The sequence below is a fragment of the Yoonia sp. 2307UL14-13 genome, from assembly GCF_037572755.1.
Lineage (GTDB): Bacteria > Pseudomonadota > Alphaproteobacteria > Rhodobacterales > Rhodobacteraceae > Yoonia.
Genome location: NZ_JBBIFZ010000004.1, coordinates 1 through 57467, shown reverse-complemented (window position 1 = coordinate 57467; position 57467 = coordinate 1). Strand labels below are relative to the sequence as shown.

The following is a 57467-nucleotide window of genomic DNA, read 5'->3' as shown; positions in this document are numbered from 1 at the left end:
GATTTTGATCGCCCCACCCGTGCGGCTGGCGATATCCATCACATCCTCTGCAGGCAATCGCCACGCATCCGCGAACCACGGTACGATCCCGAAGGGTGACCATCCCGTCCGCGCGGCGATGATATCCATACCGTCAGCAAACAGGGTAGGATCGCCGCGAAACTTGTTGATGACAAAGCCACGGATCAGCGCGCGATCCTCCTCCGACAAGACGGCATGCGTCCCCACCAACTGCGCAATCACGCCACCCCGGTCGATATCGCCCACCAGAACAACCGGCACATTCGTTGCCATCGCAAAGCCCATATTAGCGATATCGCCTGCGCGCAGGTTCACCTCTGCGGGACTGCCAGCGCCCTCGATGATGATCAGATCGCGACCGTTGGCCAGCCGATAGAAGCTCTCCAACACACGCGGCATCAACGCCGCTTTCTGTTTGCCGTAATCCCGCGCTTTCAACGTGGCAAAACGCTTGCCTTGGACAATGACTTGCGCACCGGTGTCGGTCTCGGGTTTCAGTAAAACGGGGTTCATGTCGATCAGCGGCTCAAGACCACAGGCCATCGCCTGCAAGGCCTGCGCCCGCCCGATCTCGCCCCCGTCGGATGTCACGGCGGCGTTATTCGACATATTCTGCGGCTTGAAGGGCGCCACCGACAAACCCCGGCGGGTCAGGGTCCGCGCCAGACCCGCGACCAGCATGGATTTTCCGACATTCGATCCGGCACCCTGGATCATGATTGCTCTGGTCATCGGGGCTCCTTTCCTTACGGTCATAAAAGGGCCCGCGATGAGGGGAAAGAGATGAACACACCGGCACATCTTATTTTCGGGATGACCGCCTTTGGCAGGTCGGGGCAGGTTAAGGTCACCGCAGCTGCCTTGTTCGGAGCGCTGTTGCCGGATCTGTCGCTTTACCTTCTTGCGGGCTGGCACCTCAACATCCTCGGGACATCGCCCTGATCGTCGGGCTGATGGCGCGATCACCCGTGATGATCGCACTTTGCGGTGCGGCGCTCCTGCATCTGTTTCTCGACTTCCCGCTCCACCATGACGACGGCAGGGCGCATTTCTGGCCGCTCACCAACTGGATATTTCAAAGCCCGGTCAGCTATTGGGACCGAAACCATTATGGCAATATCGCCGGCCCACTTGAAATAGTCCTGTCGTTGGGGTGTTGCGTGATCCTTTGGCGGCGGTTCCGGCATGTCGCCATGCGGGGGCTGATCGCCGTGCTGGGCGCGATGGAGTTCGCTCCGGTCATCTTGTGGACGCTTATGTTCGCAGGACCCTGAAACGAAAAATGCGGCCCCGCAGGACCGCATCTTCCAAACTATGAAACGTAAATCAGGCCGCTTGCGCCTCTTGCAATGCCGCATTGCGCCGTTCGCTTTCCTCGCGGGACAAAGCGACAGAGGTGCGCACACCCTTGCCGACGAATTCCATCAGGCCGGATACGACCCGTTCATTGGGATCGATCCCGGCGCAGGAAAGAACTTCGCGGCCATCACGAGAGCGCGCCCAGCGGGCAATCTGCTCGGGGCCGTTGCCATATTTCTTGTCATCTGCGATTGCGTCATCCAACGCAGCCAGGACAACAGCGGCGAACAGCTTCCGGGCACGGTTGCCTTGTTCGTTGTTGAACGCTGTACCGTCGACGAAGTCTTTCATCATGTTTCCCTATTTTTTGTTCTTGTCTTCCGCGTGACCGTCAATATGCCCTTTTGAGTCCGATTCGGGGGCTCAATTTTGGAATGGCAGCCATGCGTTTTTCGCATAGCTAACCAATGGTCTTTGGCATATTTCGTGATCTTGCAAGACACCCACCGGCTAGATATAGCGAGGCTCATGTATCAATCAACCTTTCGACACCATTCTGACACAAAGTGACGCATGCCCAAGATCAACGGTAATGAAATTCGCCCCGGCAACGTTCTCGAGCACGATAATGGCTTGTGGAGCGCCGTGAAGGTCGATCACGTAAAGCCTGGCAAAGGCGGTGCCTTTGCACAGGTCGAGCTGAAAAACCTGCGTGACGGGCGAAAACTGAATGAACGCTTCCGCTCTGCCGATAAAGTTGAACGGGTCAGGCTGGACCAGAAAGACCAGCAATTTCTGTTCGAGGCCGACGACATGCTGACATTTATGGACAGCGAAACCTACGATCAGATCGCTCTGCCTGCCGATATCCTCGGTGACCGGCGCCCGTTCCTGCAGGACGGGATGATCGTGCAAATCGAATATTATGGCGAAGAGGCGCTGAATGTGAGCCTGCCCCAGAAAGTGATCTGCAAAGTGGTCGAGACCGAGCCAGTGGTAAAAGGCCAGACGGCGGCGAACAGCTTCAAACCGGCAGTGTTGGATAACGGCGTGCGCGTAATGATCCCACCCTTTATCGGACCGGATGAGGATATCGTGGTGAATACTGAGGCGTTTGAGTATGTGGAGCGGGCGTAATTGCCGCGAATACCAGCTCAGAACAGTATATACCAAACAACCAGCGACGTACCGGCACGGAATTGGTTCCGGTAGAGTTGATGCAACGATAGGCAATGTTCAACTATGCCGACTGCATCGCCACGCGGGCGGTGCAGTCGGATCATGATATCAGGCCTTCTGCAGTTCGCTGGCAAGGCCGCGCCAAATGCACCAGCACATCAGCAGCAGGACAACGGTGAACAACAGCCCGGTCGAAATGACCATTGATTGCAATGCAGCCAAGCCGCCGCCGACCAAAAGCGCAATGGCGACTGCGCCTTCGAAGATGCACCAGAACACACGTTGGGGAATTGGTGCGTCAATCTTACCGCCAGCCGTGATCGTATCGATCACCAGCGAACCGGAATCCGATGACGTCACAAAAAAGACGATGACCAGCACGATCCCCACGAAAGAGGTGATCCCGGCCAATGGCATCGGTTCCAGCATCTTGAATAGCTGCAGCGGCAGGTCGGCATCCTGCGCAGCGGTGTAGCCGTCAGCCAGCACCTGATTGATCGCGGCGCCACCAAAGATCGCCATCCACGCGATACAAACGAATGATGGAATGATCAGTACACAGGTCACGAATTCGCGTACTGTGCGCCCGCGACTGACGCGCGCGATGAACATGCCGACGAAAGGCGACCAGCTGATCCACCAGGCCCAGTAGAAGGCCGTCCAGCCTTGGCTGAAGTTCACATCGGCCCGCCCGAACGGGTTCGACAAGGCGGGCAGGAAGGTGAAATAGGCTAGCAGGCTGTCCCAGAAGAAAGTCAGAAGGAACAAGGTCGGGCCGACAAGCAACACGAACACGGCCAGCAATGCGGCCAGCCCCATGTTGATCTCCGACAATATCTTGACACCACCATCAAGGCCGCGCATCACCGAAATCAGCGCGACTGCGGTGATCGCTGTGATCAAGACAACTTCCGACGTCGTGCCGATCGGCACACCGAACAGCGCATTCAGACCGGCATTCGCCTGTGTGGCCCCAAAACCCAGCGATGTGGCAAGGCCGAACAAGGTCGCGAAAACCGCGATGATGTCGATGATATGACCGGGCCAACCCCAGACACGCTCGCCCAAAATCGGATAAAAGGCCGAGCGGATCGTCAGTGGAAGGCCTTTGTTATATGTGAAAAGTGCCAGCGCCAGCGCAACTGTCGCGTAAATCGCCCACGGGTGCAGACCCCAGTGAAAGATGGTGGCGGCCATGCCCAGGCGAACCGAAGCCGCCTCGTCCCCGCTTGCCCCACCCAAAGGAGCCCAATCCGTGCGCAGATCGTTTTCGATCGCAGTTTCGCCGAATGCCGTCGAAAAATGAGTCAACGGCTCGGACACGCCGTAAAACATCAATCCAATCCCCATACCCGCTGCGAACAGCATCGCGAACCAGGCGGGATAACCGTAATCAGGTGTCGCATCCGTCCCGCCAAGGCGGACGGATCCGTATGGCGTGACAATCAGCAAAAGTGCAAAGATCACCACAAGGTTGGCCGATCCCAACAGGAACCAGTCAAAGTTCTTGGTCGTGAAATCGAACATGGCCGAGAAGATCGCAGCGGCCTGTTCGGGTAGCGCGAGGGTGAAGAACACAAAGGCCACAACGGCTAGCCCGGAAATCAGAAAGACAGGATTGTGAATATCCAGCCCAAATGGCCCTAAGCTGCCCTGAATATTGTCCTGACCGATTTCATAATCGGTTGTGATGACCTCGCTGTGACCTTCCGGTTCGGGAATGCCCGTATCAACGCTTGCATCTGTCATGAAGTGCTCCGCAAATATGCGACAAACAGCAAAATTGGGCAGACCTATGCCTGCTTAGGACGCTGTTCGCGACTGACGGCCACCCCAATCAGGGCCGCGCATCTGATTTAAGATTTGACCGGTTACTTAACAAAAATAACGATCGGACGCGACCCGGTTTTCCGATTTTCTTGCAAGTTATGGAACATTTTTGCGCATCGTAGGTTGAAACGTTACGCCCCAATGTTTTGTTTTAAAAGAATTATTCCGACTGCCTTTTCGGCAGAGATCTCAGATCACGAATCAGGGCGCGATCATTTTCAATGTCGCGTTTCCGGCTTGCATTTTTTTCTCCGCCCGATCGAACCGCAGATAGGCGATAGCTTTGTCGCCTGACATCGTGTGCAAAGTGCCCACGGATTTGTCGTTTGCGGTGATCGCGTCGCCCGACGTGGCAGATCCATCCACAGTGACCTGTGCCAGCCCTTTTTTCAGGATTGTCTTGTGCTTCATGCGGGCGACGATTTCCTGACCGACGAAACAGCCTTTCCTGAAATCGACGCCATTCAGGCGTTCAAACCCCGCCTCGAGAATGTAGGTCTCGGGTGTCAACTCAATACCCGTGGCGGGGATCACGTGCGCGACACGCAATGCATCCCAATCGATTTGCTGGCCGATATCGGTCGGACCATAGGCCCGCCATCCCATGGCAGTATGTCGCGGATCGGCCATTGCGCCCGCTGGTGCGTCACCGGTGCCGCGCGAGACGATCAAATCGGTTTCCGCCAGTGCCACATCGGCCCGCAGCTTGTACATCGACAGGCGTTGAAACAGCGTCTGCGCAGCGCTAGCCGACACATCGATCAGCAAACGGTCTTTTTCGACGACGACGAAAAAGTCGGCTATGAACTTGCCCTGCGGTGTCAGCAGGGCGGTATAGACGATCTCTCCAACCGGCTGGTCAACGTCGTTGGTCACCAGTCCCTGCAAGAATCCCACACGATCCGCGCCGCCAAGTGCAAGAACCGTCCTATCAGTCATTCGCGCCCTCATCCGATGTCTTGAATTGTATGTTATACAGATCGGCATAGATGCCGCCGCGATCAAGTAGCTCATCATGCGTCCCTTGATCGACGACACGGCCTTGATCCATCACCACGATGGAATGCGCGCTGCGGATGGTCGACAGGCGGTGCGCGATGACCAGCGTCGTGCGCCCGGTCGACAGCTTTTCCAGAGCTGCCTGCACGATCGCCTCGGATTTGGTATCGAGTGCGCTCGTAGCCTCGTCCAACAGCAGGATCGGTGTATCCCGCAACAACGCGCGCGCAATGGCGACCCGCTGCCGTTGACCGCCCGACAGGTTCGATCCGCGCGGTCCGGCGGGACTATCCAATCCATCTGGCAGTTGCGAAAGAAAATCACTGACATGGGCGGCATCGAGGACGTCGTTCAGCGTTGCCTCGTCCACATCGTCACGGCCCAGCAGGATATTGTCGCGCAAGGTTTCATCGAACAGCGTCGCATCTTGCGTGACGACCGAGAAAAGCCCGCGCAGTTCGTCCAACGCCATGGCATCGATCGGGGTCTCTGCGATACGAACGCTGCCGCTGGCCGGCTCTACAAGGCGGGTCAGCACGTTGAATACCGTGCTTTTTCCTGCGCCCGATGCCCCGACCAGCGCTGTCGTCTGGCCCGCCGCGGCCACAAAGCTCGCCCCACGCAGCACCGGCAGATCACCATAGTGCAGCGCGACATTCTTCAAAACGACCTCTGGCGCGCCCTCGGGTACGGCTGCGGGCGTCGGGGGGGATAGGATTGATGGCTTGATCTTCAGCACCGATTGAAGCCGCTCAGCGCTGGCTGCTGCCATCTGCCACTGCCCGCTGAGCGCACCAAGCCGTCGCAGCGGATCAAAGGCCAGACCGATCGCGGTGAAAAACCCCATGAATTGTTCGAGCGTTTTTTCGCCCGCGATGATTTCGGATCCGCCGTAAAGCAGGACGCCGAAAAATCCGATGCCCGTCATGACGTCGATCAGCGATGGCACCGCTGCGGTGCCTGCCGCGGCCTTGACGTTGACATCGATCGCCTGGCGCAGCAGCTCGTCGTAGCGCCGGGCCTGATATCGCTCGAGAGAATTCAGCTTGATCGGATTGATGCCGTGAAAAACTTCATCCAGCCGCGTCGATATCCGCCCTGCAATCACCCGCGCCTTGTGCGAGCGTCTGCGAATATATTGTTGCACCAAAAGCGACGGCAGCACGAGAAGGGGAATGCCGATGACCGCCATAAGCGTCCAGCGCCAGTCGATCCACAACGCCACGGCCATCAGGCTGACGAGCGCGATGAGATCGCGCCCGAACGCCGTCAGAATTTTCCCCCAGACCGAATTGATCGCATTCACATCGCCCTGCACCCGCTCGATCAACTGTCCCGGCGGGTTGGTTTGATAAAATGCGCTGTCCAGCGTCATCAGATGCCGCAACAGGTCCTTGCGCATGGCGGCAGAGGCAAGTTGACGTATGTAGGAAAGAAGGATTTTGTGGGCCGCCGAGGTGATTGCGCGCAGAATGAAAATTCCCATCACAATCAGGCCGACCAGATAAAGACCTTCCCAGTTCCCACCGGACGAAAACTCTTCGAACATCGGGACGACCATACGCGCCAGCAGACCAAGCGAGGCTCCTTCAAGGCTCATCAATATCAATGCGATGATCAGCTTGCCCTTGTGGAAGCGCAGATAGTCTTTCCACAGCCACCAGAACAGCTTGGTTGCCGATTGAGGGCGGGCGGATTTCTTTGATGTCTTGGCTTTTGCCATCCCGGGCCCTTTGCGGCATGAGGTCCGTTTCGTCTAATCGCAAATCGCGAGGCAGGGCAAGGTTGACGCGGGTCGGTGTGCCGATAGTGTCGGGCAGGCTGATCATTTGAAAGTCTTGCCCCATGTCCCTATCACAAGGTCGCGCCTACCTCGCCATTCCCGGTCCATCCGTCATTCCAGACGAGGTATTGCAGGCGATGCATCGCGCTTCGCCCAACATCTACGAGGGCGAGTTGCATGAGGTCACGCATAGTCTGATCCCCGATTTGAAGCGCGTGGCAATGACCGATGGTCAGGTTGCCATCTACATCGGTAATGGCCACGCCGCGTGGGAGGCGGCCTTGGCCAACGTGCTGAACCCCGGTGACACGGTGCTCGTCTTGGCGACAGGCCGCTTTTGCATCGGCTGGGGTGAGATGGCCGCTGATCTGGGGATGAAGGTCGAAACGCTGGATTTCGGGGCGCAGGCACCGATTGATCTGGCGCGGATCGAAGCGGCATTGGCCGCTGATACAGCCGGGCGGATCAAGGCTGTGCTGGCTGTCCACGTGGATACCTCGACCAGCGTCAAGAACGATATCCCGGGTCTGCGCGCGGTCATGGATGAGGTTGGTCATGATGCCTTGCTGATGGTGGATTGCATCGCCTCTCTGGGCTGCGACCGGTTCGAGATGGACGGTTGGGGCGTCGATGTGATGGTCGCCGCCTGTCAGAAAGGTTTGATGACGCCCGCCGGAATCGGTTTCGTCTGGTACAATGACGAAGCGGATGCGCGCCGCCCTGCGCTGGTCAGCCGCTACTGGGATTGGCGAACCCGGACAGAGCCCGAAGAGTACTATCGGTATTTCGACGGAACCGCGCCGACACATCATATTTATGGTTTGCGCAAAGCGCTGGACATGATTTTCGCCGAAGGGCTGGATCATGTTTTTAGTCGGCATGAGGTGTTGGCGCGCGCGATCTGGGCGGCCTTCGATCGCTGGGCGCATCCTGACGGGATGCGGTTGAATGTCGCTGACCCGGTCGCGCGATCGCACGCAGTGACATCCGTGGCCATGCGCTCACCCGATGGCGACCGGTTGCGTCGCTGGTGTGAAGCCGAATGCGGCCTGACCTTGGGGATCGGGCTTGGCCGTGATCCGGCGGATGCGTATTTTCGGATTGGCCATATGGGTCACGTGAACGGGCACATGATCATGGGTGTGCTTGGCACATTGCAGGCCGGGCTTGTTGCGCTGGATATTCCGCATGGGGTAGGGGCGCTGGATGCGGCTGCGGGGGTGATTGCGGGTGGGTTGTAACCCGCTCCGGCCTCCGTAGCCTTTCGCGACCGATCTATCGTTGCAATGCTCGCCCGACCCACCGAAACACGTGATCGAGGCCATAAGCCGTCAGCACCACCCAAGTATATCCCAAGGCCGCTGCGATCATCCAGAACACCATGAAGAGGAACACGCCAAGCGTGGCAAGAAACGCATCGGTGTAGTCTTCAACGCTTTGTCGCGGTTCATAGGCCATGGCGGTCAATTAACGTCGTGCGGCCAAAGTTCACCCCAATTCCGCGTGAGCATCGGCAAGCGCTTTGGGAAGCGCCGCGGCAAAGGCAGAAAGCTGCGCGTCGGTGCCACAACTGACCCGGATACAGCGATCCCCGGGCGCCACAAATGGCATCCGCACGAAAATGTGGCGGGCGATCAGACCTTGCAGCACGGCGCGGGCGAATGCGCCGTCCCGGCCACAATCCACGGTGACGAAGTTCGTGGCAGAGGGGAGGACGGTCAGGCCGTTCTCGGATGCAATAGCGGCGATCCTGTCGCGTGAATTCGCGACCTCTTGCCGGACATGGGTAAGCCAAGCCTGGTCCTGCAGTGCCACCAGCGCACCAGCCTGTCCAATCCGCGACATGCCGAAATGATTACGGACCTTGTTGAAGGCGTCGATGAGCACGGCATGGCCAATCGCATAGCCGACACGACAGCCTGCCAGCCCGTATGCCTTGGAAAAGGTACGCATGCGGACAAGGTTGGGCTGGTCGATATCAATCGCGGGCGCGGTGCCTTCGGGGGCAAGTTCGATATACGCCTCATCGAGGATCAGCAGGCAGTTTTCAGGCAGCGCGGCGATCATGGCATTGATTTTGGCCGCTGCATGCCAAGACCCCATGGGATTGTCAGGATTGGCGAGGTAGATGAGCTTGGCTTTGACCTCTTTCGCCGTTGCGATCAGCGCATGCAGGTCTTCATGGTCATCCTTGTAAGGGATCTTGTGCAAGTCGCCGCCGAACCCCGCCACGTGGTAATTGAAGGTCGGATAGGCACCGTCGGAGGTGACGACCGCGTCACCGGGGCTGATGAAAAGCCGAACCAGCAGGCCGAGTAAACTGTCGATCCCTTCGCCGATCATGATGTTTTCGGGCGGGATGCCGTGATGTGTAGCCACCGCGTGCCGCAGATCGTGGCTTTCGGGATCGGGGTACATCCAAGCCTCGGATGCTGCCTTTTGCATGGCTGCTATGGCTTTGGGGGACGGGCCGAACGTGGATTCGTTGGCGCCAAGCCGCGCGACAAAGGGTGCGCCCATGGTCCGTTCCTGCGCTTCGGGGCCGACGAAGGGGACGGAGGCAGGCAGGCTTTTGGCGAGCGGGGTCAATAAAGGTCTTTTCATGGCGTTACTATGCGGTCGGTTGAAAAAGGCGCAACCGTTCATATATGAGAATCGTTCGCAAACACGTGTTCCGTCCCCCCGGAACGCGAAATGGAGGCCCCATGAAGATCAGTCGACGCGGATTTTTAGTGAGTTCGGGCGCCGCCATGACCATCCGCTCCCTGCCCAAAGCGGGCGGGCGGCGGATATTGACGCTTGTGTATGATAAGGCGCTGGGCGGGTTGCGTGCTGTGGAGCGGGTTGTGTGGTGACCCCCCTACTCGCTTCTTTCCAAACGTAGATGAAAACACCGGAATTTTGCATCGGGAACTTTGTGGGCGAAATAGAAACGTGTTTCGCCGTTTCCACTATTGTCGAGCTGGCTCGAAAAAGTAGTAAGATTGCTGTTAGTCTTTGGGTCCATTCGCCAATGTGTCACATTCGGTAAGAGATCTCCCTCTCCGTCGTAGATATCGCAGCGGATCATGTGCCCGAAATCGGTGTTCGGGATGGTGATCTGATAAGGGTGGGCCATGACGAATGGGAAAGTTCTCACCTCAAAGTCATCAATCTCTTCGTAGATAACCTCGGTCAGGGCACTTGTCGTCCAGAGTGAACTCGCAGCAAGGGCAAGCACAAAAACTAGCGATGCGTTGCGTTTTCTGGTCATTGTGTTTCCGTTGAAACCCTTCGTAGCACAACTAATATATGTGAACTTCGTCAGCATTGAGGCCCCGGATTGAATCCGGGGCTGCGTTGGGCTTAGCCGATCTCTTGCAGCCGTGCGATGGCGGCTTTGATCTGGGTTTCCTCGTTTTCCCGCAGGCTCAGGTTTTCTCGGGCTTCGGCGACGACCTCATCCGGCGCGGACTCGACAAATTTGGGGTTGTTCAGACGCCCTCGCAATCCACCCAGTTCCTTGGCCAGCTTCTGCAGCGTTTTCTCCAACCGCGTGATTTCCTCGTCCACGTCAATCAGGTCGGCGAGGGGGATGCCGAAGGTGCCGCCTTCCATCGGGATCGTGACGCAGCCTTTGGGGAAGCTGTCCACATGGGTCAGGCTTTCGATCCGCGCAAGGCGCTGGATCAGCGTCTGGTTCTTGTCCCAGGCGGCCTGGCCCTTGGCGTCCAGCGCTGTGACCAGCAAGGGCACCTTGGCCCCGGCGGGCACGTGGCTTTGCGCGCGGGCAGAGCGGGTGTTTTCGATCAGGCCGATGACCCAGTTCATCTCCCGGTCGGCCTCGGCGTCCACCAGTTCGCTGCCATAGGTTGGCCAGTCGGCGTGGACGAGCATTTTGGACCGTGCCTCGGCCAGCCCCCACAGCTCTTCGGTGATGAAGGGCATGATCGGGTGCAAGAGGATCAGGCATTGGTCGAGGACCCAGCGCAGGGTCTGTTCCGTCTCGCTCTTGGCCGCCGCATCATCGCCCTGCAGGATGGGTTTGGAGAATTCCAGATACCAGTCGCAGACCTTGCCCCAGGTGAAGGCGTAAAGCGCGTCGGCGGCGTCGTTGAAGCGGTATGCCTCGAGCGCCGCATCGACCGTTTCGCGGACCTTGCCGGTCTCGCCGATGATCCATTTGTTCAGCGTTTGTGTGGCTTCAGGCCGGACGGTGTTGCCGGGATAGACGATCTCGTAATGCTCGGCGAAGCTGAAGGCGTTCCAGAGTTTTGTGCCGAAATTCCGGTAGCCTTTGATCCGGTCTTCGCTGATTTTCAGCACGCCCCCGATGGCTGCCATGGCCGCGTTGGACATGCGCAGCGCATCAGCGCCGTAGCTATCAATCATGTCGAGCGGGTCGATGACGTTGCCGCGGGTCTTGGACATTTTCTCGCCCTTGGCGTCGCGTAGGAGTTGGTGGAGGTAGACGGTATGGAACGGGTCATCCTTGAGAATGGCCCGCGACATCATCATCATGCGCGCGACCCAGAAGAACAGGATATCCTGCCCGGTGATCAAGACGTCACCGGGGAAGTATTTCATCGCCGGGTCGTCGTTTGGCCAGCCGAGGGTGCCGAAGGGCCAGAGGCCGGATGAGAACCAGGTGTCGAGAACGTCCGGGTCGCGGTAGATTGGTAAGACATACTCGTCATCTCCAATTCCATCGCGATACTGATCCATCGCTGTACGCTCGTCTTCTGTAACAACCACTCGGATCGGCGGCGATGACCTTTTTTGCGCTGCATCATTGTAAGCCTTTGTGGCCATCTCGGTTGCTAGTTCTTGGGTTGGCGCGCAAAAAGCCTGCCATGTGACGCCTCGGTCAGTATCTCCCGGGGAGTTGTCGGTCACAGAAAGGAAGTATTTTCCTTCAAGTATTTTAGGCCCATACCAAACCGGGATCTGGTGGCCCCACCAGAGTTGGCGCGAGATGCACCAGGGTTCGATGTTTTCCAGCCAGTGGTAGAAGACCTTTTCGCCGCTTTCGGGCATGATCTTGACCCGGCCTTCGCGGACGGCGTCGAGCGCGGGGCCAACGATTTTGGTGCTGTCGACGAACCATTGGTCGGTCAGCATCGGCTCGATCACGACCTTGGAGCGGTCGCCGAAAGGCTGCATGATTTTTTTGGCTTCGACGTAGGGGATGGTTTCCGGCACCTCCGTCTGGTCGCCGTCCCGATCAAACGCGGCATCGTAGGCTGGGTTCGCAATCATGACCGCGTTGCCCTCTGCCGTGATGTCGGCGACGACGCGTTTGCGGGCTTCGAACCGGTCGAGGCCGCGATATTCATCTGGGACCAGATTCATGGCGGCGATCATGTTTTCGTCGAAATCCTGTTCGCCGTTGGCGATGGCCAGCGCAGTGGCCGCCTCTTCCGCGTAAGGCTTCCCGTCCGCCCGCATGGCACCCTTCGTATCCATCAGGTTGTACATCGGGATGTTGCCGCGCTTGGCAACTTCATAGTCGTTGAAGTCATGCGCGCCGGTGATCTTGACGGCACCAGAGCCGAAATCGGGGTCTGGGTAAGGGTCAGTGATGATCGGGATCAGGCGGCGGTGTTCTTTTGGGCCAACCGGAATTTCGCAAAGCTTGCCGACGATAGGGGCGTAGCGGTCATCTTTTGGGTTCACCGCAACGGCACCGTCGCCCAGCATCGTCTCAGGCCGGGTCGTGGCGATGGAGATGTAATCGCGCGTTTCGCGCAGGGTGACGTTTCCGTCTTCGTCCTTCTCGACATATTCATAGGTCTCGCCACCGGCGAGCGGGTATTTGAAGTGCCACATGTGACCGTCAACCTCGATATTCTCGACTTCGAGGTCGGATATCGCGGTTTCAAAATGCGGGTCCCAGTTGACGAGGTATTTTCCACGATAGATCAGGCCCTTGTTATACATTTCGACAAAGACTTTGAGGACGGCGTCGTGGAAATTGCCGGGCTTTTCGGTCGCGGGGGCGCTTTCGGCGCCGGACATGGTGAAGGCGGAGCGTTCCCAATCCATCGAGTCGCCCAAACGCCGCGCCTGCTGTTCGATGACGCCGCCATTGTCGGCCTTCCAGTCCCAGACCTTGGCGAGGAATTCGTCGCGTGGCATTTCGGACCGTTTCCGGTTCTCGCCCTTTTCGGCCATGTCCTTTTCGACCATCAGCTGGGTCGCGATCCCCGCATGATCGAGCCCCGGCTGCCAGAGCGTGTCATAGCCCTGCATCCGCTTCCAACGGGTCAGGATATCCATCAGCGTGTGGTTGAAGGCGTGGCCGACATGGAGGTGGCCGGTGACGTTTGGGGGCGGGAGCTGGATGCAGAATGTCTCGTCCCGTGACGCATTGGCGCCGGCTTTGAAGGCACCGGACTCTTCCCACATCTTGTAGAGGCGCGGTTCGGCCTCGGCGGCGTTGAATGTCTTTTCCATCGGCATGATCGGATGTCCCGTTTCGGTTTCGGGTCAGATAGCCGAGGGGGCGGGGGAGGGAAAGGGTTTGTGGGTCCCGGATTATGTCCGGGCGTGCGTCGTAAGTGCTGAAGGAATGCTGGTGTCAAAAAAGCGACCTGCCGTTGGGACAAACGACAGGCCGCGCACTTGATAACAATTCACGTCTTGGAAATGCTTGTGAGGGAAAATTCGGTTTATGGCCGCGCGAGGTGCCAGTTGCCGCCAACACCGTCACCGGTGATATCGCCAGGGCGACGATCGTTCACCCACAGATACAGCGGCTGGCCTTTATAGGCCCATTGCTTGGTGCCGTCATCGCGGGTGATCGCCGTGAACCCATTGGCCTCGTCGGCATCTGCAGGGGCGGCGAGTGGTGGCCAGTTGACGGCGCAGCCGCCATTGCAGGCCGACGAGGTCGCTGTGTCGGGGTCGAATGTGTAAAGGCTCATGCCGCTTTCATCGACCAGCACGCCGTTGGCCTGGCCAACCGGTGCCGTGGCGTGGCCAGCGGCATAGGATTCACAAGCCGACAGGCCGACGACAAGGGATAGTGCAATCAGGGACATTTTCATGGTTTCTCTCCGTCTCTCTTTGGTTTTTCTGTACCGGCTCATCTGCCGGTCATGAGGGTTACGCGAGGACGCGGAGGTTTATTCTGAGATTATGCGATTTTTTTTGCAGTGGTCGTTTTGCGGCAATCGCTGGACAACGGATATAGGCGATCTAGGGTGGGCCGCATGCAAAGATTGAAAGGCCATTCCATGGAAAAGTTCGGCAAAAGCCAGTCGGTCAAGCGGGTAGAAGATGTGCGGCTTTTGACGGGCCACGGTCGCTATGTGGATGATATCGCCCCGACGGATGCGTTGGTGGCCTATTTCCTGCGTTCGTCCGTCGCACATGGTGAGATTGCCGCACTGGATATCGACGACGCGCGGCAAATGCCCGGGGTGCATCTGATATTGACGGTGGCCGACCTTGAGGAGGCCGGTGTCGACATCGCGTTGGCCGGAACGACGGTCAAAAACCGCGACGGATCGCGCGGTGCGGCGCCACTACGCCCGCTGCTGGCCAAGGATCGCGTGCGCCATGTGGGCGAGGCGGTCGCCATGATTGTCGCCGATGACATGGCCGCGGCAAAGGACGCTGCCGAGGCGATAGGTTTGGATATCGACGATCTGCCGGTTCATATGGATCTGGCCGTCGGCGGCAATGCGATTCACCCCGAAGCGCCCGAGAATCTGGCCTTTGACTGGGGCCTTGGCGATGAGCCAGCGACCAAGGCCGCGATCGCGGATGCAGCGCATGTGGTGACGGTCGATGTGTTCGATAACCGCGTGATCGTGAACGCGATGGAGGCACGCGGATGCTTTGCCGAGATCACTGATGGCCGCCTGCACTTTGCCTTCGGTGGCCAGGGTGTCTGGGGCATGAAGTCCGATCTGGCCAAGCATCTGGGGATGGAGGCCGAGGATATCCGCGTGACCAACCCCGATGTCGGTGGTGGCTTTGGCATGAAGGCGATGCGCTATCCCGAATATATCTGTGTCGCCCACGCAGCGCGGGCACTGGGCCGTCCAGTGCGCTGGTTCTCGGAGCGGACCGAGGCGATGCTGTCCGACAATGCAGGTCGTGATCTGACCAGCACGGCAACACTTTCCTTTGATGCTAACTATAAGATCACGGCCTATCACCTTGATACCATGGCGAATATGGGCGCTTATAATTCGCAATTCGCGCAGGCGATCCAGACCGATCTGTTCGCCAAGGTGTTGATGGGCACCTATGACGTGCAGACCGCCTACATGCGGACACGTGGCGTGTTTACCAATACAACACCAGTCGATGCCTATCGTGGGGCGGGACGGCCAGAGGCGATTTTTGTGTTGGAACGGGTGATGGACGAAGCGGCGCGTAAGCTGGGCGTAGACCCTTGGACGCTGCGCGAAAAGAACTTCATCCTGCCTGCGCAGTTTCCCTATACGACCGTATCAGGGGTTACCTACGATGTGGGTGATTTCATGCAGGTGCTGAATGCGGTTGCGCGTGACGCGGATCGTGACGGTTTGGCTGGACGCAAGGCTGCGTCTGCCGCTGCGGGCAAGCTGCGCGGGCAGGGGCTCTGCTACTACATCGAAAGCATTCTGGGTGATCCTGCCGAGACGACGACAGTGGAGTTTGTAGACAGCGGCGCCAAGATTTTCGTTGGCACCCAGTCGAACGGGCAGGGGCATGAGACGGTCTATGCGCAATTCCTGTCGGATCAGACCGGTATTCCCGCGGATCAGATTACCGTTGTACAAGGTGACAGCGATCAGATCGCCACAGGCGGTGGTACGGGTGGATCGCGGTCCGTTACAGTGCAGAATACGGCAACACTGGCGACGGTCGAGATCATTCTGGCCGAATTCAGCGCATTCTTGGCCGAACAGGAAGGCGTCGACGTCGGCAAGGTCAGCTTTGACGATGAACGCTTCCGCATCGCCGGGTCGAACCTGACGCCGACGATGCTGGAGGTCGCCGATATGGCGCGCGACGCCGGTCGTGATGACCTTCTGACCCAATCGGCGCGGATCAAACTGGATAACCGCAGCTTTCCCAATGGTGCCCATGTGGCCGAGGTCGAAATCGATCCCGAAACCGGTGTTGTCACCGTCGACCGCTATACGGTCGTCGATGATTTCGGTAACCTCATCAATCCGATGCTGGCCGAAGGACAGGTGCATGGCGGCGTGGCCCAAGGGATCGGGCAGGCCCTGACCGAAAGGGTGGTGTTCGATGAAGACGGCCAACTGCTCACCGCAAGTTTTATGGACTATGGGATGCCGCGGGCGGATGATATACCAGTGATCGGGTTTTCGACCGAATGTACGCCGTCGCTTTACAATCCGATGGGGATGAAAGGCTGCGGCGAAGCGGGGACCGTGGGGGCGTTGGCCGCTGTGAGTAATGCGGTGATTGACGCCCTGGAAGGAACGGGCGTGAAGCGGATTGACATGCCGTTCACCCCGCACCGAATTTGGGAAGCGTTACAAGAAGCGAAGGGTAACAGTGCCGCTGCGTGATTGGTTCTTTGGGTTATTCGGCCGCGAGGCGCGGACCGAAGAAAGCGGGGTCAGGCACCGCGGCAAGGCCACGCATGTTGTTATCCTCGACGGTACGATGTCGTCGCTTGAGACGGGGCTTGAAACAAATGCCGGGATCACTTTCAAGCTGTTGACCGAGGCGTCACGCACCGCCAACCTGACCGTCTATTACGAGGCGGGCATTCAATGGCGCGACTGGTCGGGCACGTGGAGCGTGATGACCGGGAAGGGCATCAACCGGCAGATCAAGCGGGCCTATGGCGTGCTGGCGTCACGCTATCGACCGGGGGATGAGATCATCCTGATCGGCTATTCGCGCGGCGCTTATGCGGTGCGTTCGCTGGCGGGGGTGATCGACATTATCGGGCTGGTGAAGGCTGATTGCGCAACGGTCCGCGCCGTGCGGCAGGCCTATCGGCATTACCGCACGGGCGCACGCAGCCCTGTCGCGCGGACGTTTCGGGAACTCTACTGTCACCCTGACGTCCAGATCGAGGCCGTCGCCATCTGGGACACGGTCAAGGCACTGGGCCTGCGCCTGCCGATTCTGTGGCGCTGGGCCGAGGCTGATCACCATTTTCACAACCATGCGCTGGGTGGCCATGTGCGCAACGGTTTTCACGCGCTCGCCATCGACGAACGGCGCGAGGCTTATGCACCCGTCCTCTGGACCTGCCCACCCGGGTGGAACGGCCACGTGGAACAAGTCTGGTTCAAGGGCAACCATGCCGATGTGGGCGGGCAGTTGAACAACCGGATACGCTGTCGACCGCTGTCGAACATCCCGCTTGTGTGGGTCCTCGAACGGCTTGAGATGTGCCAGCTGCCGCTGCCAGCGGACTGGCGCGCCCGGTTCCCGCAGGACGCTGCCGCGCCATCGGTCGGGAATTGGGCAGGTTGGTCAAAGATATTCCTGTCGCGCCGCAAACGGATCATCGGGCGCGACCGATCAGAAAGCGTGCATGAAAGTGTCCGCGGCGCACAGGCACCGCCCCAGGAAATATTGTTGGAAGCGGAGAAAACGTGAATGTTGCGCGTCCACTGTGCGATGTTCAGATCAGCGTCTTATTTATGGGTTAATTTCCAACAGCCATAATCAAACACGTCGTCGACCCCGTTGCGTAGACCTTTCCATCCTTAGCCCCCCGAATCTGTCCATGTGCCACGCCGGTTCGCCGGCCCGCGTGGTCGACTTCGCCCACGGCGATTATCTCGGTCCCCAAAGGAATCGCGCGGGTCAGGTTCACCTTGTATTCCAGCGTGGTGTAAATTGATCCTTTCGGCACCGTCGTCATTACGGCGCATGCCATGCAGCTGTCCAGCAACGTGCCATACCAGCCGCCATGCACCCCACCCATCGGGTTCGTGTGGTCGAATTCGGGGGTGCCGCGAAACGTGACGCGGCCGTCGGTGACCTCATCCAAAGAATAATTCAACAGGGCCGAAATAGGCGGGCGTGCAATCTCGCCCCGCAGGATCGCTTGCATGAATTCAAGGCCTGACAGTGACAGGATCGTCGCCTGATCAGGCAGGTCGTCGGGGATTTTGGCAGTGAACATGAAGCCTCTGACATTATTTGCAGCAGGCTTGCCGTTTATGCGACGTTTTGCAACCGCACTTTGGGTGTCATGCCAAGCGCGTGGCACACATCGCGGGTCAATTCCGGCCGGTTGAGCGTGTAGAAGTGCAGGTGCTCGACGCCACCCTGGATCAGATCATCGCAAAGCTCGGTCGCGATGGCGGTCGCCAGAAGGTCGGTGGTCCCATCCCGGGTCGCATGGGCAAAGCCATCAAGGATAACTTGTGGAATATGCGTTCCGCAACTCGCGGTGAATTTCTGGGTGCCGTTCCAGTTTTCGATCGGCAGGATGCCCGGAATGATCGGGGCGTCGATCCCCGCCTTTACACAGGCATCTCGGAAACGAAAGAATGTGTCAGCCTCAAAGAAAAACTGTGTGATCGCAGAGGCAGCACCTGCGTCAATCTTGCGCTTCAGAAACGCGATATCGGCGGCCTGATCAGCGGCCTCGGGGTGCTTTTCTGGATACGCGCCCACGCGGATCGTAAACTTGCCCGTTTCTGCCAACGCGGCGATCAGATCGACCGAATTCGCGAACCCATCGGGATGGGGCGTAAACGTTGCCTCACCTTTCGGCGCATCTCCGCGCAGGGCCACGATCTCGTGCACGCCTTCCTGAGCATAGCTTTCGGCGATCTCCAGCGTTTCCGCCTTCGTCGCGTTCACGCAGGTCAGATGCGCTGCGACGTTCAGACCGCTGGTGCGGTGGATAGTTCCGACGGCTTCGTGCGTCAGCTTCCGCGTGGTACCGCCCGCACCATAGGTGACGGACACGAATGTTGGGTCCAACGGCGCCAGCGTGTTCACACAATCCCAAAGCCGGAACGATCCTTCGAGCGATTTAGGGGGAAAAAATTCGAAAGACACGGATGGGGTGGACATGGGGCAACCTCTCTTGCTTTGCCCTTGTCCCATCTCTATTGCAATGAGACAAATTCATAAACTTCACCACGATCATGAAGGTGGCTCACATATGCATATCGAGTTCCGGCATCTGCGCACCATCAAGGCGATCCATGATACAGGCGGGTTGGCCCGGGCGGCGGATCAGCTGCATATCACGCAAAGCGCGCTCAGCCATCAGATCAAGGGGATCGAGGATCAGGCCGGGGTTGAATTGTTCGTGCGCCGGTCCAAGCCTTTGAAACTGTCGGCGGCTGGGATGAAGATGCTCGCGGCTGCTGAACAAATCCTGCCCCAGGTCGCCGCGCTTGAGGCTGAATTCAGCGGCCTGATCGCAGGAAGCGCGGGCCGCCTGCATATCGCCATTGAATGCCACGCCTGTTTCGAATGGCTGTTCCCGGTGCTGGAACAGTTCCGCAAGGCCTGGCCCGAGGTCGATGTCGATATACGCCCCGGTCTTGCCTTCGACGCCATGCCTGCCTTGCGCAAGGAAGAGGTCGATCTGGTCGTCTCGTCCGACCCAGAGGACCTGCCCGAAACCGACTTTACCCCGCTTTTCGACTATGAACCGGTCTTTGTTGCTTCTGCCAGCCATCCGCTGGCGCAGAAAGATGTGATCGAGGCCGCTGATTTTCGGGGCGAAACGTTGATCACCTACCCGGTGGATCGCGCGCGGCTGGACGTGTTTTCGCAGCTTCTGACCCCAGCCAAGGTCGAACCGGCAGAGGTGCGGCAGGTCGAATTGACTGCGGTGATCCTGCTTCTTGTCGCATCGAACCGAGGTGTCGCCGTGCTGCCCGATTGGGTCGTCCGGCAAGTACGCTATAACTCTGACTACGTCACCAGACCGCTGACCCAAGGGGGCATTACCCGCCGTCTTTATGCGGCAACCCGCAGTGACGATACGGCGCGCCCTTTCATGGCGCATCTGATCCGGCTCGCCCGGCAAGAGGCCGTCAAATTACAGCGCGCGTAGGAAGCTAAGCGAAAAACCCGCGTCATTTGACGCGAGCCAAAGCCAGCAGCACCACGCACTACAGGATTCGCGTCTTTTCACGCATTTGGTTCACCGCTTTGAGGTTGCTGCGCGCCGGTGGTAGCGACATCCTATAGCCCTCGGCCTCCAGCCGCAGTGCCGTTTCACCGAATGGTGCGGCTTTCCCATAGTAAAAGCCCTGCACGACCTCGCAGCCCATATCCACCAACATATCGCGCTGATGGGCGGTTTCGACACCTTCGGCGACGACCTGCACGCCCAGACCCCGGCCCATCGTCAACAGGCCAGCCACCAGAACATGCGTGGCCGGGTCGATGCCCAGATCGCGGACGAACCCGGTATCCAGCTTAAGCTCATCGAATTCCAGGTCCTTGAGGTGCTGGAACGATGCGAAACCGGTGCCGAAATCATCCAAGGAGATCCGTACACCCGCATCCCGAAAATTCGCAATCGACCGCTGGATCATATCGGCGGAGCGGGCGATGAAAATATCTTCGGTGATTTCGAAGGTCAGGTATTTGCGCAGATGCCGGTAGCGGTCGATCAGCGCCAACAGATCATCATGGCCCGACACGGTGGCCAGCGTCGTTTCGGCGATATTGATCGAGATTTGCCCGGGGTCGAGCCCCTCTGCCGCCCAATCCTGTATGTCGCGCAGCACATGTTCGGCGGTGTGAAGCGTGAATTCACCCTGCAAACCCAATTCGTTGATCATCGGCAGGAACGATGCGGGCGACAGCAATCCACGGGTCGGATGATGCCACCGCGACAGCGCCTCGAACCCGACGATGCGGTGGGTGCCGAGCGATACCTTGGGTTGATAGAACGGCACGATCTCACTGTTGCGTATCGCGGCGAGAAGGACATGTCGATCCTCGAGGCTCGCACGGACCGGAAATGCCGCCTTGTCGAAAATGAGCGGTACATTGTCGGGATCCTGCTTGGACAGGAACATCGCCTGATCCGCACCTGACATCAGCGCCGCCAGATCGGCTGTGTCGGGCCCCTGCCGCGCGATGCCGATACTGGCCCCGACCTGAAGTTTCTTTTGCTCGAAAGGGATCGGCGTGGCGATCGCCATCGCGATGTCCTGACCGAATTGGTATGCGGCGTCCGGCGAAACGATCATCGTTTTCGCGATCGCGAATTCATCACCACCCAACCGCGCGACGATCCCGCCTTTGCCCGCAAGCATGCGCAAACGTTGGGCCAACGCCAACAGAACGGCATCCCCGGCCTCATGGCTGTAGCTGTCATTGATCGGTTTGAAACCGTCAAGGTCGAGCACGAAGACCGTGACGCCCTGCTTGTTTGCGTGCTGACGCATCAGGCTTTGCACGGTCTCGTCAAAGGCGCGCCTGTTCATCAGGCCGGTCAGCGGATCGTGTCGGGACAGCCGTTCCAGCTCCATCAGCCGCGCATTCGCCTCTTCGCGCGCGCGGCGCAGGGCGCGGTGCGTGTCTTTTTGACGAGTCATCGTGTCGAACGTATTGACGATATAGACAATCATCATGGCCGCCGTGACGATCCAGCCTATCGGCGTCGCATCATGGGTCGGGTTTTGCGACAGGTTCCACAACATCCAAAAGATCGTCGCAAAGGCCGGTGTCATCTGTGACCAGTTGTAGAACGGCAGCAAACCGAACGTATTGGTCACATGCACGAAAATACCGAAAGCCCACAGATATCCGCCGATCACGAAAGGCAGTTCGTCGCTGTACGACAGGATCAGCGCGAACGACAGAAACGGCAGCATCGCGGCCCAATTCACGACAAAGACGGCGATCGCCGCAGGCACACCGAGCGGCGTTTCAAGCCTGCTGGCCCATTTGTTAAGTGGGTAGGCGATCGCCTCCAGGATCAGCACGCAAGCCCATGCGGTCAGCGCCGCCAACCAAAATCCCGCATATATGCAGGTGCATGTGATCATGCTGGCGGTCATGACACGCTTGGGCACATCCCGGCCCGAGATATGACCAGCGATCCGCGTTTGATGCACGAAATGATCCATCAGCTTCGCAAGTATGACACACCGAAACCTCCTGCATCATCTATGACCGCCCGCCGCAAAGAACCGGTTAAAATCCATCGAAAAGTGACATCGCGGTTAAGCGGGCGTTACCTCTTGTTCCGCCTTACGCTTCGGCCTATACGCCGCGCTTGATCCCAAGGACCCAAGGACGCCCTCATGGCCGGCAGCGCAAATCTGAACGTGATGATGAAAACCGCCCGCAAGGCCGGACGGATGCTGCTGAAAGACTTTGGTGAGGTCGAGAACCTGCAGGTCAGCGCCAAGGGTCCGGGCGATTTCGTCAGCCGTGCCGACAAAGCGGCAGAGGCTGCGATCCGCGAGGATCTGATGCATGCGCGTCCGTCCTATGGGTTCCTGGGGGAAGAGGGCGCCGAGATCGAAGGCGAAGATCCGACACGCCGCTGGATCGTCGATCCCTTGGATGGTACTACGAATTTCTTGCACGGCCTGCCGCATTGGGCCGTGTCCATCGCGCTCGAACATAAGGGGCAGATCGTCGCCGGTGTGATCTACGACCCCTCCAAGGACGAGACGTTCTATGCCGAAAAGGGCACGGGCGCCTGGATGAACGAAAGCCGACTGCGCGTGTCGGCCCGGCACCGGATGATCGAAGCGATCTTCGCCACAGGTTTGCCTTTTGCGGGGCGTCCCGATCTGCCCGAGACGATCCAGGATTTGGCACGCCTTTTGCCTGCGACCGCTGGGGTGCGTCGTTTCGGGGCGGCGGCACTGGACTTGGCTTATGTCGCCGCGGGTCGGTATGATGGGTTCTGGGAACGGAACCTGCATGCCTGGGATATCGCCGCCGGGATCGTGATCGTGCGCGAGGCTGGGGGGATCATCGAACCGCTCACAAAGGATACCGACCTGTTGGAAACCGGATCGCTGATCTGCGCTAATGAGCCGATCTTCAATGCATTCGCCAAAGTCATCCGGAACGGCTGAACTTCAGCGCTTGACCACCGGGACGCTACTCCGCCCATAGGTCGCTTCAGGATGATCCGGATGCCCATCCGTCCGATCCCAAAACCGGGTGCCACCCAGCCGCAGCCACAGAGGCACTGCTACGATAAAACCAATCACGAACCCACCCGCATGGGCCCAATAGGCGACGCCGCCGCCGATCATGCTGCTATTGACCCCGTTGAACAGCTGCAGTCCGAACCACAGCCCCAGCATGATCCAGGCCGGGATCGGGAAGATGCGAAAGAAGACGACGAAAAAGATGAAGATATCGACGCGGGCCTTGGGGAAAAGCAAAAGATACCCACCCATCACCCCCGCAATGGCCCCTGACGCGCCGACCATCGGGACGACCGACAAAGGTTCGGTCGCGAATTGCGCGAGGCTCGCGCCGATGCCGCAGAACAGATAGAAGGCAAGGAAGGGCAGGTGGCCCATCTTGTCCTCCAGATTATCCCCGAAAATCCACAGAAACAGCATGTTACCGGCCAGATGCATGAACCCGGCATGTAGAAAGATCGACGTGATCAGCGACGGGTAATTCTCGCCCGCGCTGACCCGTGCGGGGATCATGGCGTAGTCATAGTAAAACCGCGACAGCGCCTGTTCGGTTTGCAAAGCAACCATATCGAACCCGAAAACCAGCACATTCAGTGCGATCAGCGTCAGCGTGACATACGGCACCCGTTCAGAAGGGTTGTGGTCGCGGATGGGTAACATAGCGCGACCGTTCCCGATGTTCCGCCCGTGGTCAAGCCTTGGCCACCGCCGCCAACAGCGCCGCATTGCCGCCTGCCGCAGTAGTATCGATGCAGACATGGCGTTCCATCAGGGCGTACGCGGTATCCGGCTGACCGGTGATCAATGGGATGATCGGACCGTCGCGTTCGCTAAGCGCCTTTTCAAGGCTGCGTCCTGTAGTGGGATCGCCCCACCACAGGACGCCGGCGAGTGGCGTTAGTGTTCGCAGGATATCGGGGCGCAGTACGCCCCCGGCATCGATGCCGATCCCGCCCAGGGCCGTAACGGCGTCCGCTTGTCGCCGCGCCGCTTGCGGCCCGGGCCCAAGGCAAAGAATGGGTCCGCGCGGATGCAGGCTATGCCGGTTGGATTCACCGGTCGGGCCGGGCAGGTCGGTGATGCGGTCATCGGGTGCGACGGTCGCGTTTTCAAGGCGTTTTCGAAGTTCCTTCGGATTGGCGTCTTGGTCCCATGCGGCGTCGATCTGCGGGACCAGATGCGCGGTAAAGCGCGGCAGATAATGCGGCCCGCCCGCCTTTGGCCCGGTGCCCGACAGACCTTCGCCGCCGAATGGCTGGCTGCCCACAACGGCACCGATCTGGTCGCGATTGACGTATATGTTGCCCGCGTCGATCCGCTCGACAATCGTCTGCACCCGGTCGTCGATCCGTGTGTGAAGACCGAAGGTCAGGCCGTAGCCGGTGGCGTTGATCGCGTCGATCACCTTGTCCAGCTCATGCGCCTTGAATGTCGCGACGTGCAGGACCGGGCCAAAGATTTCGCGGGTCATGTCTGCGATCCCGCTCACGCGGATGGCCGTCGGCGGAATGAAATGGCCCTCGGGCGGCGCCGTGATCTGGTGGATGATCTGACTGTCGGACGCCGCTGCCGCGATGTGATCGGCAATGCCCTGATAGGCGGTTTGATCGATGACCGGGCCGATATCGGTCGACAGGTGCCACGGATCGCCCATGGTCAGCGCGTCCATCGCGCCTTTGAGCATCTTCAAAAGGTTGTCGGCGATGTCTTCCTGCACGTAAAGGCAGCGCAGGGCCGAACACCTCTGACCCGCAGACCGGAACGCGCCGTTGATGATATCGCGGACTGCGTGTTCAGGCAGGGCGGTGCTATCGACGATCATCGCGTTCAGCCCACCCGTTTCCGCAATCAACGGCGTGCCTGGGTTCGCATGCTGCGCCATTGCGGTGCGGATCCTCAAAGCGGTCGCAGTCGAGCCGGTGAACGCCACGCCATTCACGCGCGGATCGCTCGTCAGCGCCGCGCCGATATCGCCGCCGCCCGGAAGCAGTTGCAGCGCCGTCTTCGGCACCCCCGCCTCATGCAACAGCTGCACGGCACGGGTCGCGATCAGCGGCGTTTGCTCAGCGGGCTTCGCCAATACGGCATTCCCGGAAGCCAGCGCCGCCGCGATCTGACCGGTGAAAATGGCCAGCGGAAAGTTCCACGGACTGATGCAGGTCCAGATGCCGCGCGGCTTCATCTGGGCCGTCGCCTCGCCCGCATAATAGCGCAGGAAATCCACCGCCTCGCGCAGTTCGGCAACCACATCCGGCATGGCCTTGCCCGCCTCACGCGCGAGGATTGCGAAAAGCTCATCGGCATGCGCCTCATAAGCGTCCGCAGCGGCGTGCAAAGTCTCGGCGCGGGCGTGATAATCGGCGTCCCATGTCTGTGCCACCGCATAGGCCGTCGCTACGTCTTTCGCAGTGGCATTACGGACGTGCCCCACGATATCGGCGTGCCGCGCCGGGTTGATGACATCCTTTGCAGCGGCACCTTCAGGATCACCCGCAAGTAACGGCGCCCCCTGCCATTGCGCCTGGGCAAACGGGGCGCGGCCTTCGTCGATCGCGGCCAAGGTGGGCGCATGGGTCAAATCCCACCCGCGGGAATTGACCCGCGACGGCAAGAATATCGCGGGGCCTTTCGGCAGGTCAGGTGCGTCGCCCACCGCGTCGAACGGGCAGTCCGCGACGACCTCCGGCGGCACGTCCTCATCCACGATCTGGTTGACGAAACTGGAATTTGCCCCGTTTTCCAACAGTCTCCGCACGAGATAGGCCAGCAAATCCTCATGCGCACCGACGGGCGCATAGATGCGGCAATGGGTGCCCTCCGACTTCAACACCATCGTATGCAGCGTTTCACCCATGCCATGGAGGCGCTGGAATTCGTAATCCGCGGGCGTCTTGCCCATGTTACGGGCCATATCCAGCACCGCAGCGACCGTATGCGCGTTGTGTGTTGCGAATTGCGGATAGATACGGTCGGTCAGGTCCAGCAGCTTCCGGGCATTGGCGATATAGCTGATATCCGTGTGGTGCTTGGCGGTGAAAACCGGGAAGCCGTCGATGCCCTGCACCTGCGCGCGCTTGATCTCGGCATCCCAATAGGCGCCTTTGACCAGACGGACCATGATCTTGCGATCCAACCGGATGGCCAGGTCATGCAGATGGTCGATAACCAGCGGCGCGCGTTGGCCGTAGGCCTGGACAACGACACCAAAACCGTCCCACCCGGCGAGGGCGGGTTCGGACAAGACCGCGTCGATAACGTCCAGAGACAACGACAAACGGTCCGCCTCTTCCGCATCAATGTTGAACCCCATGCCAGCGGATTTCGCCAGTACGGCCAGCGACCGCACACGCGGCACCAATTCCTCCATTACGCGCCCCTCTTGGGCGACCTCATAGCGGGGATGCAGGGCGGATAACTTGACAGAAATGCCGGGATTTTCGGCAACGGTGTCAGCCGTGCAATGTTCGGCAATCGCGCTGATCGCGCGGGAATAGGCCAAATGATAACCTTTGGCATCGGCTTCTGTCCGGGCCGCTTCACCCAGCATGTCATAGCTGTAGGTAAAGCCATTCGCCTGCATGCCTTCAGCGCGCGCCATGGCCTTCTGGATGGTCTCCCCCAACACGAACTGCCGCCCCATTTCGCGCATGGCGCGCGCGACGGCGGTGCGGATGACGGGCTCGCCCAGACGTTTCACAGCGCTGCGCAAATGGCGGGTGATGCCTGGCTTGTCGTCGTCCAGCACACGACCCGTCAGCATCAACGCCCAGGTCGAGGCATTCACCAAGGACGAGGCCGAGTGCCCTAGATGCTTGCCCCAATCAGATGGTGCGATCTTGTCTTCGATCAGGTCATCCATCGTCTCGGCATCGGGCACGCGCAGCAACGCCTCGGCCAGGCACATCAGTGCGATCCCTTCATCGGTGGACAGGCCATATTCAGCGAGAAATACCTCCATCAGACCCGGATCAGAGCTCGCCCGGATATCACGCACCAGATCGACCGCCCGCGCACTGATCCGCCTGCGGTCCTCTACCGTCAGCGCCGTATCGGCAACCAATGCAGCAACAGCGGCATGCTCATCGGCATACATGGCCCGATCAATCTGATGGCGGGTCTGGTTGGCGTCGTCCCGGGGCATGGCATCCTCCACATGCTGATAGCCTATCATATCGTATTTAGACTGGTCGTTTCGCCTTGTGTTCTGCTAAATGACAGTCGGATAAATTGTTTGCAGGTAAAATCATGGGCGAAAAGATTGGCGATCTGGACCAATTCGATCACAAGATTCTCAACGTGCTAGCGGTCGAGGGGCGGATCAGCGTCACCGCGCTCGCGCAACGCATCGGATTGTCGAAATCCCCCACGCAGGCGCGGCTGAAACGGCTTGAGGAATCGGGCGTGATCCGCGGCTATCGCGCGCTTTACGATCATATTCGGTTGGGTCAGGACCATATCAGTTTCGTGGAGGTCAAATTGTCCGACACCCGCGAGGCCGCGCTGGCCGCCTTCGCCGCCGCCGTGATGAAAGTGCCCGAGGTCGAACAATGCCATCTGATCGCCGGCGCGTTCGACTATTTGCTCAAGGTGCGTACATCCGGCATGACGGGTTATCGGGCCGTTCTGGCCGAAAAAATATCGACCCTTCCGCATGTCGCCAATACCTCGACCTACGTTGCGATGCAGGCGATCAAGGAAGAGGGGACGTCGCCATCCCTTGACGGATAAGCCGCGCGATGCATGTCTGGGGTCATGAAATGGTTATTGCCAATCTTTTTCTGCGCCAATGCCGCCTTTGCAGAAACCTGCCCACCCGTCCCCGATCACAGTGTGCGGTTGGGCGAAATCATCACTGCGCTCGGTCGCGCCAACGGTGAAGCGGATGCCCGTGTTCTGACGCAAGAACTCTGGTCACTCTGGACCGATGCGCCAGACGAACGGGCGCAGGCGCTACTGGATGAAGGCATGCGCAAGCGATCGAATTTCGATTTCCTCGGCGCCCGCGACACGCTGGACCGATTGGTCGAATACTGCCCCGAATTTGCCGAAGGATATAATCAACGCGCCTTCGCAAGCTACCTGCGGCAAGACTACGACGCGGCCCTGATCGATCTGGATGTCACTTTGTCAATCATGCCCAACCACGTCGCGGCGCTGTCCGGCAAGGCCCTGACCTTGATGGGTCTGGGGCGCAACGACCAAGCGCAAGAGGTCCTGCGGCAGGCCGTCCGCATGAACCCGTGGCTCGGCGAAAGGGCACTGCTGACCGAACCGCTCGGCACCGAACTCTGATCTTGCCGTCCCGCGCGGCGCGCCCTAACAAGGCAACGTGCCCGCGTGGTGGAATGGTAGACACTGGAGACTTAAAATCTCTTGGCCGTATGGCCGTGCCGGTTCGAGTCCGGCCGCGGGCACCAAAACTTTCAAACATAGCGTCGGAAGGGATGGGCATCTTCGGACTCAGCACGTTTTCTTTGCAGGGATGCGGTGCGTTCTGGAATGCCACAATTCAGACCGTGCCAACCCATGGCATCAGTCGCACGATTGAGTCGGCGCCGCCCAAAGACAAGTGCGCAAGCAGCGATGCATTCACTCGTTCATGACCGCGTAGGCCAGTAACACATCCCGGACGGCTTGTTTGTCCCCTTCTGAAAGAGTGACGTCGCGACGATACTGACTGCCTTCAAATCGCAGTATCGCTTCGTCCGTATTTGCGAGGGATCGCATCACCTCGATTTGATAACTGTCCGGCGTCACATCCCTCCACTCCCAGATATCTGTATTGTTGTCGCGATCGAAGCGTCCTGAAATAAGTGGTTCGCGAATACCGTCATGCCACGCCACGGCATTTTTGACGAAAAGCCAGCTATTCGCGGTGTACTGAACCCCTCAGCCGCAGCCAGGCGCGGCGGTCGCTGTTCCGGCGACCGATGTAGAGGAACGCGGTCGAGCGGCTGTTCACATAGCGCGGTTGGTTGGGGTGCTTGTACTATGTGATGCCTTGGACACGATCTTCGTTTTGCCGCAAAGCACCCACAGCCACAAGGCGCGTGCGTTCGATCCTGTTTTCATATTCTGGGATCTTCTGCCGATACCGTGGGTTCTCGGGCCGGATCGCAGCCAGCAATCGATAGCCGTCCAAGTTCGCATGGTGCTGCGACACTGGCAACGGGCGAACGATAGCAAGGGTGCGTTCTTCGATTTCGGACGCAATTGGCTGATAGTCATATCCCGCTTCTTGAAATGCACGAAACTGCGCGGCGGTTTCGGCCCAGCGCCTCGCCTCGAACGACGTCATTACCGCGCATATATCCCGTTCACTTGGTACGGTTTGCGCAGCTTCGTCATCCCTTGCAGTCGGCGCTCGGGCCGCCTCGGGGTCGGCAGCGTCATTCTCGGCTGGTGAGATGGGATCCGGTCGCGTGTCGCCGAGCGCCAATTCGGTCGCGTTTCGATCTGACGCTGCATCTTCGACATTCCTGATCGCTGCCGGGTTGAGGTCGACGGCAGCCAAGCAGGCGAACGCCACCAGCATCGCATTCCGGCGGCTCTGGAATGGTTTGAAAGGGTAGATGATCGCGACTATCGCGACACAAAAGATCAGTGACCCTACGGTCAGGCCGAATTCGGGCAAAAAGCTCTCCTGCATCGCTGTCGTTTGCGGATGATTATGATTTTGCCCGGCACGGATTAAGAAACTGCAAATGATGAAAGAAAGACCTGTTGTCAGCACAATGTCTACTTGACTGCGGTTGAAGTATGAACATATGTTTCTGTCATGACAGAAACAGCACAAATATCGAAATCCCCCGCCGTCGAACAATTCATCCTCTACTGGGGTGACATGGGCGGGCAGTGGGGCGTCAACCGATCGGTCGCGCAGATCCATGCACTATTGTATCTGTCCACCAGTCCGATGAATGCCGAACAGATTTCAGAGTCGCTTGGCATTGCTCGGTCGAACGTGTCGAACTCGCTCAAGGAACTCGTCGGATGGAAGCTGATCCGCCGCGTCCCCATCGCCGGTGACCGGCGCGAACATTTCGAGGCCGAAGTGGACGTCTGGGAAATGGCGATGCGCATCGCACAGGGTCGCAAGGAACGCGAGATTGACCCTGCGGCCACCGCCTTGCGCGAATGCGTGGCCAGGGCCGAGGGCGAAAAGGGGCTGAACCCCGAGGTCCTGAACCGGCTGCGCGAGATGCAGGATTTCCTGAATACGACGACCCGCTGGTATGATCAGATGCTGGGCGTGCCCAAGGCGCAGCTGACCCGCCTGATCGCAATGGGGGACAAGGTCCTGAAGGTGTTGAAACTGACATCACGCAAGTAGAAAATTTTTTACCATGTAATTTCTGTTCATACAGAAATTACATACTGAACGGAGGGACATTATGAACGCCTTGAAGCTAAGCCATATCATCCCGTTTCATCCGCCACCGCGCACCGACACACGCTTTCGCGACCTGCTCGGTCCTGACTGGCACAGACTCCCCGCCGCGATCCGCAAACGGTTCGGTAAGCGCCTTCAGGGTGGCAGCAGCGTCACCTATCAGGGCATCGTCACCAAAATGCGGATGAACCGGGCAGGGTGGTGCCTTGCCCAACTTGCCCGTCTTGTCGGGGCACCGCTGCCTTACGACATGTCATCGGTGAACCGCCCTGCCGTGGTTGTCGTGACCGAAGATGCCGCGACCAATGGCCAGTTCTGGATCAGGCAATATGGGCGGGCCAAGGGTTTTCCGCAAACCGTGCACAGCTCCAAACGCTTCAGCGGGCCCACCGGGCTTGAGGAATACATCGGCCACGGCATCGGCATGGCCCTGCGGGTCGAGGCGGCCGATGACGCGCTGCTGTTCAAAAGCGATCAATTCTTCCTGCAGATCGCAGGCCGCCGGTTCCGGCTGCCCCGCATCCTGTCGCCCGGCAAACTCGTCATCGGTCACCACGACCTTGGCGATGGGGCCTTCGTCTTCACCCTCTCACTCAAGCACCGGCTGTTCGGCGAACTGATCGCGCAAGACGCCGTGTTCCAAGACGCAAAGGAATAACGTCATGGACAACCCCGTCCTTTGGGCCCTGATCGGCCTGCAAGTCGTCATGGGCGCGTTCGACACGCTCTTCCACCACGAAGGCACCGAGCGCCTTGCCTGGCGGCCATCGCAGCGGCAAGAATTGCGGCTGCATGGCGTGCGCAATTTCTTCTATATGATCATCTTCATCTTCATCTTCATCTTCATCTGCTTCGCGTGGACCGAACCGCGCGGCGTCTTCACCATGATCCTCGCCACGATCCTCGTGGTCGAGGTCCTCATCACACTCTGGGATTTCGTCGAAGAGGACCTGACCCGCAGACTCCCCGCAACCGAACGGGTGACCCATACACTCCTTGCCCTGAACTATGGCGCAATCCTCGCACTGGCCGCCCCCCACCTGATCGCTTGGGCCCAAATGGACAGCGCGATCATCCCGACCCATTACGGCTGGTGGAGCATCTTCGCCACCCTCTCGGCCGTCGGCGTTGGCCTGTTCAGCGCCCGTGACCTGCTGGCCGCGAACCGCAGCGACAGGCTCGCCCGGCCTGATCCGGCGTTGCTACTGCCCGACCTGCCCGCAGGGCAACGTGTGCTGATCACCGGTGGCACCGGGTTCATCGGCACACGGCTGGTCGCAGCATTGGTTGCTGGTGGCCACGACGTGACCGTCCTGACGCGGCGCAAGGACAGCGCCGACCACTTGGCCCATCCGATCCGAAGCATCACCGATCTGCGGCAGATTCCGGACACGGCGCAATTCGACAGCATCATCAACCTTGCCGGCGACGCCGTGGCGGGCGGCCTGTGGACCAAAGCCAAACGCGGGCGGATCATCGGATCGCGGGTCGATGTAACCGAACAGATTATCGCCCTGATTGATCGGCTACACCTCAAACCACAAAGCCTGATCAACGGCTCTGCCATCGGATGGTACGGCCTGCGGGATGACACGATGCTTGACGAAACCGCCGCTTCAACTGACTGCTTCACCCACCATGTTTGCGCGGCATGGGAAAAGGCCGCCGATGCCGCGAGCGACCGGGGCCTGCGCGTCGTCAAACTGCGGATCGGTCTTGTGCTGGGCGTCGAGGGCGGGATGCTGGGCAAGCTCTTGACCCCGTTCGAATTCGGTCTGGGCGGGCGAATGGGCGATGGCAGACAATGGATGTCATGGATCGACCTCGACGACATGGTACGGCTCATCGGCTTTGTCATGGCGCATGACATTGATGGACCGATCAACGCAACGGCACCCAATCCAGTGACCAACGCCGATCTCACCATAGCCTTGGCAAACGCGCTTGGTCGCCCTGCGTGGCTGCGATTTCCCGGATGGCTCTTGCGTTTCGCGTTAGGCGATCTGGCACATGAAACCATGCTGTCGGGTCAGCGGATTATTCCAGCCAAAGCCCAAGATGCCGGGTTCACCTTCTGGCATTCCGATCTGAACAGCGCCCTGCGGAAAATGACAGGCGCGAGGGCAACCGACATCCGTGCCTTACGACGCAGGCTCAGTTAGCTCTCGATCCTCTTCCGGCGCATCCAGCGTCGCCCAGGTTTCATCCTGTGGCGGCGCTGGCGGCGTTTCGCAAGACCGTTGGTGAATGTTCACCTTGGCGATGAAATTGGCCGAGATCGGGGCGGTCACGAACAGGAATGCCATGATCAACGTTTGGTGGATCGAACCTTCGCCAGTGGTCCACGAATGGATAATCGACGCCAACAGCAGCGCGCCCACACCGACGGTCCCCACCTTGGTCGGGGCATGCATCCGCGTCAGTGAGTCGTTGAACTTGATCAACCCAATCGCCCCGACCGAAACGAAGATCGCCCCGACGATCAGCGCGACGGCGGTCACATACATCCCGATGACGGTCATCATTCGATGATATCCCCCCGCAACACGAACCGCGCATAGGCCACGGTCGATACGAAACCCAGCATCGCGATGATCATCGATGCCTCGAAATAGATGGTGAACCCTTGGGCGATGCCCAGCAATACGATCAAGCCGATCGCGTTGATCACCATCGTGTCCAGCGCCAGTATACGGTCACCCGTCGATGGCCCGATCCACAGCCGGATCATGCACATGATCTGGGCCACGACCACCACCACAAATGCGACGATCAGCGCAATGTTCATCAGGCTTTCGGCATTGCTCATGCGAAAATCTCCTTCAATCGCGCCTCATAGCGGGATTTGATCTGATCACGCACGGCGTCGGGGTCATCGGTATCCAGCGCGTGGACAAGAAGGCTGTGCCCTTCGTTCGACAAATCAGCCGTGACAGTGCCGGGTGTCAGCGTAATCGTTCCGGCAAGGATCGTGATCGCCTCCGGCTGGCGCAGATCAAGCGGCACGACGACCCAGCACGACCGCAGCGAAGCGTTCGAACGGGTCAACACGATCCAGGCCACCTGCACATTCGCGACAAGAATGTCCCACAAAACGATCAGGCAATATTCCAGCATGCGCCCAAGGAGGAACCCGCGCGGGGTATCGGGCCACCAGATCGACGTCATCCACGGAATGATGATGCCGAGGATCACGCCAAAGACGGTCATGCCCGCCGTGACCTCGTTCTGCAAAATGACCCAGACGACCGCCAGGAGAAGCGTGAGAAACGGATGCGGCAGAAGCCAACGGAATGCCTTGCGCATATCAATAGCCCTCCTTTGGTTCACTCAGTTTCCCCGGCGTGTCGAGGACGGTGCTGATGTAAGGTTCGGGCGCGAACAATTCGGCCGCCATTTCCTGGGTGTATTCGTGGACCTGTCCTGCAAAGACCGTCAATGCGATCAGCATCGCGACAAGGCCACCGACCGCCACGAAGGAAAGAACCGAAGGGGCTGGCACAGGCTCTGAGTCTTCTGCGGGTGCGATGCTCTGCGCCTTCCAGAATATGGTGCTGCCCGCGCGGGCGAAACCGACCACGCTTATCAGGCTCGCGCTCAGGATCACCGCAAACGCCCAGACGACCAGCGGGCTTTCAAAGGCCGCATGCAGGATCAGCAACTTGCCGACAAAGCCTGAAAGGGGCGGCAACCCTGTCATCGCGATGGCCGCGACGAAGAACAGTCCGGCGACCAATGCCGCCCCGGCGATGGGCGGTGCATCCTGCAATTCCAGATGTCCCCGGCTGGACCGGACCAGATCGGTGATCAGGAACAAAGCAGCGGCCGCGAATGTCGAATGCAGGATATAATAAAGTGCCGCCGCGATGCTGACGGGCGTGAACATCGCAATCGCGATCATCACCATTCCCATGGACCCGATCACGGCAAAGGCGACCAGCCGATCCAGCTTTTTCGCCGCCAGCACCCCGACCATGCCCAGACCCAGCGAAATCAGCGCCGCTGGCAGCAGCCACAACCCGTGCAAACCCGCAGTGACATCGACGTCCGGCGGAAAGACCAGTGTGTATACCCGGATGATCGCATAGGCGCCCACTTTGGTCATGATCGCGAACAGGGCCGCCACCGGGGCAGGGGCCTCGGCATAGCTTGACGGTAGCCAGAAATGCAGCGGGACGACAGCCGCCTTGATGGCGAAAACCAACAGCAGCAGTACGGCGGCAACCCGGATACCAACCGTTTCCTCTGGTCCGATGAGCTGCACCCGCTCTGCCAGATCGGCCATGTTCAGCGTGCCGGTTTCGGCATAGATCGCCCCCAGCGCAAACAGAAACAGGGTCGATCCCAGCAGATTGAACATCACATACTGCACACCCGCCCGCAGCCGCGCGTTGCCACCCGCATGGATCATCAGGCCGTAAGAGGCGATCAGAAGGACCTCGAAGAAGACGAACAGGTTGAACAGGTCACCCGTCAGAAACGCGCCCATGATCCCCATCAACTGAAACTGATAGAGCGCGTGGAAATGCCTGCCGCGTTCGTCCCAACCGGACCCGATGGCATACAGCAACACAAATAAGGCCAGAACCGCCGTCAACAGAATCATCATCGTGGACAGCCTGTCTCCGACCACCACGATCCCAAACGGCGCGGCCCAGTCGCCAAGCTGATACAGCGCGATAGAGCCGTCAGACGCCTGCCACGCGAGTGCCAAGTTCAGCACGACCAGCGCAAGCACACCAGCAACCGACAGGACCCGCTGAATGCCGATGTGATACCGCGCGGCCAGCACGATGAACGGCGCCAGGATCGCGGGCATGATCACGGGCAGGATGATCCAATGGCTCATGTCACATCCTCCTCGACCTGATCATCCACGTGATCGTCGTTGGACCCCAGATAGGCACCAAGGCCCACCATCACGACAACCGCCGTCATCCCAAAGGAAATCACGATCGCCGTCAGCACAAGCGCCTGCGGCAACGGATCGGTATATGTCTCCACATCCCGCAGGATCGGCGGCGCACCGATCGTCAGACGGCCCGAGGCGAAAAGAAACACGTTCACCGCATAGGTCAGCAGCGAAATGCCGAGGATCACCGGAAATGTCCGCAAGCGCAGTACCAGATAGATACCCCCGACGGTCAGGATGCCAATGGCAGAGGCGACCAGATACTCCATCTCACGCCCCCCCTTTCATCATCGCGGGATCATCACGTGACGGGTCGATATCCATCGGATGTTCGCTGTCCTTCACATGCGCCCGGCGGGCAAGGCGCGAGAAGCTCTCGAGCGACAGCATCACCGCGCCGACGACAGCAAGAAACACCCCAAGGTCGAACAGGGCCGCCGTCGCCAATTCGAATTCCTGGAATGGCGGGATACGCACATAGGTGAAATCCGAGGTCAGGAAAGGCTTCGCTACGAACCATGACCCGATCCCAGTCAGCCCCGCGATCAACACACCCGCCCCGATCACGCCGTGATACGGATAGCGCAACCTGTCAGATGTCCAGTTAAACCCGCTCGCCATGTACTGCATCACCACGCCGATCGATACGACAAGCCCTGCGATGAACCCGCCGCCGGGCTCATTGTGACCGCGCAGGAAGATATAGAACCCGACCATGATCACCACGGGCAGGATCACCCGGGTCAGCACGACCATCATCATCGGATGCATGTCACCTGCCCGGGGTTGATCCGGGGTGCGGTTCAGCAAGCGCGCACGTACGGGGCCGTTCAGCAATGTCTCGGTCAGGGCATAAATCAGCAGGGCGGCGATCCCCAACACGATGATCTCGCCATAGGTATCAAAGCCCCGGAAATCCACGAGGATCACGTTGACGACGTTCGTACCTCCACCGCCCTTGTACGAATTGGCCAGATGGAATTCCGAAATCGACGGCGCGACTGTATCCCGCAGCAGATAATGCAGGGACAAAAGGCCGATGGCCACACCGCCGACAACCGCGATCACACCGTCTCGGGTCCGGCGCACCGGGCTGCTTTCCACCGGCGTCCGGTTGGGGAGGAAGTTCAGTGCCAGCAACAGCAGGATGATGGTCACCACCTCGACCGTGATCTGCGTCATGGCCAAATCAGGGGCGCTGAGGAAGACAAACGCGACAGAAACCATCAGCCCTACGATCCCGATCAGGATCAGCGACAGCAGACGATTGCGATGCAGGAACACCATGCCCAGCGTCGCCGCAACCAGCATCAGCCAGCCACCGATCGGCACTGGCCCGGCCTCTTGCACCGCGCGGGTCGCCGCGCTGACGGCACCGGTGGACCAGGCATGGTATCCTGCCGCGATCACAGTAACAATCATAATGGCCGCATAGCGCGAGAACGCCCCATTATGCAGCGGATGCGTCAGACCGCGGGCCAACGAGACAGCGCCCGCGATGATCGCCTCGAAAATCACCTTGGCCTCGGGGCGCGGGGTGGCCTCCCATGCGCGCAAGAGAGGCTTGAACAGCGCCAGCACGATCAAGCCGCCCACTACCGCCGCGATCGACATGTAAAGGGCGGGCACCAGACCATGCCAGATCTTGATATACTTGTCCGGCACCTCGGCGGCGTTCCCCAGAACGGCCCCCGTGACCAGTTTGACGAAAGGTTCGACCAGAAAGGGTGCCGACCCGATGACCACCACCAGCACCACCAGAAAGCCAGGCGGTCCCCACATCCCGAAGCCGGGATCATGCGGCTTGGCTGGATAGCTTTCGGGCTCTCGCCGCGGACCCAGGAACGTGTGGCTGATGAAACGAAAACAATAGGCCGCGGAAAAGAGCGACCCGAACGTCGCCAAGGCGGGCACCAGCCATGTCGGGCCGAACAGATACGTATGCTCCATCTCTTCCAGCATCATCTCCTTCGACAGGAAGCCGTTCAGGAACGGAATGCCCGCCATCGACAGTGCAGCGATCGTGGCGATCACAAAGGTGATGGGCATCAAAAACCGCAAACCACCAAGGCTCGGGATGTCGCGCGTTTTCGTCTCATGATCAATGATCCCGGCGGACATAAACAGCGCGCATTTGAACGTGGCGTGGTTCATGATGTGGAACGTCGCGGCCATCGCACCAAATGCGGTGCCGGTGCCCAAAAGCATCGTGATCAGGCCCAGATGACTGACGGTCGAAAACGCCAAGAGCGCCTTCAGGTCATGCTTGAACAGCGCGATCACCGCACCCAGCACCATCGTGATCAGCCCCGCAGTGGTCACGATATAGAACCATTCCGGCGTGCCCGACAAAACCGGCCACATCCGGGCCATCAGGAAAATCCCCGCCTTCACCATGGTGGCTGAATGCAGATAGGCCGACACCGGCGTCGGTGCGGCCATCGCATGCGGTAGCCAGAAATGGAACGGGAATTGGGCCGATTTCGTGAAGCAACCCAGCAGGATCAGGATCAGGGCCGTGGTATAAAGCGGACTGTCCTGAATAAGCTCACGGTTCTGCAGGATGACGCTCAGATCGTAACTGCCCGCAATATTGCCCAGGATCAGCATCCCCCCGATCAGAGCCAAACCACCCATACCCGTCACGGCCAAGGCCATCCGCGCGCCCTGACGCCCCGCGGGCAGATGTTTCCAATAGCCGATCAGCAGGAAGGACGACAGCGACGTCAGTTCCCAAAAAATCAGCAAAAGCAGGATGTTGTCCGACAGGACGATGCCCACCATCGCCCCCTGAAATAGCAGCAGATAGGTGAAAAACTCGCCCATATTGTCATCGCGCGACAGGTAGTACCGGGCATAAATGATGATCAGCATCCCGATGCCGAGGATCAGACCGGCAAAGAAAAACCCAAGCGGATCGAGGAACAGGTTGAAGTTCAGGCCCAATGCGGGCAGCCATTCGGCCCCTGTCTGCACCACCCCGCCGCTCAACACGGTCGGCGCATGGCTCAAAAGGCCGACAAATGCAGCAAGCGTGAAGGTAAACGTCACTCCGGCACAGGCCTGCCGCCCTGCGGAATTCATGATACCCGGCAACAACGCCCCAAGAAACGGCAAGGCGACGATAAGGAAGAGGGACACGCGAACTCCTGATCTTAAGGCCTGATAGTGCGCACCTATCTGGGCTAAATTTCCCCGGGCCTCAAGCGAAACCGGTTATTGGTCAGTTACGTAGGATGAAGGCGAGATTTTGCCAGAGCGTCCGCATACGGTTTTGGCCGAGATGCGAATTCGGCGCTGACAATGACGACGCAGTCGTTCTATGTAACGGAAGAATTCCGAAGGAGCCGACAATGCGCCTGCACCATCTCGCCTGTCTTCCGGCATTTGCACTATCTGCGACCGCAGCACAGGCGGGCTGCTTCAATTACGAAGAAAGCCCCTCAACACCCGCGCCACTATTCGAGATATGTTATGGCGACGTATGCGATGTGACACCGATCACCTACGAATGCGCCAATCAGTACAATGTCCACATCGGTTTTGAGATCGGTTGGTCCAAGACCTGCGACGTCCAAGCGCGTTCTTGCGATATCTTTTGGCAGGGTCGCCCGATCGACCCAGAAAAGGTGCCCAACATCACCTGTCGCCCATTGGATGCAGAGGATTTCTGCGACTTTCCCTGACCCTACGCATTCTCGTCTGTGCGGGCGATCCAAAGACCTGCAAAGATCAATGCAACACCCGCCGCGCGGGCTATCCCGCTCCCCGGCGCACCCATGACCAGGTCCAATACGACCCCCGACACCATCTGACCCGCGATAATCAGCATCGCCGTCCGGGCCGCTCCGATGCGTGGGATCAGCCAACTGCCTGCCGCGATGAAGATCACCCCGATCGGTCCACCCAGCCACGCCCACCACGGCGCAGCCCAAGGATCACCGGCGAAAAGACCGCCGGTCATCAGCGCGACCGCGGTGATGAAGACAAGCCCGACGATATGATTCCAGAACGACGACTCCATGGCAGAGGTCGATAGCGCCAGCCGTCCGTTGATCTGGCGCGACAGGCCCACCAGCATCCCCGCGATCACGGCCATTGCGATGAACCCCAGCATCAGGTCACCCCGCCGTAAAAAATGATGATCAAACTCCCCGCCATGATCAGCAGGATCGAGATGAAATCTCGCCGGGTCGGATTGCGTTGCGGTAGCCCCAAAAAGCCGCGCATATCCGCAAACAGACTGAACAAAACCTGCCCAGCCAACCCCAGCGCGATGGTCCCGGACAGGGCCAGGGCGGTGTTCATCGCCGCCGATGTCAGCATCACGGTCACCGCGCCCGACACGCCCCCCAGATAGGCCCATAAAGGTGGGCGCACCGATGCCGCACGTGGGGGGCGCAGAACCAACAGCAGCCCCAGCGCCGCGAACGTGCCCGTCAAATGCGGCACCCAAGATGAAAAGAACAACGACCCATGCATGGCCAACGTCCCGTTGAACAGGATCATCAGGGTCAGCAGGCCGCCCGCACCGAACGCGGCCAGAAAGGAAATCCATGATGATGAAGGCGCACCCGGCATGCGCGCATCGTTCTAGGTTTTGCGCGCCGCCCGCAACTGCAATTCCGCGTGGATCGCGCCGAAATGACGCTCGCGCTTTGCGGGCCGCGAGGTCTGGACATCCTGCAAGGTCGTGACCAATCGACGATCCGCAACCGACAGCCGTTGCTTGGTCAAATTCACCATCCATCGGGGGCGTTCCTCGATGGCAAGGGCCAAAAGGGCGATATGACGCTCCGCCGGACGCAGCGCCGTGAAAGGGACTGCTGTCTCTTCCTTGCGCAACAGATCGATCGCCAGGGGGATCAGGCGACCCGTTGCGGCACTGTCGGGTGGGGCAACGATGGCGGCTTGGTAAATGTCAGGCAGATTTTCGTCCAAAGCATGCAGACGACGCTGCACATAATGGCGCATCAAAAGCCATGCCGCGGTCAAACCGATCAACAACACACTGACAAACCCGGGCATTACCATTCCTTATCGTTGCCCCAAAGCGGTTTTACTAAGTCGTTATGGTTACAATTTGACCTAAACGGCACCTTATCTCGGCAACTTATGGCCGACATGCCTTCTTTATTGACAGGATGTGAATCCTCTCTATAAGCCGCGCATTCATTGGTGTTGGTGGCCCCCGCGAGGGGAAACCTGTCGCCCCGGCAAAATCCGGGGAGGAGGACAACGCCCTTCGTTGCAAACAGAAGGAGAACAGCCGTGACCAAACGCACGTCTGCCAAGTACAAAATTGATCGCCGCATGGGCGAAAACATCTGGGGTCGCCCCAAATCACCTGTCAACCGCCGCGAATACGGCCCCGGCCAGCACGGTCAGCGCCGCAAAGGCAAACTGTCCGATTTCGGCATCCAGCTGCGCGCCAAGCAGAAGCTGAAAGGCTACTACGGCGACCTGACAGAAAAGCAGTTCCGCCGGATTTATGCCGAGGCCGAGCGGGTCAAAGGTGACACCGGTGAAAATCTCATTGGCCTGCTGGAACGCCGCCTCGACGCTATCGTCTACCGCGCCAAATTCGTTCCCACGATCTTCGCCGCCCGCCAGTTCGTGAACCACGGCCACGTGACGGTGAACGGCAAAAAGGTGAACATCCCCTCCTACCGCGTGAAAGAAGGCGACGTGATCGCTGTTCGCGACAAGTCCAAGCAACTCGAGCTGGTCCTGGTCGCCGCCCAACTGCCCGAGCGGGACGTGCCCGACTACATGGACGTCGACCACTCCAAGATGAGCGCGACATTCGTCCGAACACCGGGCCTTGGCGATGTGCCATACCCGGTCGCGATGGAACCCAACCTCGTCGTCGAATTCTACGCCAAGAACTGATTTTCGCCATTCTGCGAAAATTGTCCCGGACCCGGTCCGGGATCTCTGACAAAGGCCGCGCCATTTGGTGCGGCCTTTTTGCTTTATGCCTCGGTGACCCCGGCACCACCTCAAAGCGACCAGATCGCGGACATCCACCAGCACTCGTGATCGAGTGACGTTCCAACACATATCGTAACGGTTCTTCGCGCTACCGCCCCAAGATGACGGTGACAGTAGCGAAGCGGCGTTTCTAACCCTTCCCGTGGATCAGCCTCAGTCGATTGGCCAGGGTCACAAAATCGATGATCCGACTTCCCAGACTGATCGCGAGTGATACGGGAATGCAGCCATCCGAACGACATGCATAAATCGACAGTTTGAGCCCATACCTCCAGATCGCTGCGGTTTAGCGAATGGCCGGTTGTTGAAATTTGTGGTTGCTCTCCCCAAGTGGAGAACGCAGGTAAAGTCGCGTCTTCGGACCGCAACTTATCTGAGAAAGGCATGATGCTTCACCGCAACCCGGGCCGCTGCTGCAAAATCCGTCTGTAACTGTTTAAGCGCTGCTCTTGCACTCTTTTTGTCTTCCGCTGATGCCAGCAACTGTTTACTTGGTGCCTTCGGCAAGAGACCAAGACCGTCAAGAACGGGCGTGTAGAGCTGTTCTTCCACATGTGGCAGAGCTTGAGGAAGCATGTGGAAGTCCGCACGCATTATCGCCGTTCCTTGCCAATGCTCGATCCTGTCGCGTTGCGCGGGCGGAACGCCAGCGTTGGTCATGTCTTTCCAAAACGGCGTATCAGTCCGGCCTCCGGCATAGTGAAGATTGATGAACTGTGCGAATTCGTCCACCTGGCGTGCAACAGTTCCGTTGTAGTCGGCGACTACGGAGGGCTTAATGCCGCTCACCAAGTGCTCCGGCGTTTGCCGCAGCAACAAAAGCATCTGAACGAGCGTGCCATGGATCGACGTGGCTTCAAGCGGTTCCAGAAAACTTTGGGCCAATCCGACAGCGACACAATTGCCGATCCATGCGTCGCGCAACCGGCCCGGGTTGATGTCGATCACGCGGCGGATTTCGACGGGGCGGCGCAGCTTTGTTTCCACCTCGGCCTGCGCCTGTTCTGGCGTGATATGCGCATCCGAAAAGACATAGCCACATCCGATCCTGTCCTGCACCGGGATGCCCCACATCCACCCGGATCCAAGCGCTTGTGCCAAAGTGAATGGCGCGATGTCTGCCTTTGGGTCATGATCCAGCCAGAACGGCATGGCTTTGTTCAGTGGCAGCATATTGGCGTAAGAAACCCAATCACTGCCCATTTGCCCGACGATGGCGCGGCGGAAACCGGTACAGTCGATCACGAAATCAACGGGGATGGTTCTAGCATCACTGCATTCAAGGGCGGTGATATGTCCGCTGTCCGTGTCGCGGGTGATGGCATTGACCTCTGTTTTGATGTGGTCAATGCCCGTTGCTCTGCTTGCCAGAAATCGGCCCAGGCGAGCCTGGTCGAAGTGATAGGCGTGGTGAAAAGGACTGAGTGGGACAAGCTGATCCCCCTTACGCGCATAGGCCGATTTGCTGCCTCGCATCAGGCGGGTGAACAGGTGCAGATCAGCAACCTTTTTACCTGCAGCGATTTGCGCATGGTGCAGCCAGTTCGTGGGCAAGCCAGCGGGCGCGGACGCTAAAGCATTGGGGTCGTCGATGGGGCCGAAATAGTCTTTGCCGTCCTTCCGCCACCCAGCGTGTTTGATCCCGAATTTCAAAGTCGCTCCGGTTTCACGGAGGAACTCCATTTCATCAATGCCGAGGTCTAGCAGGATCTGTCGAAAGACCGAGGTAGAACCTTCACCCACACCCACTGTGGGGATATTCGGGCTTTCGATAACCGAAATACGCGGCGCATCCGGTCCAGTGGCTGCCTTTTGCAGCATCAGGGCGGCGAGCCATCCCGCTGTGCCGCCACCAACAATCGCGATGTGCTTTTGATCTGAGCCCATTAAGCCACTTTGGCAGCTTCCGATGGTCTTGCCCACAGCGGCAACCAGTCACCATGTGCGACGCGGAGATCGTCGACAAGTGCCCAGATTTGGTCCAACTCCAGTTCTGCTGCGGTATGTGGGTCCATCATCGCGGCGTGGTAGATGTATTGCGGGTCTTCGGTCATCAACGCCTCAACCACCAGCCCCTGCACTGTCACGCTGGACTGCATGATCGCGGCAAGTTGGGGTGGCAGAGCGCCAAAGGCGGTGGGCTGCACGCCGTTGCCATCAACCAGGCACGCGACCTCGACCGCGCAGCCAGTGGGCAGGTTGTCGATCAGCCCATGATTGGGGACGTTGCCGTGGATGACAAACGGTGTCCCCGTCCAGATCGAATTGATGATCTCGGAGGCGTACTCGTGGCTTTCGGCCAGTTCCATTTCATCGTGATTGGCCAGATGCTCACGTTCTTCCGCCCAATTGGCGATCTGCTCGACGCAGCGCTTGGGATATTCGTCAAGCTGCACCTGATACTTGTCGATGATGTCCTCGCGCCCATCCTTGATGAACCACGGCACATATTCCGCGAAATGTTCAGAACTTTCGGTGACGAAGTAGCCCAGTTTCGTCATCATCTCATACCGGATCAGGTTGGGGCAGCGCGGATTGTGCATGTTTTCTTTGGGCGCGCGGCCGGAATGGTAGGCGGCATGTAGGTCTGGATAAAGGTCGCGCCGCGTGCCGTCGGGCATTTGCTGCTCTAACTTCGTGTAAAAGGCGATGTGGTTGATCCCTGCGCATTCATAGCGAATTGACTTTGGGTCAATCTCAAGATCGCGGGCCAGTTCTTGCGCCGTTCCTTGTACCGAATGGCAAAGCCCCACCTGTTTGATCTGCGGATATTTTCGCGCAATGGCCCAAGTATTCATCGCCATCGGATTCACATATTGCAGCATCGTTGCATCCGGGCAGACGTTCAACATATCCTCACAGATTGACCAAAGATGTGGGATCGTCCGCAGGCCGCGCATGATCCCCCCGATGCCAAGCGTGTCAGCGATAGTTTGCCGCAGGCCGAATTTCTTGGGGATTTCAAAATCTGTGATCGTACAGGGATCGTACCCGCCGATCTGAAAGGCGACGACAACGAAATGCGCACCAGTCAATGCCTCTCGCTGGTTCGTATGGCTGGTGATCTGCGCTCCGCACCCCAGCGTTTCGACCATGCGTTGCGCAATCGCCTTGGACTCCGCCAGACGTTCGGCGTTGATATCCATGAGCGCAACATGCGCATCACTCAGGTCCGGGCGTTGCAGGATGTCGCCCACGATATTGCGCATGAACACGGAAGAACCAGCGCCGATAAAGGTGATCTTAGGTGTCTGCGGCATGATATGGCCTCTTTGTTCTCTCTGGACCCTATGTCTCTGAAAAAAGGCCAAAGGTCTTGTCGCTCTGGCGCGATGTCTTCCGGAAAATCATGCCACCACCTTGAAGGCGGCATCAACAAGTCGGCGGGTGTAGTCGGTAGACGGGTTGATCAACACCTGATCGGTTGGTCCGGCTTCCATCACCTTGCCGTGCTGCATGACAATGACGTTGTGACACAGTGCTTGTACGACCTTCAGGTCATGGCTGATGAACATGTAACTAAGCCCGTGCTTGCGGCGCAGGTCGCGCAGCAATTCGATGATTTGCGCCTGAATGGACAAATCTAGCGCCGAGGTCGGTTCATCCAGAAGGATGAATTCCGGGTCGAGTGCGATGGCGCGTGCAATGGCCAGACGCTGCCGTTGTCCGCCGGAAAATTCGTGGGGAAAGCGGTCAAGCGCGCTATGTGGCATCTGCACGTCATCGAGGGCTTGCCGGATGATCTGATCCCTGTCCTTGGCATTGCTGTTGCCATTGACAATTAGCCCCTCTTCCAGGATTTGCCGGATGATCATGCGCGGGTTGAGCGACGAGAACGGGTCCTGAAAAACGACCTGCATTCGTGTGCGGTAGGGTTGCAGTTGTTTGCGGCTCAGCCCTTCGATCCGATCGCCCCGAAATGTGATCTCGCCCTTTTGGAATACGCCGAGCCGGATCAGGGACATCGCAAACGTCGTTTTACCCGATCCGCTTTCGCCGACAACGCCGACCGTTTCGCCCCTGCGCACAAGGGCGGAGACGTTATCGACGGCTTTGAGATCAACCGTTGTAGGGTTGAAGAAACCGCCGGATTTCAGGTTGAACGTGACGCAAACATTGCGCCCTTCCATCACAGGGGGGGCATCGGGGTCCAGCGGGTCAGGCAACCCCTTGGGTTCGCTTTCGATCAAGTGCTTGGTATAGGGGTGCTGCGGGTTCTGGAATACCTCTGCTGTCACTCCCCGCTCTACTACCTCACCATGGCGCATCACTACCACGTTGTCGGATACCCGGCTGACAACGGTCAGGTCATGAGTGATCAGGACCACCGCCATGTTGTGTTTTTGCTGCAAGGATTTCAGCAGTGATAGAATTTCGGCTTGAACGGTGACGTCCAGTGCGGTGGTTGGTTCGTCGGCGATCAGCAGATCGGGATTGTTGGCCAACGCCATGGCAATCATCACCCGTTGCCGCTGACCGCCGGACATCTCGTGCGGATATTGGCTGTATCGTTGTTCGGGGTTGGGCAGTTGCACCTCGGTCAGCAGGCGGATGACCTCGGCCTTGAGGTCCTTTTTGCTGATAGCGCGGTGAACGCGGATGATCTCGCCCACCTGGTCGCCGATTTTGTAGATAGGATTCAGGCTGGTCAGCGGTTCCTGAAAGATCATCGAAATTCGGCTGCCCCGGATGCGCTGCAATTCCAGTTCCGACCAGGTGGCCAGATCGTCGCCGTCAAAAATCACGCGGGTGTCTTTGCCGACGATGGCATTAGGCGCCAGCATCCCCATGATCGCGCGGGCGGTGACGGACTTGCCCGATCCACTTTCGCCAACCACGGCCAGCGTTTCACCGCGGTTCACGGCATAGCTGACATCTTTTACCGCTTCGGTCGTGCCCACGGCAGTGCGGAACGACACGGCGACATTTTCAACGGAAAGAAGCGGATCAGTCATTGGCATAAGGGTCCATTGCGTCGCGCATACCGTCGCCAAGCGCGTTGAAGGCCAGTACCGACAGAATGATCATGGCGACCGGTGATAACAGCCACGGCGCAGCGGCCAGCGATTGGAAGTCGCGCACGGCGTTCAGCATCACGCCCCAACTGACCAGCGGTTGCTGGATGCCCACGCCAAGAAACGACAGGAAACTTTCCAGCAGGATCACCTCGGGCAGCACATAAGTGGCCCAGACAATGATGTGGGACGACATGTTGGGAATGATATGGCGCAGGATGATACGTTTGTCGCTGGCCCCCACGGCCACGGCAGAGCGAACAAATTCCACTGACCGGATGGCAATGACCTTGCCCCGCAATTCGCGCGCGAGGTTGGCCCATTGCAACAGCACCAGAATGCCCGCGAACATGATGAAGGTCGTTATCGGGTCAGCGTTGCGGGGCAACACTGCGACAAGCGCGAGGTAAAGCGGCAGGTCGGGGAAAGACTTCACGAATTCGATTATGCGTTGGATGACGGTATCTGTCCGCCCGCCGAAATAGCCCGACGTGACCCCGATCAGCGTGCCGATCACGCAGGCCAGCCCCATGACCATGAAACCCATCATCAATGTGATACGCGACCCATATACCATACGGCTGAAGACATCGCGCCCAAGCCCATCAGTTCCCAGAAGATGCACGAATTCACCGTTTTCGCCGCCAAATAGGTGCGTCGTGAATTCCATACCAAGGAATTCGTAGGCCGGGCCTTGGGTGAAGAATTGCAGCTTCACCGTCTTATCATAGGACGGCGCGAAGGTGATCTCGAAGGTGTTGGGGTCCATGACCTCTTCGAAACCAAGTACGAAGGGCGTGGTCAGGCTACCATCCTCAGAAAGGATGCGGATGGTTTGCGGCGGGCTGTAGATTGCGGTGCGGTCTTTGGTATCAACTGCATAGGGGGCGATGAAACCTGCAAAGATCGCCGTGAAGACGATCAACAAGGACATGATCAGCCCGGCCATGCCGTAGCGGTTGCGGCGGAACCGGCGACGTACCAACTGCCAGTAGGACAGCGAAAGGCCGGTTGCGGCCTCTGCATTCATGTCGATATCAAGGGTTGGGGTTGTATCGGTCATAGCCTCACCCCGATACCGTGGCGCGACGGACGCGCGGATCGATGAGGGCCAGGATTATGTCGGCAATCAGGTTCCCGATGACCAGCAAAACTGCCACCAACAGAAAGATCGCGGCAATCACATACATGTCCCGGTCTGTGACAGATGAGATGATCAGTGGCCCCAGCGTCGGAATGCCCAGCACCAGCGCGATCTCAATCTCGCCCTTGATCATATAGTCAAAGCGGTTGCCGATGTTCATGACCACCGGATGCAGGGCGTTGGGCACGGCATGGCGGAATAGAACCTTGCGCCGGCTCAACCCTTTGGCCCGCGCGGTTTCGATATATTGCGCATTCATCACATCCAAAAGGTTCCCGCGCATCATGCGGGTGGTATAGGCTTGGCCCGCCCAGATCGACACCAGCAGGATCGGCCAGACATGCAGGAACAGGTTCCAGAGCTTGGCGAAAGACATGCCGTCCTGCACCTGAAATTCGGGCGAATAAAGCGCGCCGATATAGGGCGAGTGCCAGACAAAGGCGAGGAAATAGAGCAGGATCAGCGCGATCACGAATTTCGGGATAACAATACCAAGGAAAGCCACCAGCGTGGCAAGCGTATCGCCCCAGCGGTACTGGTTCGTGGCCGCGTAAATGCCAAGAAAAACACCTATGATCTGGCCCACAACAAGCGTTACCAACGCGATCCCGATCGTGCGCCACAGACGCAGGTCGATCACCTCCGTCACCGGGCGGTTTTGGGCGAAGGACATGCCAAAATCGCCTGCAAAGACGATGTTTTTAATCCAGACCCAGTACTGCACATAAAGCGGTTGATCGAGGCCAAGGCGCTCGCGCATCATTTCGGCCTGCGGCACCAGCGCCTCGCGGCTCTGGCCGGTTTGGGCCATCGTGCGGCCAAGCCATCCATCGACAAAATCACCCGGAACAGCGGTGATGATCAGAAAGGTCGCGATGGAAATCCCGATCAAGAGCGGAATAGTGACGAGCACCCGCTTGAGGATGAATTGCAAAAAAGCCATGCGCGGCCTCCCCCGACGCTAAGTGCGCGGCCATCATCCCTGACGGCCGCGCGTTCCACTATACACGGGGTCGCTTAGTATTCAGCGATCGTGTCAGGGAGGACCTCGTCTTCCTGATCTGCGGCCGGCGTCCAGAGCCGTTCGCGGACTACCCCATCCTCGGCCCACTCATACATGAAGACGGGTGTGCCGGGATGGGCGTTCTTGATGCGCTTGTTGACCAACAAGGCAGCAGGCACCTGAACCGTGCCGATCGTGTAGGCATTTGCAGTGACAAGCTGCTGCATCTCACGGGCCAGCTGCGCCTGTTCGACCGCATCGTCCGAGCTTTGCAAAGCGGCAAGTTTGGCTTCCAAATCCGCCTCAAACGGCAGGCGATCGCCACCGGCGTTGAAATGTGGACAGCTTGCACCGGCTGGCCATGACCGGCAGGTTTCGCGCGTTGGCAGGATGACGTTGTCGCGCATCATCATCGCCGTGAACTGACCGCCGGTAAAGTTGGTGTCAGCCGCTGTCTGGTCGATGGCGCGGGTTTGGACCCGAATGCCGACTTCTTCAAGTTGGGACGCAACCGCCTCCAGCTGCTTCACGCTGGCATTGCCCGATGAACTGACCTGCACGTCGATGACCACGTTGTCGCCGCCTCCGGGCATGTTGCGCACCCCGTCTCCATCGGTGTCAACGACATCAAGACCGTCCAGCAGGGATTTGGCCCCGTCCTGATCGAACGGATGGTAGTCACTGGACGCCGCGTCGTAATAGGGTGAACCCGTCGTAAAGCCTGAGATGTAGGGATATGCAAATGGCCCGCGTGCCAATGCCTGACCGATCGCATCGCGATCCAGTGCATGGCTGAGCGCCAGACGGAAATCGGTTTCGCGGAAGAGTTCCCGCATCGCTTTTTCGCCATCATCAGCGGCACCGCCAGCGTCCATGTTCAGAACCAACCGCCATGCCAGCACCCGTGGGCCAAAGTTGGCACGCACTGGGCTTGCGTCGTCCTGCGACTGTTTGAGCGCCTCAACATAGTTGCCCGGATCTTCCATATTGGAAAAGTCACCCGTACCGGCAACGGCCTGCGCGGTCCGATCGCCCCATGTGGACAGGCGGAAGTGCATTTCATTGTAGTATGGGAGCTGGTTTCCGGCCTCATCCACTTTGAAATAATACGGATTGCGGCGCATGATCACCAATTCATCGGGACGGTGCACAACCGGGACCCAAGCCCCCAACACGACAGGCGGGGTGACATCATTGGGAAGCGCCTGCGTGTAACTGTCGTAGGTCGCATCAGCATTGTAGGTCGGCTGCTGATCTTTCAGCACGTGACTTGGTCCGGGACAGCCTTGGATGTAGGCCAGATTTTCGACAATCGTTTCGGCCTGAGGATCGGCGAAGACAAACTTGAACGTGTAATCGTCGATGATCTCCATTGTGGCGCCACCGCCAAAGCTATCCTTGGCCATGCGGCTGGCGACATTTTCGTCCTGCACGTTATCTTCGTACCAGAACCGCACGTCCTCCACGTCAAAAGCATCACCATCCGACCATTTCACGCCCTGCATCAGGTTGATGGTCAGTTCGGTCTTGGCGTCGTTGAATGACCAGCTTTGCGCCAGATTTGGCAGGGGACCGGTCTGATCCTCAGCCTTGACCTGCCAGCGTGGCCCTTGACGAACCAGGCATTCCTGCATCGCCATATTGATGCCGCCCCAGCCCTGATGCTGACCAGCCATCCAGTTCCAGCCCTCTGGTCGGCCACCGATAACATGCCGGAAAACACCACCATATTCGCCGATGCCGTCAACCATCGCGCCGGCCTTGAAGATGATCGGTGCCGCAGGGAGTCGTTCTGCGACAGGCGGCAACTTTCCGTCAGCGACCATTGCATCCAGCATGGGGGCCTGCGCATAGCTGTCCAACGTGCCATGCGCATAGATATCATCGCGGCCGATCAATTCGTAATCGAGGCCAGAGAGGCTTGTTTCCGGCGGCATTTCGTCCGCAGTCGCAAGCGTGCCAACAGCCATCAAAGCCGTCGTCACACAAAGCGCACCCTTTAGCTTTTTGTGGATCATCACCAGTTTCCTCCCAATGGTGTATTGTGCCCGATATAAGACGCCGAAGGGTTAGGCCTGTCTTTCACGCTTTGACGAAAGGCTTCCGGAAAATCACACACTGGTTGCTTGTGCGGGGGCCGCGCTGCTACGTTTGCTGTAAGAAAACAGGTTGGAGCGTTACGTGAGACGGGATCTTGACGCCCAGAATGCAATTGATGACTACCATCTGATCACGCAGGGCCGTGGCATTTTTTTGCAGCACCATGTGCCGAATGCGATGGAGGAACCCTACCACGCGCATCCGTCGATCGAGGTAAATTTCCTGCAAGACTGTGATATGGACTACTCCTTTGGCGGGCGCACAATTAGCTTGCAACGTGACAGATTTTGCATCTTCTGGGCGGCCCAACCACACCGTGTTCTCAACGTATGTGGCGTCGGCAAGATCACTAATGCCTATGTTTCACTTGAAGAGTTTTGGTCTTGGCCTCTGCCCAAGGACTTTGTCGATGCGATCATTGCTGGTGGTGTGGCTGTGGGAACAAAGACGTTGCCCGATGACGCCTTGCTTGCGGAACGGTTCGCCCTCGAGGTCGATGTGAACACCGACCAGATGAGCCGCCTTCACTGTCTGGAATTGCAATCCCGGATCACGCGCCTCGCGCTGACTGGCTGGGAACTGATCGCGCCGCCGCGTCCCGACACTGAAGCCGTCCGCATTGGTGGCAACGCCATTGTACATTTTGAGAAAATTCTGCGGTTTATCGCCACGCACTACACCGAGGCGATAACGCTTGGCGACGTTGCCAAAGCCGCTGGCGTGTCCGAGAATTACGCTAACACCTTGTCCAAAAAGATCATCGGAACGACGGTCAAAGCCCACATCACCAATGTCCGTGTCTTTCGCGCCCGAATGCTTTTAGCAGAGACTGATGACAAGATCATCAGCATAGCGTTGGATAGCGGGTTTCGGTCGTTGTCATCGTTCTACGACGCCTTCCATCGGCTTGTCGGTACAAGTCCGGCAGATTTCAGGTTGCAGGTTCAACAGCGCAGCTGATACACGAGCACATTCAAAATCACTGAAAACAGACACTCACCCTTTCCAGTCAAAGGTCTGGTTTATCCCGCCATACCGCTCATCGGCCATTGCTCCATCGAAAGTCCGCTACGAGGGCTGATCGATTTCTTGACCTCACCCGACCAAAAGCTTCGCCGTCGCTGCAGGATTTCACCTCTCACCCTGGCGGCCATTTCATTACCGCCTACTCGGCCGAAGCCAACGCTACGGCTTCGACTGCGGGGAAGGCGAACTCCGCCCCGGTTCTGCGTCCGGGTCGGTCTCGGCATCGATGCCAGAGGGTACGGCCAGCGACGGATCGCTGTCGGCCGTCTCGCTCAGGTCGAATGGTCTGGGTGCGGCAACAGCACTCTCGTTGGCGACCTCGGGGCATCGGCACCCAAAAACAGCGCTCCAAGGTTTTCGAATGCGAAAAGCGCGGCGGCGGGCATTGCGGCTTTGACGCCAAGGGCAATCGTGGAATGGCGAGCGATCGCAGATCGCGGTGCCAGCGCGCGTTGCGTTAACCGCGCGCGGACCGTGCGCAAAGGTCCGATGGAATTCCGATAGAATTCCGATGGTTTTCCGATCGCCAAAAAACGCCGTTAACACATCGGATCGTCACCCCCGATAACCGTTTGCATCCGACCGCCGCGACGGTCAATCTGGGCGCGTCATCAGCAAGGGGGTCACATGTCCAACTATCCAGTTTACGGGCGCATCGAAGGTCACATGGTCATGATCGGTTTCGGTTCGATCGGCAAAGGCACCTTGCCCCTGATCCAGCGTCATTTCGACTATGACGCGGACAAATTCAGCGTGATCGACCCAAATCCGGACAGCAAGGAATTCCTTTTAGAACAGGGGATTACGCATCACCAGGTGGCCTTGACGCCAGACAATTATCGCCAGGTGTTGGGTGACCTGTTCCCCGATGGGAAAGGCTTCTGCGTGAACCTGTCGGTCGATACATCATCGCTGGACCTGATGAAATTCTGCCGTGAAATCGGGGTGCTGTATATCGACACCGTGGTCGAACCTTGGGCTGGTTTCTATTTCGACACGACCGATAATGCCGACCGCACCAATTACGCTCTACGCCAGGCCGTACGCGATGAAAAAACCAATAATCCCAATGGTGTAACAGCGGTCAGCTGCTGCGGCGCGAACCCCGGCATGGTCAGCTGGTTCGTGAAGGAAGGGCTGATGATCCTGTCCCGCGACCTAGGGCGGAATGACCCCGTTCCGACGACCCGCGAGGGGTGGGGAAAACTCATGCAAAATCTGGGGGTTAAGGGCGTCCACATCGCCGAACGTGACACGCAGGCGCGTGAACTTCCCCGCCCGCGGGACGTGTTCGTGAACACGTGGTCGGTCGAGGGTTTCATCGCTGAGGGTTTTCAGCCCGCCGAACTCGGCTGGGGCACCCATGAAACATGGATGCCCGAGGGCGCAAACACTTATGACAAGGGCTGTCAGGCCGCCATATGGCTCGACCGTCCGGGCGCGGCAACCCGGGTCCACACCTGGTGCCCGACGCCCGGCCCGCAATTCGGATTTCTGGTGACACATAACGAAGCCATTTCCATCGCCGATTACTTCACCGTGGGCGATCCCGCCGCGCCGGATTTCCGCCCGACCTGCCACTACGCCTACCATCCCTGCGATGATGCAGTGCTGTCCCTGCACGAAATGTTCGGGTCAGGTGAGCAGCAAAAAACCCATGAAATTCTTGATGTTGACGAGATCGTAGAGGGAGTCGACGAACTCGGCGTCCTGCTTTACGGCCACGACAAAAACGCGATGTGGTATGGCTCGCGGCTATCGAACGAAGAGACGAAAGCGCTCGCGCCCTATCAAAACGCGACGGGCCTTCAGGTCACATCCGCTGTGCTGGCCGGGATGGTCTGGGCTTTGGAAAACCCCGAGGCGGGAATCGTGGAGACCGACGAAATGGACCACGCCCGCTGCCTCGAGGTGCAAAAACCCTATCTCGGCCCGGTCGAGGCGCACTATACCGACTGGACCCCGCTGCAGGACCGGTGGGAGCACTTCCCCGAAAACCTGGACGAAAGTGATCCTTGGCAATTCCGGAACGTTTTGGCGACGTAAGGCAAAGGTCCGCACGTTGGCATTAACACATCTTAAGGCCGTTGCGCTTGTATACGGACCCGCTAAGGTATGTTTCGATCACGCCGTTCAAGTGATACATGCTGACATTCTCACGCAAGCAATTCGCAGCTTTCGAAAGCGCCGCAGCCGGTCAATGGGATCGTGAAACAGCCTTGACGCTGCTGGAGCTGTATCCGGCACACATGAAGGCGCTGGGCGCATCCACCGACGAGGTCGCGAAATTCGTGCGCGCGGTCCGCGATTATGCGTTAGCCTACGGGATCACGGCAAAGAGCGAGACGTTCAAGATGGTCGTCGTCGGGGTTTCTCTTGGGGCGCATTTTCCTCATGATCCCCGATTTCATCAGCTAATCACCAAAACGCTGGCGCAGACCGCGTTCCCACAGGATGAACGCCTGACATGGTTTACGCGCGGAATTGAGCGATGGCTGGGTGCAACGTGGACAGGCGAAGGCCTGGATGTGAAGGGCGCACGGCTGGTCGCACGGGTTCAGGCGCGGCAACCAGCGCATGCGACCTTCGACAAACTCGTAACGCAAAGCCCGACCATCGCGACACCAGCCCGCCGACAGGCGTTTCTGCAAGCCTGCAACGCGCATGCCGAGGGCTATGGCTTGCATGATCTGCAACGCCGCATCGCCTATACCGGCGCCGCGCTGATACACGGCATCTATTGGTACGACGACCCGCTGCTACACAGGCTCCGACACGCCTTCGAAAGGTCAGCGGATCCGGACGATCTTTGCGCCGGTATGACCACCTTCTACGAAGGTTTCGACTGATGGAGCAGGACGATCCCAACAACCCGGCAGGCCTGCAGCAAGGGCTGGCAGCCGCCGACGCACAGCCCAGCGGCGATGTGGGGCAGGTCTGTGAAGCCTGTCCGAACAACTGGGTCGAGGCGGGCGCGATTGATGAAACGACCGGGGAGCCTCTGCCCGGGCTCGGCTATCGCATCTATGACATGGCGTCGGGTGATCAGGTCGCCTCGGGCATCCTCGACGAAAAGGGCGAATCGCCCCGGCACCAGATCGACATGCCGATCACCCAGCTTTACGTCATCTTCGGCACCGAAGAAGCGATGGATGCCGCTGAAGACCAGATCGGCGAAAAGCAACGCGAACATGCATTGGAGCAAAACGCGGTGTCGGAATGGCGCGGCATTCCCGCCGGTCTGGACGAGGGGGAGTTCAATCAGGCCTATGACCGGATCGCCTACGAGGCCGGTCGTTATGAAAAACCCAGCGTGGGCTTATTCGAAGGCATAGGCTATGGCTATAAATTCATATGGGACTATGTCTCGTCGGGGTTCGATTCCAGTCACGCTCAGCATGAAATCTACCTCGACGACCGTCGCCGCAATTTCGAAGAGTATCAGCTGGCCACCAATGCGCGCGAGGCGTCGGACGCCGAAAGTTTCTTTGGCGGCGGCGGCCAGGGCCTGACCTTCGGCTTCGGCGAAGAAGGCATGGCACGGCTCGATTCGTTGTTCTCCGACCGGTCCTACGACGAACTGGTCGCCGAGCGCCGGCAACTGAACCGCGCACAGCAGATCGCCAACCCCAACTGGTACATTGGCGGTGAGATCGCCGGGGCCGTGCCCACCATCTTTGTCCCCGTTGGCGGCGCGGCGGCCAACGCGGCGCGGGCGGGGCAAGGGATACGCGGGGCTGTGGTTGCCGGCGCTAAGACAGGTGCTGCGACCGGTGCGCTGTCTGGGGCCGGGCACGACGAGGGCGGTGTACTGGACCGGCTGGACGGGGCTGCGTTAGGTGCGGCGACGGGCGGGCTGGCCGGAGCGGTGCTGTCTGGTGCGGGCGTACTGATCGCACGCGGAGTGTCGCGGACGCGGATTTGGGGGAGGATTGTAGGAAGGGTATCGCCCAAGCGGGCACCATTCCACCGACGGGACCTCAGCGACGAATGGTACGACGCCGAAACCGGCTTGTTGCGGTGGCCACCGAATGACGGTTTCGATGGGACTGTCAGCAGAACAACTTTGCCGGCTGGTGCTCGCATCGACAGATATTCACGCGAGACCGGCCTTGACGACACCGGGTCCTTTCTTTCGCCTCAAGGCGCAAACTGGACTTCTAGAGCACTACCCTACGAAAAAAGCACGCAACAATACGCTGTTTATGAGGTATTGCGTCCTTTAGAAGTTAGTTCCGGTCGTGCAGCCGCGTGGTTCGACGAAGCTGGTGGCGCAACACAATATCTTACCGACCGAAGTGTAGGTGATCTAATTAGAGAAGGTTACTTAAGGCAGGTGATCCAATGAATATCAATGAAATGATAGCCTATTTGGCTCTTCACGGCGTGAAGGAAGATGAATTCTATACGATTGGAGGGCTTGGTGCTGGTGAGATCGACGGGATCGAAATGATCGATGGCGTTTGGTTCACTTACTACAGCGAACGCGGCGCCAAACGAAACTATGTTCAGCGAAAAAACGAAGAGGAGGCTTGCGCATATGTCGCTGAACGTGCCGAGAGATATGCCAAGCGACTTGGTGTTTGGACAGAGTGAACTGACTGGCGCAGTTGGACGCTAGTGCTCTGATACCCAACCTTCTGCCGCTGAGGGCAAGAGTTTTTCGTCTTTTTGCTGTGCTGATCGCGCGGGGTATCGCGGACGCGGATTTGGGGGCGGGTTACAGGTCGGGCTTCGCCGAACCGTATGCAGTTCCATCGAAGAGACCTCGCGGACAAATGGTATAGAGCTGACAATAGTGAACTTGATTGGCCACCAAATGATGGATTTTCGGCACCTCCCCAATCTCAGACCCTGGCACCCGGTACGCGAATAGATCGCTATGCCGGTCAACCGCCCGGTCAAGATGGAGGAAGGTACTTTTCTCCTGCTGGAGCTAGCTTTGAATCTCGCGCCTTGCCCTATGACCCAGCTTCGCAGAGATTATCCACGTTCGAAGTACTTCGCCCATTTGAAGTAAAAAGTGGAACAGCGGCACCTTGGTTTGACCAAGCAGGAGGTGCGACACAATATATGACCGATATGTCAACCAAGGATTTAATTCGTAATGGGTTTATACGACCTATTCCATAGGAAAGAAATCACTATGAACCTAAAAGAAACTCTAGTCGCGATAAAGCGCCATGGTATACCGGACGACTACTACACGGTTGGCGGTGTTGACGGGGGTGAGTTCGGCGGCGGGATCGAGTGCATTGATGGAACTTGGGTTACGTATCAAACAGAAAGAGGAAGAAAGATCGACCGACAAACATGGTACGATGAACATGAGGCATGCGCTTACTTTTTCGCTGGCGTTATTAAGTCTGCGAAGTGGTCGAACGTGTGGCATACACGACCAAAGAAATTGCAAGAAGAGTGATGTATGAGATTGCTTATGATGTGAACCGCGAGGTTGATTTGCGAATGCCGGTAGTTCAAGTCGAAAAGTTACCATCATTGGACGAATTGCTGATACCTTTGCATGGAGACCAAGCAAACAATTTGACTATTGCTGACTTGTCAAAGGATGGTTGAGGTGCCCCTAGTTTCCTAGACACCCGCCTGTTTTAGTTTGAGCTGTCTTTCTTCGAAGTCAACGGGCGACAGCATGCCGTTGTTTGTGTGCTTGCGTTTCGGATTGTAGAACATCTCGA

Annotated in this window: 54 protein-coding genes and 1 tRNA gene (1 of these 55 running past the window's edge); 23 read left to right on the top strand and 32 right to left on the bottom strand. The window is 58.7% G+C overall.

Going from position 1 to position 57467, the window contains the following annotated elements:
* On the bottom strand, positions 1 to 753 hold the 5' portion of the coding sequence (locus tag V8J85_RS11560) for a cobyric acid synthase (RefSeq protein WP_339953901.1). The gene continues 705 nt to the left of window position 1, outside the view; 753 of the gene's 1458 nt are visible here — the first part of the coding sequence; its start codon is at positions 751 to 753; the stop codon falls past the left edge of the window.
* A gap of 51 nt (positions 754 to 804) precedes the next feature.
* Here V8J85_RS11560 and V8J85_RS11555 point away from each other — a divergent pair, with 51 nt between their 5' ends.
* Together V8J85_RS11555 and V8J85_RS11550 are read left to right on the top strand one after the other, a co-directional pair.
* Positions 805 to 963 carry a hypothetical protein gene (locus V8J85_RS11555; RefSeq protein ID WP_339953900.1) on the top strand — a complete coding sequence of 53 codons (159 nt, stop codon included), beginning with the start codon at positions 805 to 807 and terminating at the stop codon, positions 961 to 963.
* Between the two features lie 11 nt (positions 964 to 974).
* A complete protein-coding gene (locus V8J85_RS11550) occupies positions 975 to 1295 on the top strand; it encodes a hypothetical protein (protein ID WP_339953899.1) in 321 nt (106 codons plus the stop codon).
* A 52-nt stretch (positions 1296 to 1347) separates the two neighbouring features.
* Here the strand turns inward: V8J85_RS11550 and V8J85_RS11545 are convergent, their stop codons facing one another.
* Positions 1348 to 1671 carry a DUF6280 family protein gene (locus V8J85_RS11545; RefSeq protein WP_339954187.1) on the bottom strand — a complete coding sequence of 108 codons (324 nt, stop codon included), beginning with the start codon at positions 1669 to 1671 and terminating at the stop codon, positions 1348 to 1350.
* A 222-nt stretch (positions 1672 to 1893) separates the two neighbouring features.
* Here V8J85_RS11545 and efp point away from each other — a divergent pair, with 222 nt between their 5' ends.
* Positions 1894 to 2457: an elongation factor P gene (gene efp / locus V8J85_RS11540; RefSeq protein WP_339953898.1), complete on the top strand. Its 564-nt coding sequence runs from the start codon at positions 1894 to 1896 to the stop codon at positions 2455 to 2457.
* Positions 2458 to 2607: 150 nt separating this feature from the next.
* On the opposite strand, the gene V8J85_RS11535 is transcribed toward efp, so the two are convergent.
* The 3 genes from V8J85_RS11535 to V8J85_RS11525 all read right to left on the bottom strand — a co-directional run bounded on the left by V8J85_RS11535 (position 2608) and on the right by V8J85_RS11525 (position 7051).
* Positions 2608 to 4248, bottom strand: a complete 1641-nt coding sequence (locus tag V8J85_RS11535; protein ID WP_339953897.1) for a BCCT family transporter — start codon at positions 4246 to 4248, stop codon at positions 2608 to 2610.
* 282 nt (positions 4249 to 4530) lie between these two features.
* Positions 4531 to 5268, bottom strand: a complete 738-nt coding sequence (gene ygfZ / locus V8J85_RS11530; protein ID WP_339953896.1) for a CAF17-like 4Fe-4S cluster assembly/insertion protein YgfZ — start codon at positions 5266 to 5268, stop codon at positions 4531 to 4533.
* Complete coding sequence (locus tag V8J85_RS11525; protein WP_339953895.1) at positions 5261 to 7051, bottom strand: ABC transporter ATP-binding protein; 1791 nt, start codon at positions 7049 to 7051, stop codon at positions 5261 to 5263. Before V8J85_RS11525 ends, ygfZ begins: the two co-directional genes overlap by 8 nt.
* 122 nt (positions 7052 to 7173) lie before the next feature.
* Here V8J85_RS11525 and V8J85_RS11520 point away from each other — a divergent pair, with 122 nt between their 5' ends.
* Positions 7174 to 8352, top strand: a complete 1179-nt coding sequence (locus V8J85_RS11520) for a pyridoxal-phosphate-dependent aminotransferase family protein (RefSeq protein WP_339953894.1) — start codon at positions 7174 to 7176, stop codon at positions 8350 to 8352.
* 34 nt (positions 8353 to 8386) lie between these two features.
* On the opposite strand, the gene V8J85_RS11515 is transcribed toward V8J85_RS11520, so the two are convergent.
* The 5 genes from V8J85_RS11515 to V8J85_RS11495 all read right to left on the bottom strand — a co-directional run bounded on the left by V8J85_RS11515 (position 8387) and on the right by V8J85_RS11495 (position 14139).
* Positions 8387 to 8569 carry a hypothetical protein gene (locus V8J85_RS11515; RefSeq protein ID WP_339953893.1) on the bottom strand — a complete coding sequence of 61 codons (183 nt, stop codon included), beginning with the start codon at positions 8567 to 8569 and terminating at the stop codon, positions 8387 to 8389.
* Positions 8570 to 8599: 30 nt separating this feature from the next.
* A complete protein-coding gene (locus V8J85_RS11510) occupies positions 8600 to 9715 on the bottom strand; it encodes a pyridoxal phosphate-dependent aminotransferase (protein ID WP_339953892.1) in 1116 nt (371 codons plus the stop codon).
* A gap of 256 nt (positions 9716 to 9971) precedes the next feature.
* Positions 9972 to 10364, bottom strand: coding sequence for a hypothetical protein (locus tag V8J85_RS11505; RefSeq protein ID WP_339953891.1), 393 nt, complete (start codon positions 10362 to 10364; stop codon positions 9972 to 9974).
* Positions 10365 to 10456: 92 nt separating this feature from the next.
* Complete coding sequence (locus tag V8J85_RS11500) at positions 10457 to 13552, bottom strand: valine--tRNA ligase (RefSeq protein WP_339953890.1); 3096 nt, start codon at positions 13550 to 13552, stop codon at positions 10457 to 10459.
* A gap of 209 nt (positions 13553 to 13761) precedes the next feature.
* Positions 13762 to 14139: a COG4315 family predicted lipoprotein gene (locus tag V8J85_RS11495; protein WP_339953889.1), complete on the bottom strand. Its 378-nt coding sequence runs from the start codon at positions 14137 to 14139 to the stop codon at positions 13762 to 13764.
* 189 nt (positions 14140 to 14328) lie between these two features.
* Here V8J85_RS11495 and V8J85_RS11490 point away from each other — a divergent pair, with 189 nt between their 5' ends.
* Positions 14329 to 16629, top strand: a complete 2301-nt coding sequence (locus V8J85_RS11490; RefSeq protein ID WP_339954186.1) for a xanthine dehydrogenase family protein molybdopterin-binding subunit — start codon at positions 14329 to 14331, stop codon at positions 16627 to 16629.
* Entirely contained in the window at positions 16616 to 17677 is a 1062-nt protein-coding gene (locus V8J85_RS11485; protein ID WP_339953888.1) for a DUF2235 domain-containing protein, read from the top strand. The genes V8J85_RS11490 and V8J85_RS11485 overlap by 14 nt, the downstream gene beginning before the upstream one ends.
* A gap of 49 nt (positions 17678 to 17726) precedes the next feature.
* Here the strand turns inward: V8J85_RS11485 and V8J85_RS11480 are convergent, their stop codons facing one another.
* Both V8J85_RS11480 and metF read right to left on the bottom strand, forming a co-directional pair.
* Entirely contained in the window at positions 17727 to 18209 is a 483-nt protein-coding gene (locus V8J85_RS11480) for a PaaI family thioesterase (RefSeq protein WP_339953887.1), read from the bottom strand.
* A 35-nt stretch (positions 18210 to 18244) separates the two neighbouring features.
* Positions 18245 to 19111: a methylenetetrahydrofolate reductase [NAD(P)H] gene (gene metF, locus V8J85_RS11475; protein ID WP_339953886.1), complete on the bottom strand. Its 867-nt coding sequence runs from the start codon at positions 19109 to 19111 to the stop codon at positions 18245 to 18247.
* Between the two features lie 91 nt (positions 19112 to 19202).
* Between metF and V8J85_RS11470 the strand changes: the two genes are divergently transcribed.
* Complete coding sequence (locus tag V8J85_RS11470) at positions 19203 to 20108, top strand: LysR family transcriptional regulator (protein ID WP_339953885.1); 906 nt, start codon at positions 19203 to 19205, stop codon at positions 20106 to 20108.
* A gap of 58 nt (positions 20109 to 20166) precedes the next feature.
* Here V8J85_RS11470 and V8J85_RS11465 read toward each other — a convergent pair whose 3' ends face one another.
* Complete coding sequence (locus tag V8J85_RS11465; RefSeq protein ID WP_339953884.1) at positions 20167 to 22140, bottom strand: putative bifunctional diguanylate cyclase/phosphodiesterase; 1974 nt, start codon at positions 22138 to 22140, stop codon at positions 20167 to 20169.
* A gap of 177 nt (positions 22141 to 22317) precedes the next feature.
* On the opposite strand from V8J85_RS11465, the gene V8J85_RS11460 reads away from it, so the two are divergent.
* Entirely contained in the window at positions 22318 to 23106 is a 789-nt protein-coding gene (locus tag V8J85_RS11460) for an inositol monophosphatase family protein (protein WP_339953883.1), read from the top strand.
* 3 nt (positions 23107 to 23109) lie between these two features.
* On the opposite strand, the gene V8J85_RS11455 is transcribed toward V8J85_RS11460, so the two are convergent.
* Together V8J85_RS11455 and putA are read right to left on the bottom strand one after the other, a co-directional pair.
* Complete coding sequence (locus V8J85_RS11455; protein ID WP_339953882.1) at positions 23110 to 23844, bottom strand: rhomboid family intramembrane serine protease; 735 nt, start codon at positions 23842 to 23844, stop codon at positions 23110 to 23112.
* A gap of 31 nt (positions 23845 to 23875) precedes the next feature.
* Complete coding sequence (putA, locus tag V8J85_RS11450) at positions 23876 to 27325, bottom strand: bifunctional proline dehydrogenase/L-glutamate gamma-semialdehyde dehydrogenase PutA (protein WP_339953881.1); 3450 nt, start codon at positions 27323 to 27325, stop codon at positions 23876 to 23878.
* A 104-nt stretch (positions 27326 to 27429) separates the two neighbouring features.
* Here putA and V8J85_RS11445 point away from each other — a divergent pair, with 104 nt between their 5' ends.
* The 3 genes from V8J85_RS11445 (at position 27430) to V8J85_RS11435 (ending at position 28601) form a co-directional block, all read left to right on the top strand.
* The gene (locus tag V8J85_RS11445) at positions 27430 to 27912 is read left to right on the top strand and encodes an Lrp/AsnC family transcriptional regulator (protein ID WP_339953880.1); all 483 of its coding nucleotides are present in this window, start codon (positions 27430 to 27432) and stop codon (positions 27910 to 27912) included.
* A gap of 24 nt (positions 27913 to 27936) precedes the next feature.
* Positions 27937 to 28476 carry a tetratricopeptide repeat protein gene (locus tag V8J85_RS11440; RefSeq protein WP_339953879.1) on the top strand — a complete coding sequence of 180 codons (540 nt, stop codon included), beginning with the start codon at positions 27937 to 27939 and terminating at the stop codon, positions 28474 to 28476.
* A gap of 39 nt (positions 28477 to 28515) precedes the next feature.
* Positions 28516 to 28601 (top strand) — tRNA-Leu (locus tag V8J85_RS11435).
* A gap of 172 nt (positions 28602 to 28773) precedes the next feature.
* Here the strand turns inward: V8J85_RS11435 and V8J85_RS11430 are convergent.
* Both V8J85_RS11430 and V8J85_RS11425 read right to left on the bottom strand, forming a co-directional pair.
* Positions 28774 to 29028, bottom strand: a complete 255-nt coding sequence (locus V8J85_RS11430; RefSeq protein ID WP_339953878.1) for a hypothetical protein — start codon at positions 29026 to 29028, stop codon at positions 28774 to 28776.
* Between the two features lie 145 nt (positions 29029 to 29173).
* Positions 29174 to 29833: a hypothetical protein gene (locus tag V8J85_RS11425; RefSeq protein ID WP_339953877.1), complete on the bottom strand. Its 660-nt coding sequence runs from the start codon at positions 29831 to 29833 to the stop codon at positions 29174 to 29176.
* Positions 29834 to 29962: 129 nt separating this feature from the next.
* Between V8J85_RS11425 and V8J85_RS11420 the strand changes: the two genes are divergently transcribed.
* From V8J85_RS11420 to V8J85_RS11410, 3 genes are all read left to right on the top strand, one after another.
* Entirely contained in the window at positions 29963 to 30517 is a 555-nt protein-coding gene (locus tag V8J85_RS11420; protein WP_339953876.1) for a GbsR/MarR family transcriptional regulator, read from the top strand.
* 61 nt (positions 30518 to 30578) lie between these two features.
* Positions 30579 to 31235: a DUF4166 domain-containing protein gene (locus V8J85_RS11415; RefSeq protein WP_339953875.1), complete on the top strand. Its 657-nt coding sequence runs from the start codon at positions 30579 to 30581 to the stop codon at positions 31233 to 31235.
* Between the two features lie 4 nt (positions 31236 to 31239).
* On the top strand, positions 31240 to 32739 hold the full coding sequence (locus V8J85_RS11410) for a TIGR01777 family oxidoreductase (RefSeq protein ID WP_339953874.1): 1500 nt from the start codon (positions 31240 to 31242) through the stop codon (positions 32737 to 32739).
* On the opposite strand, the gene mnhG is transcribed toward V8J85_RS11410, so the two are convergent.
* Genes mnhG through V8J85_RS11380 form a run of 6 tightly spaced genes read right to left on the bottom strand, consistent with a single transcriptional unit; the run spans position 32719 to position 38630 of the window.
* Positions 32719 to 33102, bottom strand: a complete 384-nt coding sequence (gene mnhG, locus V8J85_RS11405; protein ID WP_339953873.1) for a monovalent cation/H(+) antiporter subunit G — start codon at positions 33100 to 33102, stop codon at positions 32719 to 32721. The two genes, V8J85_RS11410 and mnhG, sit on opposite strands and share 21 nt — an antisense overlap.
* Positions 33099 to 33386 carry a K+/H+ antiporter subunit F gene (locus V8J85_RS11400; protein WP_339953872.1) on the bottom strand — a complete coding sequence of 96 codons (288 nt, stop codon included), beginning with the start codon at positions 33384 to 33386 and terminating at the stop codon, positions 33099 to 33101. Before V8J85_RS11400 ends, mnhG begins: the two co-directional genes overlap by 4 nt.
* The gene (locus V8J85_RS11395) at positions 33383 to 33883 is read right to left on the bottom strand and encodes a Na+/H+ antiporter subunit E (protein WP_339953871.1); all 501 of its coding nucleotides are present in this window, start codon (positions 33881 to 33883) and stop codon (positions 33383 to 33385) included. The genes V8J85_RS11400 and V8J85_RS11395 overlap by 4 nt, the downstream gene beginning before the upstream one ends.
* 1 nt (position 33884) lies before the next feature.
* A complete protein-coding gene (locus V8J85_RS11390) occupies positions 33885 to 35426 on the bottom strand; it encodes a monovalent cation/H+ antiporter subunit D (RefSeq protein ID WP_339953870.1) in 1542 nt (513 codons plus the stop codon).
* Positions 35423 to 35758: a Na+/H+ antiporter subunit C gene (locus V8J85_RS11385; protein ID WP_339953869.1), complete on the bottom strand. Its 336-nt coding sequence runs from the start codon at positions 35756 to 35758 to the stop codon at positions 35423 to 35425. Before V8J85_RS11385 ends, V8J85_RS11390 begins: the two co-directional genes overlap by 4 nt.
* A gap of 1 nt (position 35759) precedes the next feature.
* On the bottom strand, positions 35760 to 38630 hold the full coding sequence (locus V8J85_RS11380) for a monovalent cation/H+ antiporter subunit A (RefSeq protein WP_339953868.1): 2871 nt from the start codon (positions 38628 to 38630) through the stop codon (positions 35760 to 35762).
* 212 nt (positions 38631 to 38842) lie between these two features.
* Here V8J85_RS11380 and V8J85_RS11375 point away from each other — a divergent pair, with 212 nt between their 5' ends.
* Positions 38843 to 39175 (top strand): hypothetical protein, encoded by a 333-nt coding sequence (locus tag V8J85_RS11375; RefSeq protein WP_339953867.1) that lies wholly within the window; start codon positions 38843 to 38845, stop codon positions 39173 to 39175.
* 2 nt (positions 39176 to 39177) lie between these two features.
* Here V8J85_RS11375 and V8J85_RS11370 read toward each other — a convergent pair whose 3' ends face one another.
* From V8J85_RS11370 to V8J85_RS11360, 3 genes are read right to left on the bottom strand one after another with little or no spacing between them, the layout of a single operon-like run.
* Positions 39178 to 39606: a DMT family transporter gene (locus tag V8J85_RS11370; protein WP_339953866.1), complete on the bottom strand. Its 429-nt coding sequence runs from the start codon at positions 39604 to 39606 to the stop codon at positions 39178 to 39180.
* On the bottom strand, positions 39606 to 40070 hold the full coding sequence (locus tag V8J85_RS11365; protein WP_339953865.1) for a DMT family transporter: 465 nt from the start codon (positions 40068 to 40070) through the stop codon (positions 39606 to 39608). Before V8J85_RS11365 ends, V8J85_RS11370 begins: the two co-directional genes overlap by 1 nt.
* A 12-nt stretch (positions 40071 to 40082) precedes the next feature.
* Positions 40083 to 40517 (bottom strand): hypothetical protein, encoded by a 435-nt coding sequence (locus tag V8J85_RS11360; RefSeq protein ID WP_339953864.1) that lies wholly within the window; start codon positions 40515 to 40517, stop codon positions 40083 to 40085.
* Positions 40518 to 40760: 243 nt separating this feature from the next.
* On the opposite strand from V8J85_RS11360, the gene rpsD reads away from it, so the two are divergent.
* On the top strand, positions 40761 to 41381 hold the full coding sequence (gene rpsD, locus V8J85_RS11355) for a 30S ribosomal protein S4 (RefSeq protein WP_339953863.1): 621 nt from the start codon (positions 40761 to 40763) through the stop codon (positions 41379 to 41381).
* Positions 41382 to 41852: 471 nt separating this feature from the next.
* Here rpsD and V8J85_RS11350 read toward each other — a convergent pair whose 3' ends face one another.
* From V8J85_RS11350 to V8J85_RS11325, 6 genes are all read right to left on the bottom strand, one after another.
* Positions 41853 to 43370, bottom strand: a complete 1518-nt coding sequence (locus V8J85_RS11350; RefSeq protein WP_339953862.1) for a tryptophan halogenase family protein — start codon at positions 43368 to 43370, stop codon at positions 41853 to 41855.
* Positions 43370 to 44743: an alpha-glucosidase/alpha-galactosidase gene (locus V8J85_RS11345; RefSeq protein WP_339953861.1), complete on the bottom strand. Its 1374-nt coding sequence runs from the start codon at positions 44741 to 44743 to the stop codon at positions 43370 to 43372. The genes V8J85_RS11350 and V8J85_RS11345 overlap by 1 nt, the downstream gene beginning before the upstream one ends.
* An 87-nt stretch (positions 44744 to 44830) precedes the next feature.
* Entirely contained in the window at positions 44831 to 46438 is a 1608-nt protein-coding gene (locus tag V8J85_RS11340; RefSeq protein ID WP_339953860.1) for an ABC transporter ATP-binding protein, read from the bottom strand.
* Complete coding sequence (locus tag V8J85_RS11335) at positions 46431 to 47561, bottom strand: ABC transporter permease (protein ID WP_339953859.1); 1131 nt, start codon at positions 47559 to 47561, stop codon at positions 46431 to 46433. The genes V8J85_RS11340 and V8J85_RS11335 overlap by 8 nt, the downstream gene beginning before the upstream one ends.
* Before the next feature lie 4 nt (positions 47562 to 47565).
* The gene (locus V8J85_RS11330) at positions 47566 to 48585 is read right to left on the bottom strand and encodes an ABC transporter permease (protein ID WP_339953858.1); all 1020 of its coding nucleotides are present in this window, start codon (positions 48583 to 48585) and stop codon (positions 47566 to 47568) included.
* A gap of 74 nt (positions 48586 to 48659) precedes the next feature.
* Entirely contained in the window at positions 48660 to 50663 is a 2004-nt protein-coding gene (locus V8J85_RS11325) for an ABC transporter substrate-binding protein (RefSeq protein WP_339953857.1), read from the bottom strand.
* 163 nt (positions 50664 to 50826) lie between these two features.
* Here V8J85_RS11325 and V8J85_RS11320 point away from each other — a divergent pair, with 163 nt between their 5' ends.
* From V8J85_RS11320 to V8J85_RS11295, 7 genes are all read left to right on the top strand, one after another.
* The gene (locus V8J85_RS11320) at positions 50827 to 51705 is read left to right on the top strand and encodes a helix-turn-helix domain-containing protein (RefSeq protein ID WP_339953856.1); all 879 of its coding nucleotides are present in this window, start codon (positions 50827 to 50829) and stop codon (positions 51703 to 51705) included.
* A gap of 693 nt (positions 51706 to 52398) precedes the next feature.
* A complete protein-coding gene (locus tag V8J85_RS11315; RefSeq protein ID WP_339953855.1) occupies positions 52399 to 53817 on the top strand; it encodes a homospermidine synthase in 1419 nt (472 codons plus the stop codon).
* Between the two features lie 98 nt (positions 53818 to 53915).
* Positions 53916 to 54620 (top strand): hypothetical protein, encoded by a 705-nt coding sequence (locus V8J85_RS11310; RefSeq protein ID WP_339953854.1) that lies wholly within the window; start codon positions 53916 to 53918, stop codon positions 54618 to 54620.
* Positions 54620 to 56119, top strand: a complete 1500-nt coding sequence (locus tag V8J85_RS11305; RefSeq protein ID WP_339953853.1) for a TNT domain-containing protein — start codon at positions 54620 to 54622, stop codon at positions 56117 to 56119. The genes V8J85_RS11310 and V8J85_RS11305 overlap by 1 nt, the downstream gene beginning before the upstream one ends.
* Positions 56116 to 56367, top strand: coding sequence for a hypothetical protein (locus V8J85_RS11300; RefSeq protein ID WP_339953852.1), 252 nt, complete (start codon positions 56116 to 56118; stop codon positions 56365 to 56367). The genes V8J85_RS11305 and V8J85_RS11300 overlap by 4 nt, the downstream gene beginning before the upstream one ends.
* Positions 56368 to 56517: 150 nt before the next feature.
* Positions 56518 to 56904: a TNT domain-containing protein gene (locus V8J85_RS20070; RefSeq protein ID WP_445285897.1), complete on the top strand. Its 387-nt coding sequence runs from the start codon at positions 56518 to 56520 to the stop codon at positions 56902 to 56904.
* A 252-nt stretch (positions 56905 to 57156) separates the two neighbouring features.
* Positions 57157 to 57348 carry a hypothetical protein gene (locus tag V8J85_RS11295; protein WP_339953851.1) on the top strand — a complete coding sequence of 64 codons (192 nt, stop codon included), beginning with the start codon at positions 57157 to 57159 and terminating at the stop codon, positions 57346 to 57348.
* Positions 57349 to 57467 lie beyond the last annotated feature (119 nt).

Coding starts and splice junctions, on each gene's coding strand:
- V8J85_RS20070 (WP_445285897.1), top strand. CDS start 56,518: ATGCAGTTCCATCGAAGAGACCTCGCGGACAAATGGTATAGAGCTGAC.
- V8J85_RS11300 (WP_339953852.1), top strand. CDS start 56,116: ATGAATATCAATGAAATGATAGCCTATTTGGCTCTTCACGGCGTGAAG.
- V8J85_RS11505 (WP_339953891.1), bottom strand. CDS start 10,364: ATGACCAGAAAACGCAACGCATCGCTAGTTTTTGTGCTTGCCCTTGCT.
- V8J85_RS11550 (WP_339953899.1), top strand. CDS start 975: ATGGCGCGATCACCCGTGATGATCGCACTTTGCGGTGCGGCGCTCCTG.
- V8J85_RS11415 (WP_339953875.1), top strand. CDS start 30,579: ATGAACGCCTTGAAGCTAAGCCATATCATCCCGTTTCATCCGCCACCG.
- V8J85_RS11495 (WP_339953889.1), bottom strand. CDS start 14,139: ATGAAAATGTCCCTGATTGCACTATCCCTTGTCGTCGGCCTGTCGGCT.
- V8J85_RS11370 (WP_339953866.1), bottom strand. CDS start 39,606: ATGCTGGGGTTCATCGCAATGGCCGTGATCGCGGGGATGCTGGTGGGC.
- V8J85_RS11545 (WP_339954187.1), bottom strand. CDS start 1,671: ATGAAAGACTTCGTCGACGGTACAGCGTTCAACAACGAACAAGGCAAC.
- V8J85_RS11305 (WP_339953853.1), top strand. CDS start 54,620: ATGGAGCAGGACGATCCCAACAACCCGGCAGGCCTGCAGCAAGGGCTG.
- V8J85_RS11410 (WP_339953874.1), top strand. CDS start 31,240: ATGGACAACCCCGTCCTTTGGGCCCTGATCGGCCTGCAAGTCGTCATG.
- V8J85_RS11455 (WP_339953882.1), bottom strand. CDS start 23,844: ATGTTACCCATCCGCGACCACAACCCTTCTGAACGGGTGCCGTATGTC.
- ygfZ (WP_339953896.1), bottom strand. CDS start 5,268: ATGACTGATAGGACGGTTCTTGCACTTGGCGGCGCGGATCGTGTGGGA.
- putA (WP_339953881.1), bottom strand. CDS start 27,325: ATGCCCCGGGACGACGCCAACCAGACCCGCCATCAGATTGATCGGGCC.
- V8J85_RS11420 (WP_339953876.1), top strand. CDS start 29,963: ATGACAGAAACAGCACAAATATCGAAATCCCCCGCCGTCGAACAATTC.
- V8J85_RS11555 (WP_339953900.1), top strand. CDS start 805: ATGAACACACCGGCACATCTTATTTTCGGGATGACCGCCTTTGGCAGG.
- V8J85_RS11315 (WP_339953855.1), top strand. CDS start 52,399: ATGTCCAACTATCCAGTTTACGGGCGCATCGAAGGTCACATGGTCATG.
- V8J85_RS11510 (WP_339953892.1), bottom strand. CDS start 9,715: ATGAAAAGACCTTTATTGACCCCGCTCGCCAAAAGCCTGCCTGCCTCC.
- V8J85_RS11500 (WP_339953890.1), bottom strand. CDS start 13,552: ATGCCGATGGAAAAGACATTCAACGCCGCCGAGGCCGAACCGCGCCTC.
- V8J85_RS11360 (WP_339953864.1), bottom strand. CDS start 40,517: ATGCCCGGGTTTGTCAGTGTGTTGTTGATCGGTTTGACCGCGGCATGG.
- V8J85_RS11345 (WP_339953861.1), bottom strand. CDS start 44,743: ATGCCGCAGACACCTAAGATCACCTTTATCGGCGCTGGTTCTTCCGTG.
- V8J85_RS11395 (WP_339953871.1), bottom strand. CDS start 33,883: ATGCGCAAGGCATTCCGTTGGCTTCTGCCGCATCCGTTTCTCACGCTT.
- V8J85_RS11525 (WP_339953895.1), bottom strand. CDS start 7,051: ATGGCAAAAGCCAAGACATCAAAGAAATCCGCCCGCCCTCAATCGGCA.
- V8J85_RS11350 (WP_339953862.1), bottom strand. CDS start 43,370: ATGGGCTCAGATCAAAAGCACATCGCGATTGTTGGTGGCGGCACAGCG.
- V8J85_RS11465 (WP_339953884.1), bottom strand. CDS start 22,140: ATGGATCATTTCGTGCATCAAACGCGGATCGCTGGTCATATCTCGGGC.
- V8J85_RS11310 (WP_339953854.1), top strand. CDS start 53,916: ATGCTGACATTCTCACGCAAGCAATTCGCAGCTTTCGAAAGCGCCGCA.
- efp (WP_339953898.1), top strand. CDS start 1,894: ATGCCCAAGATCAACGGTAATGAAATTCGCCCCGGCAACGTTCTCGAG.
- V8J85_RS11375 (WP_339953867.1), top strand. CDS start 38,843: ATGCGCCTGCACCATCTCGCCTGTCTTCCGGCATTTGCACTATCTGCG.
- V8J85_RS11520 (WP_339953894.1), top strand. CDS start 7,174: ATGTCCCTATCACAAGGTCGCGCCTACCTCGCCATTCCCGGTCCATCC.
- V8J85_RS11400 (WP_339953872.1), bottom strand. CDS start 33,386: ATGAGCAATGCCGAAAGCCTGATGAACATTGCGCTGATCGTCGCATTT.
- V8J85_RS11460 (WP_339953883.1), top strand. CDS start 22,318: ATGGCCGGCAGCGCAAATCTGAACGTGATGATGAAAACCGCCCGCAAG.
- V8J85_RS11335 (WP_339953859.1), bottom strand. CDS start 47,561: ATGACCGATACAACCCCAACCCTTGATATCGACATGAATGCAGAGGCC.
- V8J85_RS11390 (WP_339953870.1), bottom strand. CDS start 35,426: ATGAGCCATTGGATCATCCTGCCCGTGATCATGCCCGCGATCCTGGCG.
- V8J85_RS11325 (WP_339953857.1), bottom strand. CDS start 50,663: ATGATCCACAAAAAGCTAAAGGGTGCGCTTTGTGTGACGACGGCTTTG.
- V8J85_RS11480 (WP_339953887.1), bottom strand. CDS start 18,209: ATGTTCACTGCCAAAATCCCCGACGACCTGCCTGATCAGGCGACGATC.
- V8J85_RS11440 (WP_339953879.1), top strand. CDS start 27,937: ATGAAATGGTTATTGCCAATCTTTTTCTGCGCCAATGCCGCCTTTGCA.
- V8J85_RS11470 (WP_339953885.1), top strand. CDS start 19,203: ATGCATATCGAGTTCCGGCATCTGCGCACCATCAAGGCGATCCATGAT.
- V8J85_RS11385 (WP_339953869.1), bottom strand. CDS start 35,758: ATGGAGTATCTGGTCGCCTCTGCCATTGGCATCCTGACCGTCGGGGGT.
- V8J85_RS11340 (WP_339953860.1), bottom strand. CDS start 46,438: ATGACTGATCCGCTTCTTTCCGTTGAAAATGTCGCCGTGTCGTTCCGC.
- V8J85_RS11535 (WP_339953897.1), bottom strand. CDS start 4,248: ATGACAGATGCAAGCGTTGATACGGGCATTCCCGAACCGGAAGGTCAC.
- V8J85_RS11425 (WP_339953877.1), bottom strand. CDS start 29,833: ATGCAGGAGAGCTTTTTGCCCGAATTCGGCCTGACCGTAGGGTCACTG.
- V8J85_RS11445 (WP_339953880.1), top strand. CDS start 27,430: ATGGGCGAAAAGATTGGCGATCTGGACCAATTCGATCACAAGATTCTC.
- V8J85_RS11490 (WP_339954186.1), top strand. CDS start 14,329: ATGGAAAAGTTCGGCAAAAGCCAGTCGGTCAAGCGGGTAGAAGATGTG.
- metF (WP_339953886.1), bottom strand. CDS start 19,111: ATGTCCACCCCATCCGTGTCTTTCGAATTTTTTCCCCCTAAATCGCTC.
- mnhG (WP_339953873.1), bottom strand. CDS start 33,102: ATGATGACCGTCATCGGGATGTATGTGACCGCCGTCGCGCTGATCGTC.
- V8J85_RS11330 (WP_339953858.1), bottom strand. CDS start 48,585: ATGGCTTTTTTGCAATTCATCCTCAAGCGGGTGCTCGTCACTATTCCG.
- V8J85_RS11365 (WP_339953865.1), bottom strand. CDS start 40,070: ATGCCGGGTGCGCCTTCATCATCATGGATTTCCTTTCTGGCCGCGTTC.
- V8J85_RS11515 (WP_339953893.1), bottom strand. CDS start 8,569: ATGGCCTATGAACCGCGACAAAGCGTTGAAGACTACACCGATGCGTTT.